The sequence below is a fragment of the Actinomadura sp. NTSP31 genome (assembly GCF_041951385.1).
GTDB classification, from domain to species: Bacteria; Actinomycetota; Actinomycetes; order Streptosporangiales; family Streptosporangiaceae; genus Spirillospora; species Spirillospora napierensis.
The window spans coordinates 56437-112273 of record NZ_JBGNUT010000022.1 but is presented as its reverse complement, the minus strand read 5'-3'; the positions used below and the strand labels follow the sequence as shown (position 1 = coordinate 112273).

Sequence of the window (55837 nt, the reverse complement as noted above, 5' to 3'; positions counted from 1 at the left end):
CCGTCTACGGCGGCGTCGAGGAGAGCGAGGCCGGCGACACGCTCCTGGCCGCGCTGGACGCCGGCGTCACGTTCGTCGACACCGCCGACATCTACGGCGCCGGGTACAGCGAGACCCTGATCGGCCGCATGCTGGAGAAGCGGCGGGACGAGTACGTCCTGGCCACCAAGTTCGGCGGGAACCAGGACGGGAACGGCATCCTGATTCCCGGGATGGGCCGGCCGGAGTACGTCAGGCGCGCGCTGGACGCCAGCCTGTCCCGGCTCCGGACCGACCATGTGGACCTGTACTACCTGCACCGCCTCGACCCGACGACCCCGATCGAGGAGACGGCCGGGGCGCTGGCCGAGCTGGTCGAGGCGGGGAAGATCGGCGGCTACGGGCTGTCGGAGGTGTCCGCGCGGACGCTGCGGCGCGCCCACGCCGTCCACCCCGTGACGGCGCTGCAGACCGAGTACTCGCCGTTCCAGCGGGCGCCGGAGGCCGAGCTGATCCCGGCGTGCGCGGAGCTGGGGATCGCGTTCGTCGCCTACAGCCCGCTCGGGCGCGGCCTGCTGGGCGGCCAGGTCCGCAGGTTCGACGATCTCGAGAAGGGCGACTGGCGGCGCGGCAATCCCCGTTTCCAGGCGGGGAACGTGGAGCGCAACGCCTCGCTGGCCGACCGGGTCGCGACGCTCGCCGCCGAGCAGGGCGTCGCGCCGGCGCAGCTGGTGCTGGCGTGGTCGATCCACCGGGGCGCCCTGCCGATCCCGGGGACCCGCAGGGCCGCGAACGCCCGCGCCAACGCCGCGGCCGGCGACCTCACGCTGGACGCCGCCGTCTTCGCGCGGCTGGAGGAGATCGTCCCGCCGGACGCGGTCGCGGGCGCGCAGGGCAACGAGGCGTACCTGGCCAACCTCGACACCGCGTGACCCGCGCGGAACGGCCCTCCCCGGCATCCCGGGGAGGGCCGTCCGTGCACGTCAGCGGCGAGGGCCGCCGCGCAGGCGGGACAGGAGGTTGCGGGCCTTCTCCTGGTTGCGCGGATCGTTGATGAGCCGCTCCGCCTTCGCGCGCGCCTTCTGGGCCTGCGGGCTGCGGGCCAGCTGTTCGGCCTTGGCCCGCGCCTTCTGCCCCTGCGGGCCGTGAGCGAACTGCTCCGCCTTCGTGCGCGCTTTCTGAGCCTGGGGGCTATGAGCGAATTGCTCCGCCTTCGCCCGGGCCTTCTGTCCCTGCGGTCCCCGGACGAACTTCATGATCCGGTCGATGAGAGAAGCCACGTTCTTCCTCCTCGGCCTAGCTTCACCCTGTTCAACGAGTACCCGGGCCGGAAAGTTCGTCAGAACGCCTCGTCGAACGCGACGCTGCCCTCCACGCCGATCTGGTAGGCCGAGACGCGGCGCTCGAAGAAGTTCGACAGCTCCTGGACGTCCTGCAGCTCCATGAACGCGAACGGGTTGACCGTCCCGTAGCGGGCGGGCAGGCCGAGCCGGACGAGGCGCTGGTCCGCGACGTACTCCAGGTAGGCGCGCATGTCGTCCGCGCTCATCCCGGGCAGGCCGTCGCCGCACAGGTCGCGGGCGAAGGCCAGCTCCGCCTCGACCGCCTCCTCCAGCATGGAGGTGACCTGCGCGGTCATCTCCGCGTCGAACAGACCGGGTTCTTCGGCCCGGACGGTGTCGACGACGGAGAACGCGAACTCCATATGCATCGACTCGTCTCGGAACACCCAGTTCGTCCCGGACGCGAGGGCGTTCAGCAGGCCGCGGGAGCGCAGCCAGTAGACGTAGGCGAACGCGCCGTAGAAGAACAGCCCCTCGATGCAGGCGGCGAAGCAGATCAGGTTGAGCAGGAACGCGCGCCGGTCGGCGGCGGTGCGCAGCTCGTCGAGCGAACCGAGCGCGTCGATCCACCGGAAGCAGAACCGCGCCTTCGCCCGGATGGACGGGATGTGCTCGATCGCCGCGAACGCGCGGGCCCGCTCGTCCTGGTCGGGCAGGTAGGTGTCGAGGAGGGTCAGGTAGAACTGGACGTGCACGGCCTCCTCGAACAGCTGCCGCGACAGGTAGAGGCGGGCCTCCGGCGCGTTGACGTGCTTGTAGAGGTTGAGGACGAGGTTGTTCGCCACGATCGAGTCGCCGGTGGCGAAGAACGCGACCAGCCGGTTGACCAGGTGCAGTTCGGCCGGCGTGAGCCGGGCGAGGTCGGGCAGGTCGGAGGCGAGGTCGATCTCCTCGACGGTCCAGGTGTTGCGGATCGCGGCGCGGTAGCGCTCGTAGAAGTCGGGGTAGCGCATGGGCCGCAGGGTCAGGTCCATGCCGGGGTCGAGCAGCGGCATTATTGGCAGGCCTCGCAGGTCTCGGGGTTCTCCAGGGAGCAGACCGCCGCGGCGACGGTCGTCTGCGCGATCCGCGTGGCGGGGCGCGAGCGCAGGTAGTAGGTGGTCTTGAGGCCGCTGCGCCACGCGTAGGCGTACATCGAGGAGAGCTTCCCGATCGTCGGGGTCTCCATGAACAGGTTCAGCGACTGGGACTGGTCGATGTACGGGGTGCGGGCGGCGGCGAGGTCGATGAGGGCCTTCTGCGGCAGTTCCCAGGCCGTCCGGTAGAGGCCGAGCATCTCCTCCGGCAGGTCGATCAGGCCCTGGATCGAGCCGTTGGCGCGCTTGATCGCCTCGCGGACGGCGTCGTTCCACAGCCCGAGCGACTTGAGGTCCTCGACGAGGTACCCGTTGATCTGCAGGAACTCGCCGGACAGCGTCTCGCGCTTGAACAGGTTGGACACCTGCGGCTCGATGCACTCGTAGCAGCCGGCGATGGACGCGATCGTGGCGGTCGGCGCGATCGCGATGAGCAGCGAGTTGCGCAGGCCGACGTCGGCGATCCGGGCGCGGAGAGCGTCCCATTCGGCCGGACGCGTCGGCGCGGCGTCCGGGAAGTGGTCGAGGTGGAGCCGCCCGCGCGCGGTGCGGGTCTCGGCGTAGGCCGGGAGCGGGCCGTGGGCCTCCGCGAGATCGGCGGACGCGGCGTAGGCGGCGAGCGCGATCTCCTCGGCGATCAGGGTCGACAGCTCGCGCGCCTCGGCGGAGTCGAACGGCAACCGCAGCGTGAAGAACACGTCCGCCAGCCCCATCACCCCGAGGCCGACGGGACGCCATTTGCGGTTGGCCGTTTCCGCTTCGGGCGTCGGATAGAAGCCGCGGTCGATCGTGCGGTCCAGGAACCGGACGGCGGTGCGGACGGTCGCGCGGAGCCGGTCCCAGTCCATCCCGGACGGCGAGACGTGCGCGGCCAGGTTCACCGACCCGAGGTTGCACACGGCCGCCTCGCTGTCGCCCGTGACCTCCAGGATCTCCGTGCACAGGTTGGACAGGTGGACGGTCCGGCCCGGCTCGGCGGTCTGGTTGCAGGCCCGGTTCGCGGCGTCCTTGAAGGTCATCCACCCGTTGCCGGTCTCCGCCAACGTGCGCAGCATCCGCCCGTACAGCTTGCGGGCCGGGACCTGCCGGACGTACCGGCCCTCCTTTTCGGCCGCCCGGTACGCGGCGTCGAAGGCGTCGCCCCACAGGTCCGTCAGCTCCGGGACCTCCTTCGGGTCGAACAGCGACCATGTCCCGTCGGCCTCGACGCGGCGCATGAACTCGTCCGGGATCCAGTTCGCCAGGTTCAGGTTGTGGGTGCGGCGCGCGTCCTCGCCGGTGTTGTCGCGCAGTTCGAGGAACTCCTCGACGTCGGCGTGCCACGGCTCCAGGTACACGCACGCGGCGCCCTTGCGGCGGCCGCCCTGGTTGACGGCGGCGACGGACGCGTCGAGCGTGCGCAGCCACGGGACGATCCCGTTGGAGTGCCCGTTCGTCCCCCGGATCAGCGATCCGCGCGAGCGGACCCGCGTCCAGGAGATCCCGATCCCGCCCGCGTACTTGCTGAGCCGCGCGACCTGCCCGTACCGCTCGTAGATCGCCTCCAGCTCGTCGCGCGGCGAGTCCAGCAGGAAGCAGGACGACAGCTGCGGGCGGCGGGCCGCGGAGTTGAACAGCGTCGGCGAGCTGGGCAGGTACGACAGCGTGCTGAGCAGCCCGTACAGCTCCGCCGCCTCGTCCACATTCTCGGACAGGCCCACGGCGACCCGCAGGAAGAAGTGCTGCGGGCGCTCCAGGACGAGCCGCGTGCGCGGATGCCGCAGCAGGTAGCGGTCGTAGAGGGTGCGGAGGCCGAAGTACCCGAACCGGTCGTCCGCGTCCTCGTCGATCAGGGCGTCCAGGGCCGCGGCGTTGGCGGCGACGAACGCGGCGGGGCCGTCGGCCAGCAGGCCCTCGGCGTGCGCGGCGGCGACGGACCCGGCGAACGTCCGGACCCCGGCTTCGGCGGCCTCGTCGCGGATACCGGCGGCCAGCAGCCGCGCGGCGACCCGGGAGTACCCCGGCTCCACCGCGACGAGCGCGGCGGCCTCCCGGGTCGCCAGGTCCCGCAGGCCGGCGGCGCTCGCGCCCGCGCCGCCCCGGACCGCGCCGAGCACCCGTTCCGGCGCGGTCCCCTCGATGCCGGCGCAGGCCGCCGCGACCTCGGCGGCGATCCCCCCGGTGGTGGCCGCCTCCGCCGGAGCCCGCATGGTGACTGTCACGTTCTCTCCCTCGTGAGCCGGCCTCGCGAGGGCGTGCGAACGGGCGCGACGGCATGCTGCCGCGCACCGTCCCCCGGCTCACCCGCGAAGCCTCGGACGTACGGCGTGCATGGCAGGTCTTCGGACTCGCGGGCGCCCGCGCCTCCTGCCGGAGACGCGACCTACTGGCCGTCGCTTCCCGATCCGGTCGCCCGGTTCAGTGCCTGTGACGGCGGTCGTTCCCGCTCACCGCTGCGGGGCAGTCCCGGACTTTCACCGGGTTCCCTCTTGCGACGCCCCCGCCGCGAGCGGCGGGGGCGAACCAGCACGGGGTTGAACCCTACATCTTGTTGATCCTCATTGCGCAACCCCAACATGTAGGGCGCGTCGGGGCCGGTTTCCGGGGTCGGATGCGGCCGGCCGGACGGAGGTGGGACGATGTCCCCGTCATGTCCCCGCGTCCCCGGCAGCCGGTCTTCCGCACCGCGCGCGCGGTCGTCTTCGCGACCGTCTGCGTGTCGTTGGCGACCCTCGGCCATGCCCTGGCGTCGCACGAGCCGGTACCGGGCTGGGCGGTGCTCGCCGGGTTCGGCGCGGTGCTGGCGGTCACGCTGGCGCTCGCGGGCCACGAGCGGTCCCTCCCGACGATCACGGGCGGGCTGCTCGGCGGGCAGTTCGCGCTGCACGCGCTGTTCTCGGGCGCGACCGACGGCATGCGCCACTGCGAGGCCGCCGTCCAGGCCGGGCACGGCGCGGCGATGCCGGTGCACGGCCCCGGCACGTCGATGACGCTCGCGCACTGCGCGGCCGCCGTGGTCGCGGCGTGGTGGCTGCGGCGCGGCGAGCGGGCCGCGTGGTCGCTCGCGCGGCGCCTGGCGTCCGCCGCCGACCGCCCGATCCGGCTGCTGCTCGCGCTGCTGCTCATCGAACCCGCGGAGCGTCCGGTCCGTACCCCGGTGGTGCCGGTGGCGGCCGGTGCCATGGCCACGGGACGTGCGCTCCGGCACCAGGTCGTCCGGCGGGGACCCCCGCCGCGTTCGAGGGCGCTCGCTCACCTCTGAGCGGAGCGCCGTACGTCACCGGACGCCGAACCCGGCGTGTCCGGCCCGATCCGTACGACTCGAACGGAGTTCCGTCTTGACCTCCCTCTCCCACGCCCGCCGGCTGGGCGCGGTCGCCTCGCTGGCCGGCCTCGGCGTCATCGCGCTCGCCACCGCCGCGTCCGCGCACGTCACCGTCAACCCCAAGACCGCCGAGCAGGGCTCCTACGCCAAGATCTCGTTCCGGGTGCCGAACGAGGAGGACAACGCCGACACCACCAAGCTCGTCGTGAACCTGCCCGCCGACCACCCGGTCTCGTCGGTGTCGGTCCGTCCCGTCCCGGGCTGGACGGCGAAGGTCGTGGAGTCCAAGCTCCCGGCGCCGGTCAAGACCGAGGGCGGCGAGCTGACCAAGGCCGTCACGCAGATCACCTGGTCCGGCGGGAAGATCGAGCCCGGCCAGTTCGAGGAGTTCGACGTCTCGCTCGGCCCGCTGCCGGCCGACACCGACACGATGACCTTCAAGGCCGACCAGACCTACTCCAACGGCGAGGTCGTCAAGTGGGAGCAGGACCCGGGCGACGGCTCGAACGAGCCCGAGCACCCGGCGCCCACGCTGAAGCTCACCCCGAAGGGCGCCACCGGCACCGCGACCGCCGGCCTCACCGCGCAGTCGAAGCCCGCCGCCAAGGCCGACGCGAGCTCCGACGACGGCACCGCGCGCGTGCTCGGCGGCGTCGGCATCGGCGTCGGGGTGATCGGCATCGCGGTCGGCGGCTACGGCCTGGCCCGCGCGCGGAGCCGGGCGTGACCCGGGCCGTCCGGCGCGCCGCCGCCGGGATCGCCGCCGCCGGCGCCGCGCTCGCCCTGACCGCGTCCCCCGCCTCCGCGCACACCTCGCTCACCGGGGCCAGCCCGGGGCAGGGCGCGACGGTCGCGCCGCCCGCGCAGGTCGTCCTGACCTACGGGGACCCGGTGCAGCTGCCGCAGGTGGTGATCACCGACGCCAGGGGCGGGCGGCACGAGTCGGGCGCGCCGCAGGCGGTGGACAACAAGGTCACCGAGGCGGTGAAGGGCACGCTGCCGAACGGGGTCTACACGGTCGGCTGGCGCGTGGTGTCGCCGGACGGCCACCCCATCAGCGGAACGTACAAGTTCACCGTCACCGGATCGGCGGGCGCGGCACCGGCACCGGCGGCCTCGGCGTCGGCCTCGGCCTCGGCTTCCAATGCCTCCGGGCGGGCCTCGGACGGCTCGTCCGGCTGGCTGTGGATCGGCCTGATCGCCGCCGTCGTGGTGGTCGCGGGCGGCGGGTTCGCCTGGTACCGGCGCTCGTCGGGAGCCGCCGGGGAAAAATGATCATGGGGCTTCCGGTCGGGTGATTACAGGATTACATTGATGACCCGACCGGAAGCCCACGCCTTGGGGGTTCGATGATCGTCGAGTACATCCGCTACCGGATCGACCACGCGAAGGCGGAGGAGTTCGAGGCCGCCTACGCCCGCGCCGCCGTCCCCCTCTCCGCCGCACCGCAGTGCGTCGACTACGAACTGTCCCGCTGCGTGGACGAGCCCGAGTGCTACGTCCTGCGGATCTGCTGGACGTCCGCCGAGGACCACTCGCAGAGCTTCCGCTCCGGAGAGCACTTCCCCACCTTCTTCGCCGAGATCAAGCCGTACGTCCAGCAGATCGAGGAGATGCGGCACTACGAGCGGACGCCCGTACGCGGCGCCGGCTCCTCCGTCCCGACGATGTACGACTGGGCCGGCGGCACGGAGGCGCTGGAGAACCTCACCAAGGTCTTCTACGACAAGGTCCTCAAGGACGAGCTGCTCATCCCGCTGTTCGAGCACATGCCCCCGGACCACCCCACCTGGGTCGCGGCCTGGCTGAGCGAGGTGTTCCGCGGCCCCGACCGCTACAGCCGGGAGCGCGGCGGCTACCACCACATGGTCCGCCAGCACCTCGGCAAGGCGATCACCGAGCCGCAGCGCCGCCGCTGGGTGACCCTGCTCATGGACGCGGCGGACGAGGTCGGCCTGCCCGCCGACCCCGAGTTCCGCGCCGCGTTCGCGTCCTACATCGAGTGGGGCACCCGCATCGCGCTGGCCAACTCCCAGCCCGGCGCGGCGCCGCCCCTCGAAGCGCCCATGCCGCACTGGGGCTGGGGCGTCGCCCCGCCGTACATCCCGTCCAAGTGATCCGCGGCCGCTAGCGGGAGGCCAGTTCGGTCACGGCCTCCCGCGCCGCGGCGAGCGACTCCGCCGCCATTTCGCTGAAGCGCGCCAGGTGCGGGACGAGATCGGCGAGCGCCATTTCGGCGTTCACGAACTCCACGTCGCCGCCGGCGATGCCGAGATTGGCGAAGTAGGCGCGCAGATACGGCTCCTGGAAATCGAAGCCCGCGCGCGGCGCACCGGGGCCGTAGGCGCCGCCGCGCGCGGTGACGACGACGATCCGCGTGCCGCGCAGCAGGCTATGCCCGGTGTCCGGGTCGGTGTACGCGCCGGGAAAGGTGACCCGGTCGATCCACGCCTTCAGCGACGCGGGGATCGAGAAGTTGTACATCGGCGCGCCGATCAGCACGGTGCCCGCGTCCAGGAACTGCTCGATCAGCGGGAGGGTCAGCGCCCATTCCCGTTCCTCGGCGTCGTTCTCGATGAGCGCGTCCACTTTTGCGGGCGGTACGTACCCGTTCCGCTCCACGCGGCGTCCCAGCGCGCAATAGGCCGGGGAGATCGGCGGCACCGGCTCGGCGACGAGGTCGCGGTACCGGTGTTCGGACGCGCCGTGCCGCCCCTTCCAGACCTCCGCGAACCGCGCGGACAGCCGCCGGGTGATCGAGTCGCCGGAGTGGCTGGAGTCCAGGTGCAGCAGCGAGGCGGCCTGGTCACGGGCCGATAGCATGAGTGAGCGCCCCTTCGTTCCGATGTCGTCCTTGGTTCCCACCGATATGACGACCCGCGACGACGAAAGGGGACCGATGAACGAGCAGGCGCTGGCCGAGCGGTTCGACGAGTGCCGCGGCCACCTGCGGGCGGTCGCGTACCGCATGCTCGGATCGCTGGACGAGGCGGACGACGCGGTCCAGGAGACGTGGCTGCGGGCGTCCCGCGCGGGCGCCGGGGACGTCGCCAACGTGCCGGGCTGGCTGACCACGATCGCCGGGCGGATCTGCCTCGACATGCTCCGCGCGCGCCGGCGCCGGGGCGAGGAGTTCGGCGGCCTCGCCGGAGTCGAGCGGACGGACGGCCGCGACCCCGAGGAGGAGGCGCTGCTCGCCGACGCGGTGGGGCTGGCGATGCTGGTCGTCCTGGACCGGCTGGGGCCCGCCGAGCGCGTCGCGTTCGTCCTGCACGACCTGTTCGCCGTGCCGTTCGCGGAGATCGCCGGGATCGTGGAGCGGACGCCCGCGACCACGAAGAGGCTGGCGAGCCGCGCGCGGCAGCGCGTGCACGGGGCGCCCGCGCTGCCCGCCGCCGACCTGGCGCGGCAGCGGCGGGTGGTGGAGGCGTTCCTCGCCGCGTCCCGGTCCGGCGACATGGACGCGCTGCTCGCGGTGCTGGCGCCGGACGCGTTCCGGCGGGCCGAGCCGGCGGCGGAGGTCCGGGGCGCCCACCGCATCGCCGGGGAGACCCTCGCCAACCCGGCGCGCGCCCGGAACGCCCGCATCGCCCTGGTCGACGGCGCGATCGGCGCCGTCGTGGCACCGCGGGGCCGTCTCGCCGCCGTCCTCCGGATCGCCGTCGAGGGCGACCGCGTCGCCGGCTACACGGTGATCGCCGACCCGCCGCGCCTCCGCCGCGTCTCGATCGCCGTTCCCGGTTGAGCGCCTACTTGCGGGCGAGGAGGTGGCCTTGGCGGTGGCGCTCGCCCTCGGCGGGCTCGCGGCGGAGCCGCCCGATCTCGGTGAACCCGGCCTTCTCCACCAGTTCGGCGGCGGCGTCGATGGGCCAGCGGTGCGCGGGCGCCACCCTGTGGTCGAACGGGACGCACTCGGCGGTGTCGGAGGTGAAGAAGCCGAGCAGGAGGTGGCCGCCGGGCGCCAGCATCCGGTGGAACGCGGCGAGCAGCTCCGGCACCTCCTCCGGCGGCGTGTGGATGATCGAGTACCAGGCCAGGACGCCGCCGAGCGAGCCGTCCGGCACGTCCACCTCGGTCATCGGGACCTGGTCGAACCGGACGCCCGGGTGCGCCGCGCGGGCGATCCGGATCATCTCCCCGGACACGTCCGCGCCGAACGCGTCGCAGCCGAGCGAGCGCAGGTGGCCGGTGAGGTGCCCGGGCCCGCAGCCGAGGTCGGCGACCGGCCCGGCGTCCCGCGTGAGCTGCGCGAACGCGTTGATCATCGCGAGATCCAGCGGCCGGTCGAGGAACGCGGTGGTGAACATGCCGGCGTAGCGGTCGGCGACACCGTCGTAGCCGGTACGGGTGCCGTCGAGGTGGGAGGCGGTCATGGACGACGACCCTACGGCGGCGGCCCCGGATGCGAGCATGGGGCCATGGCGAGGTCGATCGAGGAGCCGCGGAACGCGCGCAGCCGCCGGTCCCGGGCGGCGCTGCTGCGCGCGGCGCGCGAGCTCGTCGAGGAGCACGGCATGGCGGCGACGACCATGGCGGCCGTCGCGGAGCGCGCCGGGGTGTCGCGGCGGGCCGTCTACCTGCACTTCGCGTCCCGGGCCGAGCTGATCAGCGAGCTGCTGGAGTACGTCAACGAGGTCGAGGGCATCGAGGGCCGGTTCGCGCCGGTGCGCGACGCGCCGGACGCGGTCACCGCGCTGGAGCGGTTCGCGCACCAGCACGCCGGGTTCATGCCGAGCGTCCTCGCGGTGTCGCGGGCGGTGGAGCGCGAGGCGGGCGACGACCCGGACGCTGCGCGGCACTGGGCGACCGCGATGTACCGGCGGTACGAGACGAACCGGCGGCTCATGGCGCGGCTGGACGCCGAGGGCGTCCTCGCCCCGGGCTGGACGGTCGACACCGCCACCGACATGCTCCTCGCCCTGGTCTCCAACGGCGTCAGCGAGACGCTGCTGGTCGACCGCGGCTGGACGCCGGACGAGGTCGGCGAGCACATGGCGCGGTTGCTGCGGTCCACGTTCGTCGCGCGAGGGTAGGAAGCAGTTGCCGGGGGGTCTGGGGGGCCGCCCCTCCCAGATCGGGCCGACTACCCCCGTTCGGGGGTGGCGTGGGTCACTCCGGGTGTTTCACCATGCCCCTGACCACGCCCTTCGGGTGGCAGCCCTGGGGGTCTGGGGGTCCGCCCCCAGAGGCAACACTGCCAGGTGTCCGTGCGGCTACGAGGAGAGACCATGCCCGCAGTCGAGTTCCGCGCGGCGCGCGACTTCCTGCTCGCGCATCGCGACGACTACGCGACCGCGTACGAGAAGTTCCGCTGGCCGGTGCTGACCGGCTTCAACTGGGCGCTCGACTGGTTCGACAAGATCGCCGAGGGGAACGACGCGCCGGCGCTGTGGATCGTCCAGGAGGACGGTTCGGAGGAGCGGTACTCGTTCGCGCAGATGGCGCGGCGGTCGAACCAGGTCGCGACCATGCTGCGGGCGGCCGGGGTGCGGCGCGGCGACCGGATCGTGCTGATGCTCGGCAACCAGGTCGAGCTGTGGGAGACGGTGCTCGCCGCGATGAAGCTCGGCGCGGTGCTGATCCCGTGCACGCCGCTGCTCGGCCCGGCGGATCTCCAGGACCGGCTGACGAGGGGCCGGGCCCGTCATGTGGTGGCGGCCTCTGCCGATGCCGGGAAGTTCGACGGTCTGGAGGGCGGGTTCACGCGGATCGCGGTCGGCGACCCGGTGGACGGGTGGCTGCGGTACGCCGACGCCTACGAGGGCAGTGACGAGTTGTCCCATTACGGGATGACCATGTCGTCGGACACGCTGCTGCTGTACTTCACGTCCGGGACGACGGCGCAGCCGAAGCTGGTCGAGCACACGCACGCGTCCTACCCGGCCGGGCATCTGTCGACGATGTACTGGCTCGGGCTGCGGCCCGGGGACGTCCACCTGAACATCTCGTCGCCGGGATGGGCGAAGCACGCGTGGAGCAACATCTTCGCGCCGTGGAACGCCGAGGCGTGCGTGTTCATCTTCAACTACGCGCGGTTCGACGCCGACAGGCTGCTGGACGCGATGGAGCGGTGCGGCGTGACGAGCTTCTGCGCGCCGCCGACGGTGTGGCGGATGCTGATCCAGTCCGATCTCGGCCGGCTGGCGACGCCGCCGCGCGAGGTCGTCGCGGCGGGCGAGCCGCTGAATCCGGAGGTCATCCAGCGGGTGAAGGACGCGTGGGGCCGGACGATCCGCGACGGGTTCGGGCAGACCGAGACGACCGTGCAGATCGCGAACACGCCGGGCCAGGAGGTCAAGCCGGGCTCGATGGGACGTCCCGTGCCGGGCTACCAGGTGGTGCTGGTCGACCCGCTGACCGGGGAGCAGGGCGACGAGGGCGAGATCTGCCTCGACCTGGAGGACCGCCCGCTCGGGCTGATGACGGGCTACCACGGCGACGAGGCGCGCACCGAGGAGGCGATGGCGGGCGGCGTCTACCACACCGGCGACATCGGCTCCCGCGACGAGGACGGATACATCACCTATGTCGGGCGCGCGGACGACGTGTTCAAGGCGTCCGACTACAAGATCTCGCCGTTCGAGCTGGAGAGCGTGCTGATCGAGCATCCGGCGGTGGCGGAGGCGGCGGTGGTCCCGTCGCCGGACCCGGTGCGGCTCGCGGTGCCGAAGGCGTACGTGACCCTCACCGCGGGCTGGGAGCCGACCGCGGCGACCGCGCAGGCGATCTTCGAGCACAGCCGGGCGCAGCTGTCGCCCTACAAGCGGGTGCGGCTGCTGGAGTTCGGCGAGCTGCCGAAGACGATCTCCGGGAAGATCCGCCGGGTGGAGCTGCGGACCGCGGAGATCGGCAAGCATCCCGGCGCGGACGACCGGCCGCCCGGCGAGTTCCGCGAGGAGGACCACCGATGACCCTCTCGTACGCGTCCGGTGTCTCGGTGACGCCGCTGCTCGGCGACACGATCGGCACCAACCTGGACAGGACGGTCGCCGCGTTCGCCGACCGCGAAGCGCTCGTGGAGAGGGCGACGGGGCGCCGCTGGACCTACGACCAGTTCGCCGCCGACGTCGACGCGGTCGCGCTCGGCCTGCGCGACCTCGGCGTGACGAAGGGCGACCGGGTCGGGATCTGGGCGCCGAACTGCGCGGAGTGGATGCTCGTCCAGTACGCGACGGCGAAGCTCGGCGCGATCCTGGTCAACATCAACCCGGCGTACCGGGTGCACGAGCTGGAGTTCGTGCTGAACCAGGCGGGGATCCGCACGCTCGTCGCGGCGGAGTCGTTCAAGACGTCCGACTACGCGGCGATGATCGAGGAGGTCCGGCCGCGCTGCGCCGCGCTGGCCGACGTGATCCTCATCGGCACGGACGCGTGGGACCGGCTGGTGGAGGCGGGCCGGGCGGGCGACCGGCACCTCCTGCACGGCATCGGCGCGGGCCTCGGCGCGGACGACGCGATCAACATCCAGTACACGTCCGGGACGACCGGGTTCCCGAAGGGCGCGACGCTGTCGCACCACAACATCCTCAACAACGGGTTCTTCGTCGGCGAGCTGTGCGGCTACGACGAGGAGGACCGGATCTGCGTGCCGGTGCCCTTCTACCACTGCTTCGGCATGGTGATGGGGAACCTCGCGGCGACCAGCCACGGCGCGTGCATCGTGATCCCGGCGCCGGCGTTCGACCCGAAGGCGACGCTGGACGCGGTCGCGGCGGAGCGCTGCACGTCGCTGTACGGGGTGCCGACGATGTTCATCGCGGTGCTGAACGAGCCGTCCGCCGACACCCTCGACCTGTCGTGCCTGCGCACCGGGATCATGGCGGGGTCGCCGTGCCCGGTCGAGGTGATGAAGCAGGTCATCGACCGGCTCGGGATGGCGGAGGTCGCGATCTGCTACGGCATGACGGAGACGTCGCCGGTGTCGACGCAGACCCGCGCGGGCGACTCCCTCGACCGCCGCGTCTCCACCGTCGGGACCGTGATGCCGCACCTGGAGATCAAGGTGATCGACCCGGAGACCGGCGTCACCGTCCCGCGCGGCACGCCCGGCGAGTTCTGCACGCGCGGCTACTCGGTGATGCTCGGCTACTGGGAGGAACCCGACAAGACGGCCGAGGCGATCGACGCGGCCCGCTGGATGCACACCGGCGACCTCGCGGTGATGGACGGCGAGGGCTACGTCAACATCACCGGCCGGATCAAGGACATGGTGATCCGGGGCGGCGAGAACGTCTACCCGCGCGAGATCGAGGAGTTCCTCTACACCCATCCCGACATCGTCGACGCGCAGGTCATCGGCGTCCCGGACGAGAAGTACGGCGAGGAGCTGATGGCGTGGGTGCGGCTGCGCCAGGGCGCGCCCGAGCTGACCGCCGAGGCGCTGCGCGGGTTCTGCCGGGGGAGGCTGGCCCACTTCAAGATCCCGCGGTACGTGCACGTCGTGGACGAGTTCCCGATGACGGTCACCGGGAAGATCCGCAAGGTGCAGATGCGCGCCGAGGCGGTGGACATCCTCGGGCTCGGCGACGTGGCCGCCCGGGAGCACGCGTGAGGGTCCGCCGGCGCGATTTCCGCGCGTGACCTTCCGTGATCGGCCGCCTGCGGGCATGCTGTCCACCATGGGCGACGACGCCGGGGCGGTCCGGTCGGCGGTGCTGACGCTGCACCGCACGACCGGCCTGCCCATGGTGTTCGGCGGCGCGCTCAGCGGCCGCGAGCGGCTGCGCATCACCGAGCTCGTCGGCAACACCACCGACTCGCTGAACGGCCTGGTCGTCCGGCACGGCAACGGGCTCGGCGGCAAGGCGATGGCGACGGGCCGGCCGATGTGGGTGAGCAACTACCCGTGCGCGGCGTCGATCAGCCACGACTACGACCGGCCGGTCGGGCGCGAGGGGCTGCTGTCGATCGTCGCGGTGCCGGTCGTGGTGCGGCGGCGCGTCCGCGGCGTGCTGTACGGGGCGCTGCGCGAGCCGCTGGGGCTCGCCGACCGGATCGTCGGCGCGGCGGTGCAGGCGGCCCGCGACCTGGAGCAGGACCTCGCCGTCCGCGACCGGGCCGACGAGGCGCTCGCGCGGACGCCCACCGTCCCGCCGGACGCGGCGGACGCGGCGGCGCGGTGGGAGGAGGTCCGCGCGGTGCACGCCGAGCTGCGGGCGCTGGCCGAGCAGGTGCACGACGCGCCGACCCGCGACCGGCTGCGCGCGATGACGCTGCGGCTCGCCGCCGCCGGCCTCGGCCCGGACGCGCCGCCGGAGCGGGCGGCCGGCCCGCCGCGTCCGGTGCTGACGCCGCGCGAGGTGGACGTGCTGTCCTACGTGGCGATCGGCTGCACGAACGCGGAGGCCGCCGAGCGCCTCGGGCTGCTGCCGGAGACGGTGAAGAGCTACCTGCGGTCGGCGATGCGCAAGCTCGACGCTCACACCCGGTTGGAGGCGGTGACCTCGGCGCGCCGCGCCGGGCTGCTGCCCTGATCGCGGTGCTCCTCGCGGGGCCGCTCGCGGCGGGCGGCGAGCCATCCGGCGAACCCGGCGGCGCAGGCGGCCACCGCGGTGCCCGCGAACGCGACCATCACGACGGTGAAGGCGTGCCGGTGGGTGCCGCCGAGGCCGAGGTAGAGGGTGCCGAAGACGGCGACGCCCGCGACGGCCGACAGCTGCGAGTTGGTGTTGACGACGCCGCTGAGGTCGGGCGCGAACCGGGCCGGGACGTCCGCGCTGGCCCGCCCCAGCTGGGACGCGAAGCCGAGACCGAGGCCGAACCCGCCGAAGCCGAGCAGCACGACGAGGAGCGCCCCGTCGGCGTGCGCGAGCCCGACGGTGAGGTAGGCGGCGGCGAGGATCAGGTAGCCGATGACCGGCGCGTGGTCGGTGAGCCGAGACGGGAGGCGCGGCAGCAGCGGCCCCGCGACACCGAACGCGGCCACCCACGACACGAGCACCAGACCGGAGAACATCGCGCTCTTCCCGAGGCCCTGCTGGAGGTAGAGGGCGAGGACGAACAGCATCGCGAAGTACGTCGCGGTGGCCAGCGCGATCGACCCGAGCGACCACGCGACGACCGGGCGCGCGAGCACGCCCAGGTCGACCAGCGGCGACCCGCCGCGCGCCGCGATGCGCCGCTGCCGCCGCACGAACAGCGCCAGCACCGGTGCGCTCGCGGCCAGGCAGATCCACGTCCACGCCGGCCAGCCGGCCTCGCGTCCGAAGATGAGGGGGACGGTCGCCAGCAGCACGCCCGCCGACAGCAGCGCGACACCGCCGAGGTCGAGCCGGGCCGCGCCCCCGCCCGCGTCGCGGGGCAGCAGCCGGGCGCCCGCCGCGAGCAGCGCGATGCCGACCGGCACGTTGACCAGGAAGACGGGCCGCCAGCCGAGCCCGAACAGGTCGGCGGAGACCATGACGCCGCCGAGCACCTGGCCCGCGACCGCGCCGCCGGACAGCGTCATCACCAGCAGCCCCTGCGCGCGCGCCCGCGCCTTCCCGGTGAAGTGGATCTGGATGCCGGACAGGACCTGCGGCACCATCAGCGCGCCCGCCGCGCCCTGCACGAGCCGCGCCGTGACCAGCGCCCCGGTCACCGGGGCGACCCCGCAGGCCAGCGACGCGGCGGTGAAGGCGGCGAGGCCGAGCAGGAACATCCGCCGGTGCCCGCGCGCGTCGCCGAGCCGGGCGCCCGTCACCAGCAGCACCGCGTAGGTCAGCGTGTACCCGGACACGACGAGCTGGAGCGCGGCCCCGGAGGGGTGCAGCCCGTCCTGGATCGAGGGCCCCGCCACGTTCACGATCGCGGTGTCGACGTTCACCATGAACTGGCCGAGCATCAGCACCGCGAGCATGCCGCGCGGATGCGCGGCGTCGCCTGAGGAGTTCATGCGCGGATAACCCCGCGCGGGCGGGGCCGGTTGCGCACGGGGCGGGCGATCGGCCCGGCGACGGGGTCAGCCTGCGTGGTGCGGCGGTGGACGCGTGCCGTCCAGTGCAGATCGGCCCCCGTGGCGCACTGCCTGGACGTAGCGACATCAACCGCGCACCGGCTGCGCCGGGCCGTGATCGCTCGGCCGTCCCGCCCGCTTGCGCCGGCGGAGACGTCCGGCCCCGATGTGCAGGAAAGACCGTAACACCCCTGCGAACCCGATTGTTCGTGATTGGTCTGACGGCCCGCGTGTTCAGAACCACGTTCGGACGTAGTCGACGACGACGGGACCGTCCGCGCCGGCGTCGTCCACGACCGGGATCAACGTCCATTTGTCGAGCGCGGTGCAGGGGTGGGACAGGCCGAGCCGGACGACGTCGCCGACCTCGACGGACGCGTCGCGCAGGAAGGCGTGCTGGTCGTTGAGCGCGGTGACGCGCGCGCCGTCGACCGGTCCGGCGCCCTTGCCCCGGACGAGCTGCGGCTCGGGCAGGCCGGCGTCGAAGGAGACGTCGCGGCGCCCCACGTCCAGCAGCGCGAGCGCGGGCTCCGGCACGGACACGACGCGGCCCCACGCGTGCATGGCCGCCCGGAAGCGCTCGCCGCCCGCTCCCGCGCCGCGGCCGAACGGCGATATCTCCCGGTAGAAGCCGTCATCGTGGACGAGGTACGAGCCCGACCGCAGCACCACCTGCGCGTCGAGCCCGCCGAGCACCTCCGCGACCTGGTCGAAGTAGGCGCTGCCGCCCGCCGTGACGACCGGTTCGTCCGTCTCGTACTCCAGCCCCTCGTACAGGTTCGCGAGCCGCCGCAGGTAGGCGTCGACGGACGCGACGCCCTCCTCGGACGCGTCGTGCGCGAGCGCGCCCTCGTAGCCGCCGATCCCGGCCAGCCGCAGCGCCGGGGCGCGGCGGACGGCGTCGGCGACGGCCCGCGCGTCACCGTCGTCGCGGACACCCGTCCGCCCGTTCGGGCCGCCGAGTTCCACGCACACGTCCACGCGCCGCTGGGCGCGCGCGAGGCGCAGCGCCTCGTCCATCAGCTCGACCGACCGCACCGAGTCGGCCCAGCAGACGAACGCGAACTCGGGGTCGCCGTCCAGCTCGCCGCCGAGCCAGGCGAGGCCCGCCGGGTCGAGCGGCGCGCCCGCCATCAGCAGGCGGCGGACGCCGAACGCGCGGGCGACGCGCAGCTGCGGGAACGTCGCGAGCGTGATCCCCCAGGCGCCGGCGTCGAGCTGCTTGCGCCACAGCGCGGGGGCCATGGTCGTCTTACCGTGCGGTGCCAGTTCCATACCGGCCGCGCTCACCCAGTCGGCCATCAACCGGGCGTTGTGGTCGAGCGCGCCGGCGTCGAGCGTGAGCAGCGGCGTGCCGAAGTCGTCCAGCGGCAGCCGCGCGTCCCTCGCCTGCGCCACCGTCATCCCGTGCGCTGACGCCGGGACCGCCTTGAACCGCCAGTCGAGCCGCTCGCCGTCCAGCGCGTCCACGGCCTCCGCGTCGATCCCGGTCACCGCGCCTCCCCTTCGTCGCATCCGTCCCGCACTGCTCCTTCCCTTCAAGGCCGCGGAGCACCCCCGGCCCGCGGGTACGCTGCGCTCCGGCATCGGCCGCCGGGAGGAGGGGACCCGATGAGCCAGAGCCTCGGGCGCGGGCTGAGCATCCTGATCGAACTCGGGGACCGCCCGCACAACCTGGACGAGCTCGCCGCCAAGCTCGGCGTCCACAAGACGACCGTCCTGCGGCTGCTGCGCACCCTGGAGGCCGAACGGTTCGTGCGCCGCGACGAGCACCACCGCTTCCACCTCGCCGGACGGCTCTCCGCGCTCGCCGAGACCCTCGACCGGCGGGACGTCCGCGACGTCGCCGCGCCGCACCTGGCCCGGCTGAGCGAGGCGACCGGACGCACCGCCCACCTCGTCACCGGCCCGCCCGCGCTGCTCGACGCGCTGGACCGCGCCGGCGCGCCCGGCCACTACGCCGCCGCACCGGTCCGCGACGCGTCCGGACGGGTGGTCGCCGCCGTGACCGCCCCGGACCCCGGCGACGGCACCGGCGTCACCGACCTGGGCGACCTGAGCGACCTCGTCGCGACGGCACGCGCCATCTCCGCCGACTGCGGTCACCCGGACCGTCCTGCCTGAGCACGCCCGCCGCCACGAGTTCGAGCGTGATGAGCACCGCGACGACCTCGATGGCCAGCAGCCCGATGAGCACCAGCAACTGCGTCGCGCCCGCCTGGACGGGGTCGGCGCCGCCGAGCAGCACGCCGACGAACGCGCCCGGCAGCGTCACCAGGCCGACCGTGCGGGTCTGGTCGAGGACGGGGAACAGCGCGAGCGCGGCGGCCGGGCGGCACACCTCCATCGCCGCGTCCCGCGGCAGCAGCCCGAGCGCGAGCCCGCCCTCGTACTCGCCGCGCCGCGTGGCCAGCTCGTCCAGCGCGCGCCGCCCGGTGAGCCCGGTCGCCGACATCGCGCCGCCGACGAAGATGCCGGCGATCGGCAGGACCGACACCGTCCGGAACGGGACGAGCCGCGTCGCGAGCAGCAGCGCGAGGACGGGCCCGACGCCGGCGACGATCGGCAGCGCCGTCGTCCACGCGCCCGCGCGCAGCGCGCCGGTGATGCGGCGGCCCGCCGTCACCACCGCGATGACCACCATGCCCGCGACGAACGCGGCGGTGTAGCCGGCGTCGCGCAGCACCGCGGCGATGAGCGCCGACACCGCCGCGAGCTGGACGGCCGCGCGGACCGCGACGACCACCAGGTCGCGGCCGAGCCCCAGCCGGCCGAGCCGCGCGAGCGCCGCCGCGAACACCGCGAGCGCGCCGAGGACGATCGCCAGCAGTGGGCCGACCGCGGGCGCCGCGCTCATCCCCACCCCCCGGTCCAATGATCTTCTGTAACCGCTCTTCCCATTTGAGGCGATTGTGATCCGCAAGCCGCCGCCAGGTCGCGAAATCCCCGATAGCGTGGGACTTGTGGAGGATGAGGAGGCAGGCGGGACGTCCCGCCGCAAAGCGCTCTGGCTGATGGGGGCCGCCGCCGGCCTCGCCGCGTTCGGGGCGGACGAGGCGCGTCCGTCCCATGTGTCGCACGCGGCGGCGAAGCCGTCCGTGCCGACCCCGCGGGCCCGGCCCGTCATCCATCCGAAGCCGGCGCCGTCCCCCACCCCGACGCCGCGCCCGGCGAGCTGGACCCCGGCCCGGCTCACCGCGCTGGAGACCCCCGTCCGGGAGCTGACCCAGCTGTCCCCGGCGCCCCCGCCGAAGACGATCGCGCTCACCATCGACGACGGCCCGCATCCGGAGTACACGCCGAAGGTGCTCGACGTGCTGGCCGAGCACCAGGTCCACGCGACCTTCTTCATGATCGGCGAGCAGGTGAAGGAGTGGCCGAAGCTGGTGCGCCGCGTCGCCGCCGCCGGCCACCAGATCTGCAACCACACCGAGACGCACCCGATCACCATCGCGGGCATGTCCGAGAAGCGGGTGCGCAAGGAGATGCTGCAGGCGCGCGACCGGATCGCCGACACCACCGGCATCGAGCCGCAGTTCTTCCGCTCGCCCGGCGGCGCCTGGTCCAAGACGATCCTGGAGCTCGTCGCCGAGCACAACATGCTGCCGATCGACTGGGCGGTCGACCCGCGCGACTGGTCCCGGCCCGGCGTCGGGCACATCCGCCGGACGCTGCTGCGCGGCAAGGCGGGCAACATCATGCTGTGCCACGACGGCGGCGGCGACCGCTCGGAGACCATCGCGGCGCTGCGCAAGGTCATCCCGAAGATGCAGAAGCGCGGCCTCACGTTCGTGGCGCTCTAGCCCTTCGCCGCCGGGCGCAGGCCCGCGAACAGGTCGTCCTCCGGCAGCGGCGCCTCGACGCGCGTGCGGGCCAGCCGGTAGTCCTCGGTCGGCCACACCTCCCGCTCGACGTCGCGCGGGTGCAGCATGAACCCGGCGTCCGGGTCGATCTGCGTGGCGTGCGCGAGCAGCGCCCGGTCCCGCACGGCGAAGTACTCCGCGCACGGCACCCGCGTCGTGATGTCCAGCGTCGGCGCGGTGTCCGGCCAGTCCGCCAGCAGCGGCCCGATCGCCGACTCCAGCCCGCGCCCGGTGATCCCGTCGTGCAGCGCCTGGAACCACTCCCGCGAGAACGCGCCCTGGTAGTACAGCTTCGCCGCCCGCCACGGGCCGCCCGTCCCCGGGTGGCGTTCCGGGTCGCCGGCCGCGTCGAACGCCTCGACCGTCACCTCGTGCGTCCTGATGTGGTCGGGATGCGGGTAGCCGCCCGTCTCGTCGTAGGTGATGACGACGTGCGGCCGGAACTCGCGGATCAGCGCCACCAGCGGCCGGGCCGCGTCCGCGAGCGGCAGCGACGCGAAGCAGCCCTCGGGCAGCCCCTCGCCTTCGCCCGGAAGGCCCGAGTCGACGAACCCGAGGAACCGCTGCCGGACGCCGAGGATCCGCCGCGCCGCCTCCATCTCCGCCCGCCGGATCGCCGGCAGGTCCGCCCGGACCTCGGGCCGGTCCATCGCCGGGTTCAGCACGTCCCCGCGCTCCCCGCCCGTGCAGGTCGCGACCAGGACGTCCACCCCCTCGGCCGCGTACTTCGCCAGCGTCGCGGCGCCCTTGCTCGACTCGTCGTCCGGATGCGCGTGGACGGTCAGCAGCCGCGGACGCTCTCCATCGGTGACGCGCAGGTTCATGCGTGCTCCTTCCTCGCGGTGCGGGACGGGTAGAAGAGGGCGGGGACGAGGGTCAGCGCGGAGAGCCCGACCGCCCACCAGAACGTCGCGCCGTAGGCGGCGGCCGGTGCGTGGTGGTCGAGCGAGCACTGCAGGACGACGGCGAGGACCGCCGTGCCGAGCGAGCCGCCGACCCGGTTGAGGGTGTTGACGGCACCGGCGGCGCGGGCCGTCTCGTCCGGGCAGACGCTCGCGTAGATGGTCGCCATGCCGGGCGCCATCACGACGCCGAGGCCGGCGCCCCGCACGACCAGCGACAGCGTCAGCAGCCAGCCGGCGGGATGCGCGCCGAGCTGCGTGAACGCGACCGTTCCGGCGAGCGTGAGGGCGATGCCGGTGAGGATGAGCGGGCGCGGCGCCGTCCGGTCGGCCAGCCGCGAGGCGAAGAACGTCGCGATGGCGGTGCCGAGCGCCTGCGGCGCGAGCAGCAGCCCGGCCTCCAGCGCGGACGCGTGCTCGACCTGCTGGTAGTACAGCGGCAGCAGCAGCATCGAGCTGTAGAGCGCGGCGCCCTGGAGGAACGAGTTGGCCGTCGCGACCGCGAAGCCGCGCCGCGCGAACAGCCCCAGGTCGATGAGCGCCGCACCGCGCCGGCGCAGCGCGTGCAGGCCGTAGCCGGCGAGCAGGACGGTCCCGGCGGCGAGCGGGACGGCGGCGCGCGCCGAGCCGAAGCCGCCCGCCTCGCCGACCTCGGAGAACCCGTAGACGGCGGCGGCGAGGCCGGGAGACAGCAGCAGGAGACCGCGCACGTCCAGGCGCCGCGCCGCCCCGCCGGCGCCCCCGAACGCGGGGACGTACCGGGCCGCCAGCAGCAGCGTGACCAGGCCGAGCGGGACGTTCACCAGGAACATCCAGCGCCAGTCGAGCCGCTCGACGATGAGGCCGCCGAGCACCGGCCCGAGGACGGGCGCGAACGTCAGCGGCAGTACGGTGAGGCCGATGACGCGGCCGAGCCGCTTCGGGCCGGCGGCCCGCACGACGATCGACTGGCCGATCGGCTGGATCAGCCCGCCGCCGATCCCCTGCAGCACCCGGAACGCGATCAGGCTCCCGGCCGACCAGGCGAGCCCGCACAGCGCGGACCCGGCGGTGAACAGCGCGACGGACGTCATCCACATCGTCCGGGCGCCGAACCGGTCGCTCGCCCAGCCGGCCAGCGGCATCACCATCGAGATCGCCAGCAGGTACCCGGCCGACACCCACTGGAGGGTCGCGACCGGGCTGTGGAAGTCGCGCGCGACCGCGTCGAGCCCGACGCCCACGATCGTCGTGTCGAGCAGGGCGAGGATCGGCCCGAGGACCAGCACGAACGACGTCTTCAGCAGGGCCGGTTCGAGCCGGTCCGGGGCCGCCGCCGCGGCGGGGGCCGATGCGCGAGAGGGCGCGGTCATGGACACCTCCAAGTAAGTGGAACGAACCGAACTTTAGGCTCAGTAAACATACTTGGTCAAGGCTAAATTTAGGTCCGACCTACGTTCGCTCCGGCGCCGGGGACGGCGCGCCAGTGGCACAAGGTGGTCAAGTGGTGGCGGACCGCCGACCGGAATCCTTATGATCACGGTCAATCGCGTCGATCCAGAGGGGTTCCCGCGTGCACGGCCCTCCGCCGCCTCCGTTCCCTGCGCCCTACGACGGCCCGCCTTACGGGCCCCCGCATCCGGCACCGCCGCCCTACGGGCAGGACGGGCCCGCGAGCGACGCGGCGCCGCGCGGCAGACGGCTGCTGGCGTGGGCGATCGACTCCGGGATCCTGCTGGTCGTGGCGCTGCTGCTCGGCGCCATGACATGGGGGCGGCTGCAGTCCTACGTCGCCGAGGACCTGCCGCACAAGGCGTGGTCGGCCGGCATCGAGCTCCTGCTGTCGGGCGGGAGCGTCCAGAAGGCCGCCGGCGAGTTCGGCGCGGGCGTGTGGGGCACGTTCGTCTCCATCGTCGAGCAGGCCCTGCTGCTGCTCGTGCTGGCGGAGCTGCTCCTGCAGTTCGTCGGGACGGCCTGGCTCGGGCGGACGGCCGGCAAGGCCGCGATGGACCTGCGCGTCGGGCACTGCGCCGTCCCGGCCAAGCCGGGCAAGGGGCGTGCCGCGCGCCGGGCGCTGGTCACGACCGCGTCGGGCACCGGCCTGTACGCACTCGCCTGGGTGCTCCTGCTGGAGGGGCTGTTCTTCCTCGCCGTCCTGCTCTGGCTGCTCGCGATCGCGGTCTTCCTGGCCAACAGCCTGCCCGCCCTCGTCGGCCGGCGGCGCCGCACGCTCGCCGACCTGGCGGGCGGCACGGTGGTCGTGCGGGCGGGCGGTTACCAGCGCGCCGTGGCGGCGGCGCGGCAGGGCGCCGTCCTCGCGTGGGACGGCGCCCAGGCCGCGGGCCAGGTGGTCGGGCAGACGGCCCGCGACAACGCCGCCCGGCTCGCCCAGCACGACCGCGTCCGGCAGGCGATCGAGTCCGAGCAGGCCAGGAGGCTGCAGGAGCTCGGCCGCCAGTCCGCCGGGAAGCTGCGGGAGGCCGCGACGGGCGAGCGCGCCCAGCAGGTGCAGGATGCGGGCAAGCGGCTCGGCGGCCGTTTCAAGGACGCCTACCGGGAGCGCAGGGCGGGGAGAGCCATCGAGCAACCCGAGCGACCGGCCCTGCCGCCGCCGCAGCCCCCGTACGGCCAGCCCGTGCAGTACGAAGCACCGCAGCAGTACCAACCGCAGCAGTACCAGCCACCGCAGCAATACCAGCAGCCGTACGAGCAGCCGCCGCCCGGCTAGGCCGCTAAGGGACGAGAGCCGGGGGCTCGGGGGCCGGGACGGGCGCGGCCTCGCCGTGCGAAACGCGCGGCAGCCAGCCCAGCCAGCGCGGCAGGTACCAGTTCGCGCGGCCGAGCAGCACCATCACCGAGGGCAGCAGGACGATCCGCACGACCGTCGCGTCGATCAGGACCGCCACCGCCAGACCGACGCCCAGCTGCTTGAAGTCCTGCATCGACAGCGTCCCGAAGATCGCGAACGTGGCGATCATGATGACGGCGGCGCCGGTCACGACCCCGGCGGTGGCGCGGACGCCCTCGCCGACCGCGCGGGCGGTGTCCAGGCCCCGGTCGCGGGCCTCCCGGATCCGGGACACCACGAACACGTGGTAGTCCATCGACAGCCCGAACAGCACCACGAACACGAACAGCGGGATCCACGACTCCAGCGCGCCCGCGCCGCGCGTCCCGACCAGCGAGTCGCCCCAGCCGTGCTGGAACACCGCGACCATCACCCCGTACGCGGCGCCGACCGACAGCAGGTTCAGCACGATCGCGGTGAGCGCGATCAGGACCGACCGGAAGAACACCAGCATCAGCAGGAACGTGACGCCCATGACGAACAGGAAGACGGGTGCGATGGCGTGCCTGAGCTGGGCGTTGTAGTCGGTGGACCAGGCGAGCTGCCCGCTCACCGGCGCGTCCGCGACCCGTCCGACGGTCTGCGGGACGATCTTCTCCCGCAGCGTTTCCAGCGCGTGCTTCGAGGCGGCGTCGGAGCCGGTGCCGGCGAGCGGCACCTCGATCTCGGCGACGTTCGCCTTCCGGTGCACGGTCACCTCGATCGGCGCGTTCATCTCCCCGGACGCGAGCGCCCGCCGCTTCAGCTCACCGATCGCCGCCCTGACCTGCGGCGCGTCGATGTCGCGCGCCTTCACCACCACGTTCGCGGGTTCGGGGTTGCCGGGGAACGCCCGGTTCAGCTCGGTGTAGGTCCGCGCGATTCTCTCGCCGGGCGGGATCTGCTGGTCGATGCCGAGCTTCTCGGTCTTCATACCGAGCGCGGGCGCCGCCAGGGCCAGCAGCAGCCCCGCCGACAGCGCGGCCGCGATCCCGGGACGGGCCAGGACGGGCTTGAGCAGCGCCCCCACGACCCCGGCGCGCTCCTTGCGGCGGGCGGCGCGGCGCCGCCGCGGCAGCCGGATCCGCCCGAACTCGACCCGGTCGCCGAGCAGCGACAGCAGCGCGGGCAGCACGGTCACGGAACCGAGCATCGCGATGCAGACGACCAGGATCGTCGCCACCGCGAAGCCCTTGAACAGCAGCAGACCGGACAGGAACATCCCGGACATCGCCACCATGACGGTGATGCCGGAGACCAGCACGGACCGTCCCGAGGTGGCCGCCGCGATCGCCAGCGCGGCCTCCCGGTCCCGGCCCCGGCGCCGCTCCTCGCGCTCGCGCTGCAGGTAGAACAGGCAGTAGTCGACGCCGACGGCGAGGCCCATCAGCAGCATCACCGAGTTCGTCGTGTCGTCCACGTGCACCGCGTGGCTGGCGACGGCCAGCAGCCCGCCCGCCGCGAGGTAGGCGGTGAACGCCAGCACCACCGGCAGGACGGCCGCGAGCAGCGCGCCGAACGCGACGAGCAGGATCCCGATCGCCAGCGGCACGGCCGTCATCTCCGCGCGCTGGAAGTCCTTGCCGAGCGCGTTGTCGAACCAGGCGTCGGCGGTCGCGCCGCCGAACTCCCCGATCCTCACCGACGGGTGGGCGCGCTGCGCCCTCGCTACCGCGTCCTCGATCGCGGGCAGCGGGTCGGGCGCGCCGTCCGGCGCGTCCTTTAGCGTGAACTGGACGATCACGTGCCGCCGGTCCCGCGCCACCACGTCCGGCCTCAGGTCCGTGATCTTCCCGGTGGCCTGGACGTTCGCCCGGACGGCGGCGACGGCCCGGACCGTCTCCGGCGCGCCGGCCGGGCCGGTGAGCAGCACGGTCTCCGAATCCGGGTCGTCGATCCCGGCATCGGCGATGATCTTCTCCGCGTGCGCGGACGGCCCGCTGCCCTGCTCGTGCTCGGCCATCGTGACCTGGCCGGCCGCGCCGCCCAGCACCGAGGCCAGGACCACGAACAGCAGCCAGCCGAGGACGGCCGCCGACCGGTGCCGCGCGCTCCATCCGCCGAGCGCGGCGGCGACGTTCCTTCTCATGGGGTCCCCTGGGGGTCGTCGGTGCGGGGTGACACCAGGAAGCCAACAGCGCCCGCGGCACCGCCGACATGGGCCTGGACGCCGCCTGGGGGTGTTGCTGGGTACACCCCCGCTCGGGGTTGCGGGCACACTGTGCTCGGCGGGCGCCGGCCGGAGACTGGACGCACGACGGCAGGCGACATACGGAGGAACGCGGTGGACGGTCAGCTGGTACAGGAGACCTGGTGGCAGCGGCACACCCGGATGCCCTGGCGCGGGTTCCGGCTCGGGCTGCTCGGCATCCCGGCGGCCTTCGTGGCGCTGTGGTTCGGCACGGCGGTGGCGCTGATCGGCGTGCTGGCCGGCGTGCTGATGCTCCCGTCCGCCGCGCTGCTGATGCGCAACACCGCGAACGTCTACCGCGACCTCATCGGCCGGTGGACGGGCGTAGCGATCGAGCGGCCGTACCTGCCGGCCCCTGCGGGCGAACCCGGTTTCAAGGGCCTGGTGCGCCGGTTCATCGCGAAGGTCTCCGACCCGGCGACCTGGCGCGACTATCTCTTCCTGACCACCGACCCGATCGTCTCGCTCTTCACGGCCGCGCTGCCCGGCTACTGCATCCTGTACGGGGCGTGGGGCTATTTCCTCGCCGCGTACGGCGGCAAGATGCTCGGCCACTACGGCGGCAGCGACTGGTACGCCTACGTCCACGTCACGGCCGGATACGAGCGCGACACCGGACGGATCGTCTCCACGGTCGTCGTCGCCACGCTGTTCCTCGCCTTCGGGTTCCTCACCGGCCCCAGGTTCATGGCCGTGTACGGGCAGTGGGGCCGGCTGCTGCTCGGCCCCACCGAGAAGTCCCGGCTCGCGCTGCGCGTCCGGCACCTCACCGAGACCCGCTCGGACGCGGTCGACGCGTCCGCCGCCGAGCTGCGCCGCATCGAGCGCGACCTGCACGACGGCGCCCAGGCCCGGCTCGTCGCGATGGGCATGAGCCTCGGCGCCATCGAGCACCTGCTCGACAAGGACCCGGAGAAGGCGCGGGCCCTGCTGGCGCAGACCCGCGCGTCGTCCGCCAAGGCGCTGCACGAGCTGCGCGACCTGGTGCGCGGCATCCACCCGCCGGTCCTCGCCGACCGCGGCATCGGCGACGCGGTGAAGGCGCTCGCGCTCGACCACCCGCTGAACGTCGAGGTCACCGCCGACCTGCCGGCCCGTCCCGAGCCGCCGGTCGAGTCCGCCGCCTACTTCGCCGTCTCGGAGATCCTCACCAACGCGGCCAAGCACTCCGGCGCGTCCCGCGTCTGGGTCGACATGGGCCACGAGCACGGCATGCTGCGCATCACCGTCACCGACGACGGGCACGGCGGCGCGACCATCGGCGGCGGCAGCGGGCTGCGCGGGATCGAGCGGCGCATCGGTACATTCGACGGCGTGCTCGCCCTCAACTCCCCGGTGGGCGGCCCGACCATCGTGACCCTGGAGCTGCCGTGCGCGTTGTCCTCGCCGAAGACCTCGCCCTCCTGAGGGAGGGCCTCGTCAGCCTCCTGGAGACGCACGGCTTCGAGATCGCCGACGCCGTCGACAACGGCCCCTCGCTGCTGAAGGCACTGGTCGACCACCGCCCCGACGTGGCGGTGGTCGACGTGCGGCTGCCGCCGTCCTTCACCGACGAGGGCCTGCAGGCCGCGCTGGAGGCGCGCCGCCGGATCCCGGGCCTGCCGGTGCTGGTGTTGTCGCAGTACGTCGAGCAGCTGTACGCCCGCGAACTGCTCGCCGACGGCAGCGGCGGCATCGGCTACCTGCTGAAGGACCGGGTGTTCGACACCGCCCAGTTCGTCGACGCGGTCCGCCGGGTCGCCGCCGGCGGCACCGCGATGGACCCCGAGGTGATCTCCCGGCTGGTCGCCGGCAGCGCCCGCCGCACCCCGCTGAGCCGCCTCACCCCGCGCGAGGGCGAGGTACTGGAGCTGATGGCGCAGGGCTGCTCGAACGCGGCGATCGCGGAACGGCTGGTCGTGACCGAGCGCGCCGTCACCAAGCACACCGCGAACATCTTCGCCAAGCTCGACCTGCCCGTCACCGACGACACCAACCGCCGCGTCCTCGCCGTCCTGGCCTACCTGAACCGCTGACCGGTCCGTCTCCACCCGGGTGATCCGCCCTCTCCGGCGGACTATCCGGCGCCCGCCGCAGTGAAATAGGTTGCTCGGCGAGGTTGGCCCTTGGAGGGCGCGATGACGGTGATCCTGATCCTGCTCTGCCTGGCGATCGCGGGCCGGGAGGTGTACCTGGCGTTCGACCGGAGGCGGACGGCGGGCGCGCCCGAGATCGCCGACATCCGCACCCAGCTCGCCGCGCTCAAGGGCACCCGCGACGAGCTGGCGCAGTTCCGCTCCGCGCAGCGCGAGCGGCTGGAGCGCCTCGGCGCCGACCAGGCCGCGGAGGTCGCGCGGCTCACCGCCGGGCAGGAGCGCCAGGACGAGTCGCTGCGCGCGGCCGACGCCCGGATCGGCTCGCTCGTCGAGCAGATCAACGACCGGATGGTGCCGGAGGTCAACGAGCGGCTGACCGCCCAGAAGGCCGCCCTCGACCGGCTCGCCGCCGACGTCGCCGCGCTCCGCGCCCACCTGGTCGGGCGGCTCGACCAGGCCGTCGCCGCCTCCCTCGGCGCCGAGCCCGCCGACCTGGTCGCCGGGACCCTCGCCGCCGCCCCCGAGGACGCCCGGACCGCGCTGGCCGGCCCGTTCGACCGGTTCCTGGAGCGGTACGGGCTGTGGAGCGAGCTGACCGACCGGGACCGCCACTACCTGTCCGGCCGCAGCCCCCGCGGCCTCGAACGGGACTTCATCGACCTGCTGGCCGCGCTCCGGGGCGGCTGCCGGGAGTCCGCCGCGGAGGCCGGGGCCCTGCTGGACGCGGTGCGCGCCGCCCGCGAGGCCGTCGTGCAGACCGGGCCGCTGGTGATCGTCCGCACGTCCGGGGCGCTGCTGTGCGGCGTGCTGCCGCTCGCCGAGCTGCGCCTCCCCGAGACCGCCGGGCTGCTGGACGAGCCGTCCCGCGCCGCCGACCGCCTGCGCCGCCTCCCCGCCGGCCGCCTCTTCGACGCGTCCTAGCGGGAGGTCCAGGTGAAGCGGGGCGGGCGGCGTTCCAGGAAGGCGGCGATGCCCTCGGCGACCTCGCCGCGCGCCGCGACCTCCTCCAGCCAGCCGCGCATCTTCTCCTCCACCGGGCCGTCCGCGGCGATGGCGTCCACGATGTCCTTGGTCGCCTGCTGGGTGAGCAGCGACCGGGACGCGAGGGTCGCGGCGAACGCGGCGACCCGGGCCGGCAGGTCGCCGGCGATCTCGTCCAGCAGGCCGATCCGCAGCGCGTGGCCGGCGTCGACGAGGTCGGCCGAGTACAGCAGGTACTTCGCGGCGGACGGCCCCACCAGCCGGACGAGCCGGGCCGTCGCGGCGGCCGGGTACACGATGCCGAGCTTGGCGGGGGTGATCCCGAACCGGGCGTCCGCCGCCGCGAACCGCAGGTCGCACGCCGCCGCGAGCTGGCAGCCGCCGCCGACGCAGAACCCCTCGATCGCCGCCAGGGTCGGCTTCGGGAACGCGGCGAGGGCCCGTTCCGCGACCGTCGACAGGTGCGAGTCGTCGTCGCGGTGGATGTCGGGGAGCTCGGCGATGTCGGCGCCCGCGCAGAAGTTCCCGCCCGCCCCGGTCAGCACCACGACCCGGACCCCCGGATCGGCCGCCAGCCCGTCCAGCGTCGGCGGCAGCGCCCGCCACATGTCCGCCGACATGGCGTTCCGCTTCTCCGGGCGGTCGATGGTTATCGTTCCCACGCCCCCGGCGACCTCGCACCGCACCCCGCCGCCCATGGCCCTCCCTCGCCGCACCGGGGCATCATCGTACGGACCCGGCGGCAGGGCCGGTCCTCCGCCCCGGGGACGACGCGAATCCCACCGCGGATACTCCGTCCGGATGGATTAGGGTCACCCCCTGTGAGGGAGGAATTCTGGGGACGTCCGCCGGATTGTAGACAGATGAGGGGTCTTCGACCCTGAAACGGAGCTCGCGGTGCAACAGAGTGCACACGCCTTGTGGACGATCAACCTGGACGACCCGCTGGCCGGCGCGCCCGACATGGCCGGGGCCAAGGCGTCCGACCTGTCGCGCGCGGCGCGGCACGGGATGCCGGTGCCGCCCGGGTTCGTGATCCCCGTGCAGTGCCTCCTGAGCGCGGAGCGCTACCGGAACACCGGCGAGCTGCGGAAGGCATGGGCCCGCCTCAGCCGGAACGGCGAGCGGCCGCTCGCGGTCCGCTCCTCGTCCACGCACGAGGAGGGGGCCGAGGGCCGGTACGTGTCCGCCCTGGACGTCAGGGGCTGGCCGGGGTTCCTGAAGGCCGTGACGGGCGTGGTGGCCTCCGCCACCGGGCCCGCGACCACCGCGATCCTCGTCCAGCCCCAGCTGGACCTGGTGTCGGGCGGAGTGCTGTTCGGCGCCGACCCGCTGGACCGGCGCGGCGACCGCGTGGTCGTCTCGGCCGCGGCCGGCGGCCCGCGCGCGATCCGCGACAGCGAGGCCGCCACCCGCTACGCCCTCAACCGGCGCGGCAAGGTCATGAGCGTGGAGCGCGACGGCGGCGGCCCGGAGGAGGAGCCGCTCACCCGGCAGCAGCTGCGGGCGCTGGTCAAGCTGGCCGCGCGCGCCACGGCCCTGTTCGGCGGCCCGCAGGAGATCGAGTTCGGCTTCGACGCCGAGGGCGCCCTCTGGCTCCTGCAGACCCGCCCGCTGTCGTCCCTCACCCTGCCCCGCGCCCGCCGCTCCGCCAGCTGACCCGGCGCCCCTCCGATCCCGCGGCCCGGGGCCGGATGTGGCCGCAGCCGGCCGGGATCCGGCGGAACCGCGCGTGTGACTCCCGAGTCAGACGTGGCGGTAAACGTCGGAAGGGTGCGCGTCGGACGCACCCGCGGGCCGAGGAGCTGCTCCGTGCGGGAAAGCCGCTTGATCACGCGTATCGCCATCGGCGCCGGGGTCGCCGGCCTCGCGGTCTCGATGACCGGCTGCAAGAGCGGCTCGCACAAGGCCGCCGCGCGCACGAAGCCGTCCGCGCACGGGGCGACGGCGGTGCCGGTCTCGGCGAACTGGTCGCTGAAATGCACCGATCCCCAGGGCGACGTGACCTCGCACGGGTCGCGGAACGCGGCGCCCGCGTGGAGCGACCTCACCTCGGTCGCGTGGGAACGCGAGCCCGGCCTGGTCCGGGTGGCCTTCACGACGGCCGGGCCGCTCTCCCTGGCCCAGCCGGGGAAGGCCACCTACACCACGGTCGTCCGGGCCGGGCTGAGGACGGCGCGGGTGGACGCCGCCCTCAGCGGCGGCGACTGGCGCGTCACCAGCGGCTCCGGCGACGAGAAGAAGGAGCTCGCCGCGGCCCCGTCCATCGAGGACGGCGCGGTCCTGCTGAACCTGCCGGGGCGGCTGCCCGCCGGCGACGGCACGATCGACATGGGCAAGAAGGTCGACGTGTCGGCCTCGGCGGAGATCGAGGCCGACGGCGGCGTGTACGAGGACGCCGACTGCGGCGCGTCCGCCCCGAACAACAGGCGGAAGCGGCACTACATCGCGTTCCCCGTGGAGCGCGACACGCCCACCCCGTGGCGGACGACGCCGCGCTGGAAGGCGAAGAAGACCGGCAAGCCCGCGTCCCGGCCGACGGCGCCGGTCGCGGAGCCCACGCACGCCAGCACGCCGTCCGGGCCGCGCCCCACCAGCCGGCCGCGGACCCCGTCCAAGCCCCGGACGCATCGGTGACCTTGGGGAATGCGCGAACGCCTCCCGGTGCTGTACTGTCTAGGCAGCGTCTTTGATTTCCCGCACTGAGCGGTTGAGGCGCCTTTCTTCCCCGCCCGGGCCATCTGAGCGCCCGGTGACCCCCGTCCGGACGCCCCGACGAGCGTCCCGGACCGTCGCAAGGGAGCCGTCGACAGCCCGGTGAACCGAGCTGCATTCCTCGCATTCTCCTCGCGCACGAGCCGCGGGTTCCGCCGCCGTACGCGGGGTTCGACTCCAGGGGGCGCGGCGCCTTCCGTGCCGTCCTGAGAAGGGACCCGTATGTCCACTCCCACACTCACCACCGAACGCCGTCCCGCCGAGGGCAGGGCGCACGCCGTGCCGGCGGCGCGCAAGAGCGCGCAGCAGGCGCGGCGGCCCGCCGCCGACGACCAGCCGGCGGTCCCGTTCCACGGGATCCTCGCCGTCCAGGACAAGCACGCGTTCGTCCGCACGTCCGGCTACCTGCCCGGCAACGACGACATCCACGTCTCGCTGGCCCAGGTCAAGACGTACAACCTGCGTCCCGGCGACGCCGTCGCCGGGACCGCCCGCCCGCCGAAGAGCGGCCGGGAGAAGTTCGGCGCGCTCGCCACCGTCGAGTCGGTGAACGGGCTGCCGCCCGCGCAGGCCGCCGACCGCCCCGAGTTCGGCAAGCTGACGCCGCTGTTCCCGGACGACCGGCTGCGCCTCGACACCGGCCCGCTCGCGACCCGCGTCATCGACCTGGTCGCGCCGATCGGCAAGGGCCAGCGCGGGCTGATCGTCTCGCCGCCGAAGGTCGGCAAGACGATGGTGCTCCAGGCCCTCGCGAACGCGATCAGCACCAACAACCCCGAGGTGCACCTCATGGTGGTGCTCATCGACGAGCGCCCCGAAGAGGTCACCGACATGCAGCGGACGATCCGCGGCGAGGTGATCCACTCGACGTTCGACCGGCCCGCGCAGGAGCACACCGCGCTGGCCGAGCTGGCCGTCGAGCGCGCCAAGCGGCTCGTCGAGCAGGGCCACGACGTGGTCATGCTGCTCGACTCGATCACCCGGCTGGGCCGCGCCTACAACCTCGCGGCGCCCTCCAGCAGCCGCATCCTCGCCGGCGGCGTCGCGACCACCGCGATCTACCCGCCGAAGAAGTTCTTCGGCGCCGCCCGCAACATCGAGAACGGCGGTTCGCTGACCATCCTCGCGACCGCGCTGGTGGAGACCGGCTCCCGGATGGACGACGTGTTCTTCGAGGAGTACAAGGGCACCGGCAACATGGAGCTGAAGCTCGACCGCGGCCTCGCGGACCGGCGGGTCTTCCCCGCCGTCGACATCGAGGCGTCCGGCACCCGCCGCGACGAGCTGCTGATGTCGCCCGAGGAGCTGGCGCTCACCTGGCGGCTGCGCCGCGCCCTGCAGGGGCTGGAGCGGCAGCAGGCCATCGAGCAGCTCCTGGAGAAGATGAAGGGCACCTCGTCGAACGCCGAGTTCCTGCTCCGCCTCCAGAAGAGCCTCTAGTCCCGGACCTCTAGTTCCGGTCGGGCCGGAACGTCCTGAGGATCCGGTCGTAGAGCCGCTGCCCCGGCGTCCAATGCGCATCGGGCGTGGAGAAGCAGAATTCGTATCCGGCGGCGCGGCTGCACAGCACGTGCTCCCCGCCATGCGCGCCGCCCGGCTCGCCATTCCAGCCGAACTCCCATTCCGCGGCGTTCTCGCCGAGTTCCGGAACGGCCTCGAGCCGCAGCCGGCGATAACCGGGATAAAGGCGCTCGGCGACGGCTCTCCGCTCGTCCGTGCGGAGCCCGTCCAGTGCGGCGCCCGGCGCCGGGGAGACGCGCAGCCCGCGCCCGGACGCCCGGTCGTCCCATTCCATGACGCCGTCGCGCCGTTCGCTCTGCCAGCCGGCCGGAACGCGGATCGAATAGGCGCCCGCCTCGGTGTACCTCACCATTTTCGTGACGACGCCCGCCGCCGGGCGCAAGGCCACGGCGTCGCTTTTGCCGACGGAATTCCACCGCGCCGTCCAGGTGCCCACGCCGGCCGCGACCACCGCCAGCACCGCCACGCTGAGCACGGCGCCGGGCCGCAGCCGCCGCCCGAGCGGCGCCGGCAGCCGCAGCGCCCGCCGGACCCGCGCGGCGCGCGGCGGTTTCGGCCGCTCCCGCTTCGCCGGGGCGACCAGGACGGCGGCCGTCGCCCCGCCCGGCTCCCCGTCGGCGACCTCCGCCAGCATCCGCGCGGTCGCCTCGGCCGACAGCCGGTCCTCGGGGCGCTCGCGCAGCAGCCCCTCGATCACCGGGGCGAGCGCGCCCGCCCGGACGGGCGGCGCGTAGTCGCCGAGCAGCACCGCGACCATCGACGCGAGTGCGTGGCAGCGCAGGAACGGGGAGAACCCCTCGACGGCGGTGTAGAGCGTCACACCGAGCGACCACAGGTCCGACGCCTCGACGCTCGCCCGCCCGTGCACCCGCTCGGGCGCCAGGTAGGCGGGCGATCCCTCGATGCCCGCGGCCATCGTCTCGGCCTGCAGCGCGGCGCCGCGGCCCCGGTCGGTGTGCAGGGCGAGGCCGAAGTCGGTGAGCAGGACGCGGCCGTCGTCGCAGATCAGCACGTTGCTCGGCTTCACGTCGCGGTGCAGGATGCCGGCCGCGTGCGCGGCGCGCAGCACCGACAGCACCGCCGCGCCGATCCGCGCCGTCCGCCGCACGCCGAGCGGGCCGCCCTCGCCGACCAGCCGGTGCAGCGAGCACGACGGCAGGAACTCCATCACGATCCACGGGCGGCCGTCCTCGACGAGGACGTCGTGGACGGCGGCGACGCCGGGATGCCGGAGCGCCGCGGTGGCCCGCGCCTCGGCGAGCAGCCGCCGGCACAGCGCCTTGCGCTCGGTCTCGGTGATGCGGCCGGGAAGGCGGACCTGCTTGACCGCCACGTCCCGGTCGAGCATCTCGTCGTAGGCGCGCCAGACCGTGCCCATTCCGCCTCGGCCGACCACGGAGAGCAGGCGGTACCGCTGTGCGAGCGGTATCGGCCGGTCCCCGTTCATGGGGACGTTATGCGCCCGAAAGCACCCGGGCACGCCCGCCCGCCGTCAATGCTTTCTTGACCGCTTCCCGGCGCGTCGCTGGTGGCGCCGGCGGCGTTCTCCGGAAAGGGTTAGGCAAAGACGGATTTCGCCCACTTGTAGTCCGACTTTCCGACGGCGGTGCGCTGCACCTCGTCGACCACCTTGAGCTCGCGCGGCAGTTTGTAGCCGGCGAGGCGGCCGCGGCAGTGCTCGGCCAGCTCGTCCAGCGAGATCGCCGCGCCGGGGCGCGGCGCGACGACGGCGGCGACGCGCTGCCCGAACCGCTCGTCCGGCAGGCCGACGACGACCGCGTCGTAGACGTCCGGGTGGTCCTTCAGCGCGACCTCGACCTCCTCCGGGTACACCTTCTCGCCGCCGGTGTTGATCATGAGGGAGCCGCGGCCGAGCAGGGTGATCGTGCCGTCCTCCTCCAGGCTCGCGAAGTCGCCGGGGATGGACCAGCGGGTGCCGTCCGCGTCGGTGAAGAACGTCGACGCGGTCTTCTGCGGGTCGTTGTAGTAGCCGATCGGGATGTGCCCGCTGCGCGCGAGCTTGCCGATCCGGCCGGGCTCGACCACCTTCAGGTCGTCGTCCAGGACCGTGATGCCCGGCTTCATCATGAACCGGGCGGTGCCCTCCTTGGCGTCGACGGACGGCCCGCACGCGCCGGTCTCGGACGCGCCGTAGTTGTCGAGGAACATGACGTTCGGCAGGTGCTCCTGGAGGGCCGTCTTGGCGCCCTCGGTGAGCGGCGCGCCGCCCGAGGCGATCGCCATCAGCGACGACGTGTCGTGCTCGCCGGACGCCAGGGCCTGCGCCACCGGGCGCGCCATCACGTCGCCGACCAGCATCAGCACGTTCGCCTGCTCCTCGGCGAGCAGCGCCAGCGCCTTCTCGGCGTCGAACGCGTGGTCGGTGTACAGGACGACCTTCGCGCCGGTGAACAGGCCCATGAACGCGACCCACTGGCCGGCGCCGTGCATGACCGGCGCGCAGTCGAGCACGGCCATCGACGGCTGCTCGGCGTTCGCCGCGAGCGCCTCGGGGCTGGTGATCGGGTCGCCGAGGGCGTTGCCGCCGCCGAGCGCGCCGAAGAAGATGTCCTCGCAGCGCCACTCGACGCCCTTGGGGTAGCCGGTGGTGCCGCCGGTGTACATGATGTAGCGGTCGTCGCTGGAGCGCTCCGGGAAGTCGTTGCCGCCCCCGGCTCCGGCGAGGGCCTCCTCGTACGCGACGGCGCCCGGGATGTCCGCGGACGAGCCGTCCTCCAGGACGACGACGTGCCGCAGCTTCGGCAGGTCGCCGCGGATCTCCTCGACCTTCTCCAGCAGCGAACGCTCCCCGATGAGCGCGACCGAGTCGGAGTCGGACAGCACGTGGTGCAGCTCGGCGGCCACGTACCGGTAGTTCACCGGGATCGGCACCGCGCTGATCTTGAAGGCGCCGATCATCGCCTCGATCCACTCCGCCCGGTTGTAGGCGAGGATCGCGACGTGCTCGCCCGCCCGGACGCCCGCGGCGGCGAGGTGGTGGCCGACCCGGCTCGCCCGCTCGTCGAGCTGCGCGTAGGTGCGCCGCTCGGTCCCGGCGACGAGGGCGGGGCGCTCGGGCCCCGCCGCCGCGAGGATTTCGAGAAGATCGGCCAGGTTGTAGCTGCGCGCCATGCCACGTCCTCGGAGGTCGGGGTGGGTGGGGACGCCTCCGATCATCCTCGGCGACCGGCGACGGGCTCAATGCCTGTTGGCGTCCGGTCCAATGAGATCAGTCACACGCCGCCGGATCCGGCCACGCCGGGGCTTCTTACACCGGTCTTATCTGGGTACCGGCATGCTTGGCCGTAACGATTTCGTATCAGACGGGGGTCGTGGTGAGCGCAGGCACGATGGCGTGGACTCCTCCAACGTGGGAGGAGATCGTCACCGAGCACTCCACAAGGGTGTTCCGGCTGGCGTACCGCCTAACCGGCAACCGGCACGACGCCGAGGACCTGACCCAGGACGTGTTCATCCGGGTCTTCCGCTCGCTGTCGTCCTACAGTCCCGGCACGTTCGAGGGCTGGCTGCACCGCATCACCACCAACCTCTTCCTGGACCGCGCCCGCCGCAAGCAGCGCATCCGCTTCGACGCGCTCGGCGACGACGCCGCCGAGCGGCTCCAGGGCCGCGAGCCGAGCCCGGCCCAGTCCTACGACGAGCGCCACCTCGACGCCGACATCCAGAAGGCCCTGGACGGCCTCGCCCCCGAGTACCGCGCCGCCGTCGTGCTCTGCGACATCGAGGGCCTCACCTACGAGGAGATCTCCGCGTCCCTCGGGGTGAAGCTCGGCACCGTCCGCTCCCGCATCCACCGGGGCCGCGCCCAGCTGCGCATCGCGCTGGAGCACCGCCGGCCGGCCGAGGTGACGCCGACCTGACCGCGCCGCCCGGCGGCGGGCACGTGACGAGCATCACTAGTGACCCGCGAGTAACTTCAGGCCTACCCTCGCCGCGTGGACATCGTCTTCGACCGCCGCGGCGAAGGCCCGCCGCTGGTCCTGCTGCACGGCATCGGCCACCGCCGGCAGGGCTGGTCCCCCGTCATGGACCTGCTCGCCGCCGAACGCGACGTCATCGCCGTCGACCTGCCCGGCTTCGGGGAGTCCCCGCCGCTGCCCGCCGGCACCCCCTACACCCTCGACTCCGCCCTCACCGTCCTCGCCGGGGCGTTCGCCGAGCTCGGCCTGGACCGGCCGCACATCGCGGGCAACTCCCTCGGCGGCCTGTTCGCCCTGGAGGCCGCCGACCGCGGCCTGGTCAGCTCCGCGACGGCGCTGTCCCCGGCCGGCTTCTTCAACGCCGCCGAGCTGCGCTACGCGGCCTCGGTGCTGCGCGCGTCCCGGCTCGCGGCCCGCGTCCCCGACGGCCTCCTCGCCGCGCTGGCCCGCTCCCCGCGCCGCCGCACGGCCATGTTCGGCATGATCTACGGCCGTCCCGACCTGATGGACGCGGCGGCCCTCGCCGGTGACGCCCGCGCCCTGCGCGACGCCGCGGGCTTCGCGCCCACCCTCCGCGCGGGCCGCACCACCCGCTTCGCCGGCTCCTGCGCGGACGTCCCCGTCACCATCGGCTGGGGCACCAAGGACCGCCTGCTGCTGCGCGGCCAGGCCGTCCGCGCCCAGCGCCGCCTCCCGCACGCCCGGTTCGTCTGGCTGGAGGGCTGCGGCCACGTCCCCATGTCCGACGACCCGCCGCAGGTCGCCCGCGTCCTGCTGGACGGCAGCGCCCACCCGCTCATCGGCGCCCGCCCGGAGGCCGCCGCGTCCTAGGGCCGCTAGGGCCGGCCTTCACGCGGCCGGGAACAAGGGACGGTTGACATGTGTTTGAGCTTTCAACTAACCTCGACATAGTCGTTGAAGTTTCAAGCACCTACGCACTGGAGACGTCAATGAGCATCGCCACCGTCGCCCCGGGCCTGACCACCGGCACCTGGAACATCGACCCGACCCACTCCGAGGTCACCTTCACGATCCGGCACCTGATGACCAAGGTGCGCGGCTCCTTCACCGAGTTCTCCGGCGCCGTGCAGATCGCCGACGACCTCGCCGGCTCGTCCGCGACCGCCGAGATCAAGATGGCCTCGATCGACACCCGCAACGCCGACCGCGACGCGCACGTGCGGCAGGCGGACGTGCTGGACGTCGAGAACCACCCGACCATGACCTTCAACGCCACCGGCGTGCGCACCGAGGGCGGCGAGTACTACCTGGACGGCGACCTGACCATCCGCGGGATCACCCGCCCGGTCTCCCTCACGGTCGAGTTCAACGGCGTCGCCGAGGACCCGTGGGGCGGCACCCGCGCCGGGTTCTCCGCCGGGACCACGATCAACCGCAAGGACTGGGGCATCGAGTTCAACGTGCCCCTGAAGGGCGAGGGCGCTCTGCTGGGCGACAAGGTCGACCTCCAGCTGGAGATCCAGGCCGTCCGCGCCTGAGGACTTCCTCCCCGGCACCCGCCCCGCACGGGCGCCGGCCCGGGAAAGGGCCGTTCACCATGGGGGGACGGCCCTTTCCCTATGCCTCGGGCGGGGCGAGGGGCAGGCGCAGGACGAACCGGGCGCCGCGCGGGTCGTCCTCGACGCGCAGCGTGCCGCCGTGCGCCTGCGCGATCTCGCGGGCGATGGCCAGCCCCAGGCCGGTGCCCCCGGCGCCGCGGCTGCGCGCGGAGTCCAGCCGGGTGAAGCGCTCGAAGACGCGCTCTCGGTCCGGCGGGGCGATGCCGACGCCGTCGTCGGTCACGGTGAGCAGCACGTGGTCGTGGTCCGGGAACGTCTCCACGGCGATGACCCGGTCGGCGTACCGCTCGGCGTTGTCCAGCAGGTTGCCCAGCAGCCGGACGAGCTGCATCCGCACCCCGCGCACCGTCACCCCGTCCGCGAGCTCCTTCTCGATCTTCACCTGGAAGGTGCGGCGGCCGAGCTCGGCGGCGGCCAGCGCCGACAGGTCGATCGGCTCCTGCGCGACCGTCCCGCCCGTCCCGATCCGGGCGAGCAGCAGCAGGTCGGTGACGATGGACTCCAGCCGGTCGGTGTCGCGCAGCGCCTGCTCCACGACGGCGGGCAGGTCGTTGTCCTCGGGGTGCATCGAGGCGTCCTCGAGGTTGGCGCGCAGGCCCGCGATCGGGGTGCGCAGCTCGTGCGAGGCGTCCGAGGCGAACTGGCGCTGCCGCCCGACCGCCGACTCCAGCCGGTCGAGCGTCGCGTTGGCGGTGCGGGCGAGCTGGGCGATCTCGTCCTCGCCGGCCGTCTCGGGCACCCGGCGGCTGAGGTCGGTGGCGCTGATCTCGGCGAGCTGGGCGCGGATCGCCTCGACGGGGGCGAGCGTGCGGCCGACGACCCGCCAGGTGATCCGGGCCGCGAGCCCGGCGAGAGCCGCGACAGCGGCCGCGAGCACCCCCTCCAGCAGCCCGTTGACCAGGTAGGACGGCACCGGCTCCAGCGCGTACACCACCACCGAGTCGGGCGCGGTGGTGGCGCGGATCGCCTCGGCGACATGGCACCGCCGGTTCGGCCAGCGGCCCCGGCACTCGGTGTAGTCGCGCACCCGAAGGCCGGCGGACGGCCAGAGCCGGCTGACCGGCGGACGTCCCGCCGCCGCCGGCGTGGCCTCCCGTACGCGCCAGCCCGGCTCGACGACCTGCACCAGCATGCGGCCGCCGGTGTCGTCGGGGATCGGGCCGCGCAGCGTGCCGTCGCGGACGCCGCCGCTGACCCGCCGCGCGACCACCTGGGTGCTCCGCAGCAGGTCGGACTTGACGATCGTGCGGACGGCGACGTCGATGCCGACCGCGGTGACGCCCCAGACGAGGGCGGCGATGACGGCGGCGACGAGGGTGTCCCTGGCCCTGATGGACCGGGGGCGCATCCGCATGGGCCGCTCCGTCCGTCGCGCGGCGCCGCCCGGGGGGTGCGCCGCCGTGCCCGGCGGCGACGGTGGGCCTCGCCGTCCATCACAGAGTGTCACGAGACCCCCGGTGGCCGACACAGGTTACCGGCCAGTCACTAAACGTGGCCCGAAACCACCGGCCGGGTTTTCAGCCCCCTCTGCCGGGACATCCCGTTTTATGACGGTTCCTCTGGAGCACAGGGACGGACACATGGGCAGGGACGTGGCCTCGGTCACCATCAGCGGCGAGGACCGCCGGCGCTACCGCGACAAGGTCCGCAGGTGCCTGGACGTACTGGCCCGCATGCTGGGCGAATCCCAGTTCGACTTCGAACGCCCGCACATCGGCCTGGAGATCGAGCTCAACCTGATCGACGAGCTCGGCGACCCGCTGATGCGCAACGCCGACGTGCTGAAGGCCATCGCCGACCCGGCCTGGGACACCGAGCTCGGCCAGTTCAACCTGGAGATCAACATCCCGCCGCGCGAGCTGGGCGGCGAGGGCACCGGCGAGCTGGAGGCCGAGGTCCGCGACCACCTCGGGCACGCCGAGGTCCGGGCCGGCGAGGTCGGCGGCGAACTCATCATGATCGGGGTGCTCCCGACCCTGCGGCGCAGCGACATCGGCGAGGAGACGCTCTCCTCCAACGCCCGCTACAAGATGCTCAACGACCAGATCTTCCGCGCGCGCGGCGAGGAGATGCACATCGAGATCGACGGCCCCGAGCCGCTGCGCATGCACACCGACACCATCCTCCCCGAGGCCGCCTGCACGAGCGTCCAGTTCCACCTCCAGGTCAGCCCCGACGAGTTCGGCGCCTACTGGAACGCCGCGCAGGCCGTCGCCGGCGCGCAGGTCGCCATGGCCGCCAACTCGCCCTTCCTGTTCGGGCACCGGCTCTGGCAGGAGACCCGCATCACCCTGTTCGAGCAGGCCACCGACACCCGCCCCGACGAGCTGAAGACCCAGGGCGTCCGGCCCCGCGTGTGGTTCGGCGAACGCTGGATCACCTCCGTCTTCGACCTGTTCGAGGAGAACACCCGCTACTTCCCCTCGCTCCTGCCGCTGTGCGACGACGAGGACCCCCTCGCGGTCCTCGACGACGGCGGCATCCCCGAACTGGGCGAGCTGACCCTGCACAACGGCACCATCTACCGCTGGAACCGCCCGATCTACGCCGTCGTCAAGGGCCGCCCGCACCTGCGCATCGAGAACCGCGTCCTGCCCGCCGGGCCGTCCGTCGCCGACGTCGTCGCCAACGGCGCCTTCTACTACGGCGTCGTCCGCATGCTCGCCGAGCAGGACCGGCCCGTCTGGACGCGGATGTCCTTCAACACCGCCGAGGAGAACCTGCACCGCGCCGCCCGCGACGGCCTCGACTCCACCCTCTACTGGCCCGGCGTCGGCGAGGTCCCCGCCTCCGAGCTCATCCTCCGCAAGCTGCTCCCGCTCGCCCACGAGGGCCTCGACCGGTGGGGCGTCGACCCGGCCCGCCGCGACCGGCTCCTCGGCATCATCGAGCGCCGCTGCGTCACCGGCCAGACCGGCGCCGCGTGGCAGATCGCCACCGTGGCCTCCATCGAGGAGTCCACCGCCGCCCCGCGCCACGAGGCCCTCCGCCTCATGACCCGCCGCTACGTCGAGAACATGCGCTCCAACGCCCCCGTGCACCTGTGGTGACACCCGCGCCCCAGGGTCGGCCTGTCGACCGTGACGGGGGTTCCAGGGGGTCGCCCCCTGGATGAACACAGGATCTGCACATGTCGGGCACGGTGTGGTCGTTCCGCGTGCCTAGAGTGCGCGTGTGAGTGAGACGCGGATCCTGGTGGTGGAGGACGAGCCGACGATCGCGCGGGCGGTGGCGGACCGGCTGGCGGCCGAGGGGTTCGCGGTGGAGACGGCGGCCGACGGGCCGTCCGCCGTGGAGCGGGCGCGCGCGTACGAGCCGCACCTCGTCGTGCTGGACGTGATGCTGCCCGGGTTCGACGGCCTGGAGGTGTGCCGGCGCGTGCAGGCGGAACGCGCGGTGCCGGTATTGATGCTGACGGCGCGCGACGACGAGACGGACCTGCTCGTCGGGCTCGGCGTCGGCGCCGACGACTACGTGACGAAGCCGTTCAGCATGCGGGAGCTGGTCGCGCGGATCCGGGCGGTGCTGCGGCGCGTCGAGCGGCCGGGCGTCGAGGCGGTGGGGCAGGGTCCGTTGCGGGCGGGGCCCGTGGAGGTCGATCAGCGGGCGCGGCGCGTCCGGCGGGACGGGCGCGAGGTGCATCTGACGCCGACGGAGTTCGACCTGCTCGCGTGCCTGGTCCGGAACCGGGGGGCGGTGCTGACGCGCGCCGTCCTGCTGGAGCAGGTGTGGGACTGGTCGGACGCGTCCGGGACGCGGGTCGTCGACAGCCATGTGAAGGCGCTGCGCCGCAAGCTCGGGCAGGGGCTCATCCGCACGGTGCACGGGGTGGGGTACAGCCTGGAGGTCGTACGGTGAGCACCGACGCGCGAGTTATCCACAGGCTGTGGACAAGGTGGCCGCGGCCCCTGGACCCGCTACGGTCGATCAAGGTGAAGTTCGGCGTCGTGGTGGTCGTGACGGCGTGCGTTGCGGTGCTGATCGTGCTGTGGGGGTATCCGCTCGGGTTCCGGGCGCGGCAGACGATGCCGGTCGGCGTGCTGATCTCGCTGGTGGTGATCCAGCTGCTCGCGCACGGGATGACGGCGCCGCTGCGGGAGATGACGGCGGCAGCGCGGGCGATGGCGCGCGGCGACTACAGCCGGCGGGTGCGGGCCACGTCGCGGGACGAGGTCGGCGAGCTGGCGCAGGCGTTCAACCGGATGGCCGCCGACCTGGCGGAGGTCGACCGGCAGCGCCGCGAGTTCGTCGCGAACGTCTCGCACGAGCTGCGGACGCCGATCAGCGCGCTGCGGGCGGTGCTGGAGAACGTGGCCGACGGCGTCACGCCCGCGACGCCGGACGTCCTGGAGTCGGCGCTCGACCAGACCGAGCGGCTCGGCCGGCTCGTCACGCAGTTGCTGGACCTGTCGCGGGTGGAGGCGGGCGCGGCGGTGCTCGACCTGGACGAACTCGACGTGGCGGCGTTCGTCGGCGACGTGACGGCGGAGGCCGCGGCGGGCCACCCGGACGCGCTGTTCGAGGCGGACGTCGCGCCGGGCCTGCACGCGACCGCCGACCGCGACCGGCTGCACCAGGTCGTCGCGAACCTGCTGGACAACGCGGTGAGGCACGGCCCGGCGGGCCGTCCGGTGACGGTGACGGCGCGGCCGGGCCCGGGGCCCGGCGGGCTGGTCATCGAGGTCGCCGACGAGGGGCCGGGCATCCCGCCGGAGGAGCGGGCGCGGGTGTTCGAGCGGTTCTCGCGCGGCGCGGCCGGCGGCCAGGCCGGGACGTCCGGCGGCGGGACGGGCCTCGGCCTCGCCATCGCCAACTGGGCGACGGAGCTGCACGGCGGCGACATCACCGTCCTGGACACGGCCGAGGGCTGCCGCATCCGCGTCGTCCTGCCCGGCGCCGGGGTCAGGCCTGTTCGTGGAGGGTGAGGAGGGTGAACGCGGCGACCGTGGAGTCGTCGGTGACGCGGCCGTCGCGGATCATCGCGGCGAACTCGGCGCGCGGCACCCAGCGCTGCCGCATGTCCTGCTCCTCGGGCTCGCGGTCGGCCTCGCCCGCCTTGAGGCCGGTGGCGAGGAAGACGTCGAAGCCCTGGCCGCTCGTCCCGTGCGAGCAGTTCAGGTGGCCGAGGTGGGTGAGGGCGCCGGCGCGCAGACCGGTCTCCTGGGCGAGCTCGATGCGGGCGAGCTCCTCGGGTTCGGCGCTCCGCCGGTCCGGCAGCGAGCCCTGCGGGAAGCTCCAGGTGCGCTTCCCGATCGGGTACCGGAACTCCTCGACCATGTGGAAGCCGTCGCCCTCGACCGGGATGACCAGCGCGAAGTCGGGTTTCTCGATGATGCCGTAGATGCCGCGCGAGCCGTCCAGGCGCTCGACCTCGTCCTCGCGGACGAGCATCCACGGGTTCTCGTAGACGACCCGCGAGCCGACGCGGCGGACGGCGGGCTCGTGCTCTTCGCTCATCTTCAGGCTCCCGGGCCGTAGCGGTAGACGAGTTCGTGCCGGTCGCCCACCACGACGCGGTGGGTGACCTCGACGACGCGGCCGCCGGCGTCGGTGCCGCGCCGCCACAGCGTGAGGACGGGCTGCTCGGGGCCGATGCGCAGCGTGTCCTGCTCGTCGGGGCGGGGCAGCCGGCAGGTGACGGTCTCCTCGAAGGCGACGCGGTGCCCCGCCTCCTCCAGCCGCGAGTAGATGCCGCCCGGCCCGGTGTCGATCTCGCGCAGCCGGGGGATCGCGTCGACGATGTCGAGGATCACCCAGGTGGTGGCGGTCTGCACGGGCGGCTCGCCCTCGACGCCCTGGACGCGCGCCCGCTCCAGCACCCGCGTGCCCGGCGGGACGTCCAGGTGCCGCGCGAGCCGCTCGCCGGCCTCGACCTCGGCGACGGTGGTGCGGGTGAACGGGCGGCGGCCGTCCTTCTGCGCGGACACGTGGAAGCCGCGCCAGGCGCCGACCTGCCGGGTGATGTCGGACGCGGCGCGCCGCACCGGCGGGGCCGTCCGGACCTGGACGCCGGCGCCCTGCCGCGGCTCGACCAGCCCCTGCTCGGCGAGCATCCGCAGCGCGCGCCGGACCGTCGAGCGGTCGGCGCCGAACGCGCGGGCGAGGTCGCGCTCGGACGGCAGCCAGGCGCCCGGCTCCAGCTCGCCCTCGACGATGCGGGCGGCCAGGGCGCTGGTGATCGCCTGGGCCTTGGTGGGGGGACGCGGCATACCGGATCCTTCTCTGCTGCCTGCCGGGAAGCCTCGCAGGCATTGTGCCGAACCCGGCGCGGGAGCGCTGCCGGTCGGCCTAGGGTAGACCTACCATAGGCCGACCAAGGAGTCCGCGTCGATGTCGCTGATCACCTGCATGCCCGGCTGGCACGGCGAACGCTCGGAGCGCGGGCTGAGGGCCACCCGGGTCACCCCGTTGTCGGACTACCAGCTGCTCAACGGCTGCCTGGAGGAGATCACCGCGCTGGACGAGGGCGAGCTGTGGCTGCTGTGCGACGCGCAGACCCGCCTCGCCGAGCGCGTCGCCACCGCCGAACGCCTCCGCGCCGGCGTCCCGTTCGGCGGCTGAACCGAGGCGATCCCGGCTCAGGCCGCCCGCGGGCCGGAGGGTCAGGTGCGGCGGAAGCTGACGACCTCGCCGCTGTCGCCGACCGCCTCCCGGGCCTGCGGGATGATCCGCTCGCCCGCGTTGTCGGCCAGCAGCGCCCGGGCGCGCAGCACGATCTCCAGATCGAAGCGCAGGTCCGGGTCGAGGAGCTGGTCGCCGAACAGCTCCTCCAGCTGGCGCAGCCGGTACCGGACGGTCTGCGGGTGCACGTGCAGGCGCAGCGCCACCTCGTTGGCGTTGCGGCCGGACTGGAGCCACGCCAGCAGCGTCTCGGCCAGCCGGTCCTGCTGGCTGGCGCGCAAGTGCGACAGCGGCGCGAGGCGCAGGTCGGCGAGGGAGGTGATGAGCCCCTCGTCCTGGAACAGGATCAGCGTGGACATGTGCTCGACGCTGCGGATCACGCCGTCGTGGGCCTCGATGACGCCGCGCTGGACGAGGCAGAGCGTCTTGCGCGCCCACTGGATCGACCGGGCCGCCTCCATCAGCGGGACGGTCGGGCCGACGACGGCGAGGCTCCCCGACAGGGCGCGGTCGACGAGCTTGGCGCGGCCGGGGCCGTCCGGGTCGGGGATGATCAGGCTGGGGGTGCGGCGGGTCAGGTCGGCGAGGACGTCCGGCGGGAACGCGGGCTGCCGCGACTCCTGGGCGGGGCGGCCGAGCGCGACGGCGGCGATGGTGCGCGGCAGCGGCCAGTGCGCGGCGGCGGCGAGGTCGGCGATGGCCTCCTGGGCGGCGGGCGGGTCGGCGAACAGCAGGTCCAGCAGGCGCTTGCGGCGGCGCTGCATCTCGCCCGCGACGGCGGCCTTGGCCTGCGAGAACCCCTCGGCGGCGGCCTTCGCCAGCTCGTCCTGGAACTGCATCAGCGCCTCGCCGACGGCGCCGAGGGTGCGCGGCGAGACCTGCTGCGCCTCGGCGCCCTCGGTAATCCGCCGCCAGGCGACCATGCCGCCGACCCGCATCGCGGACTGCATCGCGTCCAGGCTGCGGCCCTCGCCGGCCTCGCCGCGGCCGATGGCGCGGAAGAAGTCGGTGACCGAGGCGGGCTCGTGGCCGGGATCGGCCACCCGGTCGACGAAATAGTGCAGCACGCGCTCGACGGCCTGGCGGAGCGTCCCGGAGTAGGACCCGTCGCCGGGCCGGTCGTACTCGCGGACCTTGGTCTGGATCTCCTGGATCATGTCGTCCGCGACCTCGTCGAGGTGCGGCCGCATGTGATCCGCCAGTTCCCTGGGCAGGTCCGCCCAGGGGCGCCCGTACGTGGTCGAACCATCGTCCGACACGGAACCTCCCCGCCGCTCGTCCCCCTGCGTTGCGCGCCGTACACACGGGGTAATTACTTACTTATGGGACTCGTGTGGGGCAAATCATGACCCGTGGCGTGCCTGGGCGCAAAGTCTAGGTCGAGATACGACCAGGTTCGGCCGGACGGTTCGAGAGATGTCCACAGTCGGCGCACCTCTGGCCTGACCGCCCGTCCGGTGCGACAGTGAGGGCACGGACCAGCATGTGCGAGGTGGTCGCATGCCCGAGACCCCGGCCGACCCCGCCCCGCCGAAGGCGCTCGCCGCCACCGGCAGGGCCGTCGACGAGCGTTTCGGCGGCGCCGTCTTCGCGCGCAAGGCGCTCCGCAAGGCGTTCCCCGACCACTGGAGCTTCCTGCTCGGCGAGATCGCGATGTACTCGTTCCTCGTCATCGTGCTGACCGGGGTGTTCCTCACCCTGTTCTTCGTCCCGAGCGCGAACGAGACGGTCTACGACGGGTCGTACGGGCCGCTGAAGGGCGTCCGGATGAGCGAGGCGTACGCCTCGGCGCTGCGCATCTCCTTCGACGTGCGCGGCGGGCTGCTCATGCGGCAGATCCACCACTGGGCGACCGACATCTTCATGGCGGCCATCGCCGTCCACCTGCTGCGCAACTTCTTCACCGGCGCGTTCCGCAAGCCCCGCGAGCTGAACTGGCTCATCGGGATCGTGCTGTTCATGCTGGTGATGGTCAACGGCCTGTTCGGCTACTCGCTGCCGGACGACCTGCTCTCCGGCACCGGCATCCGCATCCTGGAAGGCGTCCTCGCCTCGGTCCCGATCGCCGGGTCGTACCTGGTGATGTTCGTGTTCGGCGGCGAGTTCCCCGGCACCGACATCATCCCGCGCCTCTACATCGTCCACATCCTGCTGATCCCGGGGATCCTGCTCGCGCTGATCCCGCTGCACGCCGTCGTGCTGACCTGGCGGCAGACGCACACCCAGTTCCCGGGCAAGGGCAGCACCAACACCACCGTCCGCGGCTACCCGTTCTTCCCCGTCTTCATCGGGAAGACCACCGCGTACTTCCTGTGGGTCTTCGGCGTCACCGCCCTGCTCGCGGCGTTCTTCCAGATCAACCCGATCTGGCTGTTCGGCCCGTACGACCCGGGCGCCATCAGCTCCGGCTCCCAGCCCGACTGGTACATGGGCTGGCTGGAGGGCGCGCTGCGGATGATGCCGGCTTGGGAGATCAACGCCTGGGGCCACACGGTGCCGATGAGCGTCCTCGTCCCCGCCCTCGGCGTGCCCGGCCTGCTGTTCACCGGCCTCGCCGCCTACCCCTTCCTGGAACGCTGGGTCACCGGCGACCACCGCGTCCACCACCTGCTCGACCGGCCCCGCGACGTCCCCGCGCGCACCGGCATCGGCGCCGGCGGCGTCGTCTTCTACGGCGTGCTGTGGGCCGCCGGCGGCAACGACGTCATCGCCGACCGCTTCGACATCCCGCTGTTCTGGACGACCTGGTTCTTCCGCTGCGCGATCATCCTCGGCCCCGTCCTGGCCTACGTGTTCGCCTACCGCGTCTGCCTCGGCCTGCAGCACCGCGACCTCGGCCTCGTCCGGCACGGCCTGGAGACCGGCGTCATCCGGCGGCTCCCGGACGGCGAGTACATCGAGGTCGAACGGCACCTCCCGGCCGAGGAGACCGCACCGATCACCGACGACCGCCCGCCCGCCGCCGTCCCCTTGACCCGCCCCGACACCAAGGGCGTCACCCCGCCGGACACGCGGTCCCCCGCCGGCCGCGTCCGCGTCGCACTCAACCGGTACTTCATCCACGACCTCGGCAAACCGGACCGCGCGGACGGCTCCACCCGGCACGAGGAGGAGCATCCCGCGATCGACCCATGAGACCCCGCGGTGGGTGTGCCCGCGTGCGGCGGGCCCCGGCAACCCCGGCGGCCCGCCCGCGTGGCCCGAGCGGGCACGTGGAACCCGGCCGCTTCCGGCCGCGGTCAGCCCGCCTTGCCCCGGACGACCGCCTGCGCGGCCCTCCTCAGGGTGGGGCCGCCCGTGTCGGGCGGGGCGGGGTCGTAGGGTACCGGCATGTTGTCGTCCGGCCGGTTCAAGGCGCCGCCGCCACGGTCGCGGACGTGGTCCGAGCACCGTCCCGCGCGGCTGCACGCCGCCTACGGCGTGCTGATCGCCTGGTGGCTGGCGGTGGGCGGAGTCGGCCTGTGGTCCGCCACCGCGGGGCGGCGGACGTCCGCCGGCCGGCACGAGTCCGCGACGACGACGCTGCTGTGGGTCGTGTTCTGGGTCGTCGCCGTGCTGGCGCTGCTGGTCCGCGGCTGGTGGGGCGGCCCCAAGGCGTGGGTCTACGTCCAGTTCATCGCCACCGCGCTGGGTTGGGTGTTCCTCGCAGGCATGGTCGCGTTCGGCGCGCTGGCCGTCAGGACCGGGCTCGACGCGTCCGGTCTGGTGTACTTCGCGCCGGGCGTGCTGTCGGGCGGGCTGCTGCTCGCGGCGGGCCGCCTCCTGTCGTCCGGTGACGTGCGCCGCTGGTACGGCGGGAACTGACCGGCGGTCAACGGGTCGGCGGGACGGGGACGTCTTCGTCGGTTTGGGGGATGCGGCGGGCGGCGCGGCGGGTGCGGACGGTGCGGGTCAGGGGTTCGACGCCGCGGGCCAGGACGGGCCCGGCCACCGCGAGGATGAGGACGTAGGCGGCGGCCAGGGGGCCGAGGCGGGCGTTGGTGCCGGCGCTGACCGCGAGCCCGGCGATGACGATGTTGAACTCGCCGCGCGGGACCAGCGCGACGCCGGCCCGCAGCCGTCCGGTGGCGGCGACGCCGGCGCGGCGGGCGGCGAACCAGCCGGTGGCGAGCTTGGTGGCGATGCCGATCGCGGCGAGCAGCGCGGCGATGCCGAGGACCGGGGGCAGGTCGGACGGGTCGGTGTGGAGGCCGAAGAAGACGAAGAACACGGCGGCGAACAGGTCGCGCAGCGGCGTCAGGAGCTTGTGGGCGGTGTGCGCCAGCGACCCCGACAGCGCGATGCCGACCAGGAACGCTCCAACGGCCGCGGACACCTGCAACTGCTGGGCGATCCCGGCGACCAGCAGCGTCAGGCCGAGCACCTTCAGCAGGAGCACCTCCTCGCTGGGGGACGAGACGAACCGCTCCACCCAGGCGCCGTGCCGCAGCGCGACGAACAGGATCACCGCGATCGTGGCGGCGGCGACCGCCAGCGCGACCGCCCCGCCGACCAGCCCCGCCCCGGCGAGCAGCGCCGTGAGGATGGGCAGGTAGGCGGCCATCGCGAGGTCCTCGAACACCAGCACCGACAGCAGCGCGGGCGTCTCGCGGTTGCCGAGCCAGCCGAGGTCGCCGATCACCTTCGCGGTGATGCCGGACGAGGTGACGTAGGTGATGCCGCCCATCGCGACCGCGGCGACCGGTCCCCAGCCGAGCAGCAGCGCCGCCGCGACGCCGGGCGCCGCGTTCAGCGCCATGTCGGCGAGCCCGACGGGCGCGGACGTGCGCAGCGTGCCGACCAGCTCGTCGGCGGTGTACTCCAGGCCGAGCGTGAACAGCAGCAGGATGACGCCGACCTCGGCGCCGATGGACACGAAGTCCTCGCTGGTCGTGAGCGGGTAGACGCCGCCGGACCCGAACGCCAGGCCGGCAATGAGGTAGAGCGGGATCGGGGAGATGGAGAAGCGGACGGACACGGCGCCGAGCATGCCGAGGGCCAGGATGATCGCGCCGAGTTCGATGAGCTGGACGGCCGACTCCATGCGGGGTCAGCCGTCGGCGAGGATCGCGGCGACGGCCGCCGTGCCCTCGCCCGTCCCGACGACCACCACCACGTCCCCGGCGGCGAACACGAAGTCGGGCCGGGGGCTGGCGAACACCTGCCCCTCGCGGACCACCGCGACGATGGACGCGCTGGTCCGGGTGCGGGCGTGCGTGTCGCCGAGCGGCCGGCCGACGTAGGGCGAGCCCGCCGCGATCGGGAGCTGCTCGGTGACCAGGCCCTCGACCTGCCGGTGCAGTTCGGCGAGGTGCTCGACGATCCGCCCGGTGCCGAGCAGCTCCGCGATCGCGTTGGCCTCCTCGGCGGTCAGCGCGACCGTCGCGACGCAGCTGTCGGGGTCGTCGCGGTCGTAGACGACGAGGTCGCGGCGGCCGGACCGGTGCGAGATGATGCCGAGCTGCCGGCCCCGCCCGGTCGTCACGACGTGTTGCAGGCCGATCCCGGGCAGGGCGGTCCGTTCGACGTCCACGGTGGTGCGTCCTTCCAGGTCACGGCATGGTCACGGGCAAGACCGGCCATCATCGCAGATAACGGACACGCGGGTCGCGGCCGGTCCTCGCCATCATCGCCCCCGCGGATTCAGGCGACCGGGCGGGGGTCGTCGAGGAGCAGTTCGGGATCGAGGGCGGCGAGGGCCGTGGGCGTGAGCCCGAACATGCCGCGGAACGTGTCGCTGAGATGGGACGGGGACGCGAACCCCGCGTCGGCGGCGGCGCGGGTGAAGTCGTGGCCGCCGGCGAACGCCGCGGCCACCCGCAGCATCCGCGCCCACTGCACGTACCTGCGGAAACTGGTGCCGGTCTGGTCGGCGAACGTGCGCAGGAAATGGGACCGGGACAGCCCCGCCTCGCGGGCGGCGGCCTCCGCGCGCTGCGGGCGCGCCGGGTCGTCCCGGATCCGGGCCGCCGCGCGCACGATGCGCGGGTCGCGGGCCTGCGGCGCGGGGATGCTCGCCGCCGCCAGCAGCCGTTCGACGTCCACCTCGTCCCGGGTGGCGAGGTCGATCAGGTCGGCCTCGCGGTGGTGGTCGCTGCGGAACCCGCCGGTGTCGCGCCGCATCCCGCCCAGGCAGCGGGCCATCCGCGCGGACGTCGGGTCGAAGAAGCAGAACAGCATCCGGCCGGCGGTGTCGCGGACCTCGTGCCGCACTCTCGCGCGGAACAGGAAGCTGCGGGCGGCCAGCCCGGGCAGCCCGTCGGCGCGGACGGTGAACGGCGCGTCCAGCCCGACGCCCAGGCAGGCCACCGCGGTGGAATGCGCCCCGAGGCCAAGGGACGGGCCGAGGTAGACGACGTGCCCGAGCCGGACCCACAACCGCACGGGAGCGCACGTTCGTGGAAGTGCCGGTGCGGTCATGCGGGCCAGCATAAGCGCCGTGAACACTCGTGAGGACAGCACCGCCGCCATGCCCGCCGACCAGCGCACCGGCACGTCCGCCGGCGATCCGGACGAGGGCGCGCTCGCGGCCGCGCTGCGCGGCCTCGCCGCCGGCCGGATCGTGCTCGGCGCCGCGGCGATCGTCGCGCCGCACGCGATGGCCAGGGCGTCCGGCGTCCGCCCGTCACCGGAACTCGGCTACATGACCCGCATCTTCGGGGCGCGGGCGATCGCGCTGGGGCTGGGGTACCTGACCGCGCCGGGTCCCGAGCGGTCCCGCTGGCAGCGGCTGGCGCTGCTGGTCGACACGCTCGATACCGCCCACGGTGCCGCCCGGCTCATCCGCGGCGACCTTCCGCGTCCCACCGCGCTGGGGTACACCGCGCTGACCGGCGCCTACATGGCGATAGGCGCGACCCGCCTGGCCCGCGACCTCTCCTGACGCCCTTGGGCCCCTCCCCGGCGAGGATTGAGCAACGCCGTGAGCCGCCGCAAAGGCGATGTCCGGCCGCCCCGAGATTTCGGTGAAACGGCCGGACGCATCAGCGCGCTCTACCAGCGGTGACCGTGGTCGCCGTGGTAGCCGTGGTCGCCATGACCGCCGTGGCCGTGGTCTCCGTGGCCATAGCCGCCGTGGCCGTGGTCTCCGTGGCCATAGCCGCCGTCGCCGTGGTCGCCGTGGTGGTGGCCGTAACCGTGGTGGTGGCCGCGGTCCCGCACGCATCTGTGCCAGTACGGGTCCCAATGCGTCCCCCACGGGCAGGAGCGGGGATGCGCCTGCGCGACCGCGGCCGTCTCCGCCGCGCTCGCCGAGGCGGCGGGCGCGAACGCGGCCAGGCCGGCGGCCATGGCCAGACCGGCGGCGGTCAGCACCGCCGAGCGCAGCGGACTCGGGATCTTCATGCTTCCTCCAGGGGTTCGGGGCCCTGCCGGGGCCCGTGCTTCCTCACCCCCTGTACCCGCAGCGCATCCGCGCGACTACCGAACGTAAGTAGATCATTAAGGCTCTGACCAGCGGACTCGCCCCTCCGACGCGATCACCCGCGGGGCGTTGAACTCCGCCGGACGCGGCGCCGTAACACCTCCCGTAGATCGTCATCTCGGGAGCTGGAGGGCTCATGGGACGCCGCCGGAACGCCGCGAGGAAACGTCGTCTGCGCACCGTGGTCGGAGCGGGCGCGGCGGTCGCCGGAGCCGCCGGGCTGGTCGCCGGGTCGCTGTCGCTGTACGCCGTCCGCGCCGGCGAGGGTCCGCAGGCGGCGAAACTGGCCGGGGACCCCCACGTCCGGAGCGCGCAGAGCCGGAGCGCGCAGGGCCAGAGCGCGCAGCCGCGGGCGGCGGCCCTCGCGGCGCGGGTCGCCGGGCGGCTCGGCGACCGGACGGCCGGCGGGTACCTCGACGCGGCGGGACGACCCGTCGTCACGGTCACCACCGCGTCGGACGCCGCGATGGTCCGGTCGGCGGGCGCCGTGCCGAAGATGATGCGGACGAGCCCCCGGACGCTGACCAAGGCGACGTCCGCGCTGCGCCGGTCGATGGCGGGGACGCCGGGCACCGGCTGGGCGATCGACCCCGCGACGTCCCAGGTCGTGATGTGGACCGACGATTCGGTGACCGGGACCCGGATGGCCGCCGCCCGCCGCGAGGCGCGGCGCCTGGGGACGGCCGTGCGGATGGTGCGCTTCCCCGGCCGGCTGCACACGCTCGCGACGCTCGGCGGGGACGCGATCTTCGGCGGCGGCGCGCGGTGCTCGCTGGGCTTCAACGTCCAGCGGGACGGGGAGCCGTTCTTCCTCACCGCCGGGCACTGCGGGAACATCGTCCAGAACTGGACCGCCGACCAGCAGGGCGCCGAGGCCCTCGGCACGACGGTGCAGAGCGACTTCCCGGGCGACGACTTCGCGCTCGTCCGGGCCACGGCCGACGGGCAGAGCGCGGTCGACCTGCACGACGGCACCGCGCAGCCCATCACGGAGGCCGCCGACGCGGTGGCCGGCCAGCAGGTCGCGCGGAGCGGCAGCACGACCGGCGTGCACACCGGGCGGGTCACGGCGGTCGGCGCGACGGTGAACTTCCCCGAGGGGACGGTCACCGGGATGATCCAGACGACCGTCTGCGCGGAGCCCGGCGACAGCGGCGGGCCGCTGTTCAGCGGGGACACCGCGCTGGGGCTGACGTCGGGCGGCTCGGGCGACTGCCAGAGCGGCGGCGTCACGTTCTTCCAGCCGGTCACCGAGGCGCTCCAGACGTTCGGCGCCGAGCTTCCCTGAGGTTCCCTCGCGTTTCCTCGCGCGGGCCTGTCACATCCGGGCGGGCCGATCCGTCATGGGGGTATAAGCGGCAACGCGAACTGAGGAGACCACCATGGACGCCCGGATCAACTTCTACGGCAACGCGGTCGCGGCGAAGGTCGCGAAGTACATCAACTCCGCCGGCAAGGCGGTGGCCGACACCTCGCTGCCGGCCGCGACGCAGGAACTGGTGAAGATCCGCGCCAGCCAGATCAACGGCTGCGGCTTCTGCCTCGACATGCACACCAAGGACGCCGCGGCGGCCGGGGAGACCTCGCTGCGGCTGAACCTGGTCGCGGCCTGGAGGGAGGCCACGGTCTTCACCGAGGCCGAGCGGGCGGCGCTGGAGCTCACCGAGGAGGGCACCCGCCTCGCCGACGGGAGCGGGGTCTCCGACGAGACCTGGGCGAACGCCGCCAAGCACTTCGACGAGGAGCAGCTGAGCGCCCTGGTCTCCCTTGTCGCGCTCATCAACACCTACAACCGCCTCAACGTCATCACCCGCCAGCCCGCCGGCGACTACCAGCCCGGCCAGTTCGGCTGACGGCACGCCAGGGGCACCGGCGGGCGCGCGGCACCAGTGCGCCCGCCGGAAACGCTGTTGTGCGGGTACGTCCGGCTCTGAATACTGAGCGAATGATGTCCTCGCTCGTGGCGTTCGTCGGCGCGGCCTTCCTGGTCGCGATGGTCCCCGGCCCGAGCACGGCCGTGATCCTGCGCCGTTCGCTGATGAGCGGCCGCGGCAACGGCGTGGCGACGGTGCTCGGCAACGAATGCGGAGTGCTGCTGTGGGGGCTGGCCGCCGCGTTCGGACTGTCGGCGCTGCTGCTGGCCTCGCAGCTGGCCTATGACGCCATGCGGATCACGGGCGCGGTGGTCCTGGTCTTCATGGGGACGCGCGCGCTGTGGCAGGCGCGGCGCGGCACCGCCGAAGACGACGAGCCCGCCCGGACGTCCGCCGTGTCCCACGCGCGCGCGTTCCGGCAGGGCGTGGTCACGAACTTCGCCAACCCCAAGGCCGGGGTGTTCGCGGTGTCGTTCCTGCCCCAGTTCGTCCCGCACGGCGCCCCCGTCCTGGCGACGCTGGTGCTGTTCTCGGTGATCTGGGCGCTGGTCGACATGATCTGGTACCTGCCGATGGTGTGGCTGGCCGGACGGGCCCGCGCCGTGTTCCAGCGCCGGTCGGTCCGCCGCCGGATGGAGCAGGTCTCCGGCGTGGTCCTCGTCGCCCTCGGCATCCGGCTGGCCGCCGAGTCCTGATCCGGTCGTCCTGCGCGGGGGCTATCCGATCTCCA

The 55837-nt window shown here is 73.6% G+C and carries 54 protein-coding genes, 1 pseudogene and 1 riboswitch (2 of these 56 running past the window's edge); of the genes and pseudogenes, 32 read left to right on the top strand and 23 right to left on the bottom strand.

Annotated elements, in window-relative coordinates; all coding sequences use genetic code 11:
- Positions 1-911, top strand: partial view of an aldo/keto reductase gene (locus ACA514_RS31915; protein WP_375044983.1) — the 3' portion only. Its footprint begins 73 nt before the window's first position; the window shows 911 of its 984 coding nt (coding positions 74-984); its start codon lies off the left edge, out of view; it ends in the stop codon at positions 909-911.
- Between the two features lie 51 nt (positions 912-962).
- On the opposite strand, the gene ACA514_RS31910 is transcribed toward ACA514_RS31915, so the two are convergent.
- Genes ACA514_RS31910 through ACA514_RS31900 form a run of 3 tightly spaced genes read right to left on the bottom strand, consistent with a single transcriptional unit; the run spans position 963 to position 4599 of the window.
- The gene (locus ACA514_RS31910; protein WP_375044982.1) at positions 963-1259 is read right to left on the bottom strand and encodes a hypothetical protein; all 297 of its coding nucleotides are present in this window, start codon (positions 1257-1259) and stop codon (positions 963-965) included.
- Positions 1260-1318: 59 nt separating this feature from the next.
- A complete protein-coding gene (locus ACA514_RS31905; protein WP_375044981.1) occupies positions 1319-2317 on the bottom strand; it encodes a ribonucleotide-diphosphate reductase subunit beta in 999 nt (332 codons plus the stop codon).
- The gene (locus ACA514_RS31900; protein ID WP_375044980.1) at positions 2317-4599 is read right to left on the bottom strand and encodes a ribonucleoside-diphosphate reductase subunit alpha; all 2283 of its coding nucleotides are present in this window, start codon (positions 4597-4599) and stop codon (positions 2317-2319) included. Before ACA514_RS31900 ends, ACA514_RS31905 begins: the two co-directional genes overlap by 1 nt.
- A 93-nt stretch (positions 4600-4692) precedes the next feature.
- Positions 4693-4920: riboswitch (cobalamin riboswitch) on the bottom strand.
- Between the two features lie 107 nt (positions 4921-5027).
- On the opposite strand from ACA514_RS31900, the gene ACA514_RS31895 reads away from it, so the two are divergent.
- The 4 genes from ACA514_RS31895 to ACA514_RS31880 all read left to right on the top strand — a co-directional run bounded on the left by ACA514_RS31895 (position 5028) and on the right by ACA514_RS31880 (position 7819).
- Positions 5028-5639, top strand: a complete 612-nt coding sequence (locus ACA514_RS31895) for a hypothetical protein (protein ID WP_375044979.1) — start codon at positions 5028-5030, stop codon at positions 5637-5639.
- 76 nt (positions 5640-5715) lie between these two features.
- Complete coding sequence (locus tag ACA514_RS31890) at positions 5716-6429, top strand: YcnI family protein (protein WP_375044978.1); 714 nt, start codon at positions 5716-5718, stop codon at positions 6427-6429.
- Positions 6426-6977 (top strand): copper resistance protein CopC, encoded by a 552-nt coding sequence (locus ACA514_RS31885; RefSeq protein WP_375044977.1) that lies wholly within the window; start codon positions 6426-6428, stop codon positions 6975-6977. Before ACA514_RS31890 ends, ACA514_RS31885 begins: the two co-directional genes overlap by 4 nt.
- Positions 6978-7051: 74 nt before the next feature.
- Complete coding sequence (locus tag ACA514_RS31880) at positions 7052-7819, top strand: group II truncated hemoglobin (protein WP_375044976.1); 768 nt, start codon at positions 7052-7054, stop codon at positions 7817-7819.
- Between the two features lie 10 nt (positions 7820-7829).
- Here ACA514_RS31880 and ACA514_RS31875 read toward each other — a convergent pair whose 3' ends face one another.
- The gene (locus tag ACA514_RS31875; protein ID WP_375044975.1) at positions 7830-8525 is read right to left on the bottom strand and encodes an FMN-dependent NADH-azoreductase; all 696 of its coding nucleotides are present in this window, start codon (positions 8523-8525) and stop codon (positions 7830-7832) included.
- A gap of 76 nt (positions 8526-8601) precedes the next feature.
- Between ACA514_RS31875 and ACA514_RS31870 the strand changes: the two genes are divergently transcribed.
- Positions 8602-9447 carry a sigma-70 family RNA polymerase sigma factor gene (locus ACA514_RS31870; protein ID WP_375044974.1) on the top strand — a complete coding sequence of 282 codons (846 nt, stop codon included), beginning with the start codon at positions 8602-8604 and terminating at the stop codon, positions 9445-9447.
- A gap of 4 nt (positions 9448-9451) precedes the next feature.
- Here ACA514_RS31870 and ACA514_RS31865 read toward each other — a convergent pair whose 3' ends face one another.
- Positions 9452-10075, bottom strand: a complete 624-nt coding sequence (locus ACA514_RS31865; protein WP_375044973.1) for a class I SAM-dependent methyltransferase — start codon at positions 10073-10075, stop codon at positions 9452-9454.
- Between the two features lie 45 nt (positions 10076-10120).
- Here ACA514_RS31865 and ACA514_RS31860 point away from each other — a divergent pair, with 45 nt between their 5' ends.
- From ACA514_RS31860 to ACA514_RS31845, 4 genes are all read left to right on the top strand, one after another.
- On the top strand, positions 10121-10735 hold the full coding sequence (locus ACA514_RS31860; protein ID WP_375044972.1) for a TetR/AcrR family transcriptional regulator: 615 nt from the start codon (positions 10121-10123) through the stop codon (positions 10733-10735).
- Positions 10736-10930: 195 nt separating this feature from the next.
- Entirely contained in the window at positions 10931-12613 is a 1683-nt protein-coding gene (locus tag ACA514_RS31855) for an AMP-binding protein (protein ID WP_375044971.1), read from the top strand.
- Positions 12610-14253 carry an AMP-binding protein gene (locus tag ACA514_RS31850; protein WP_375044970.1) on the top strand — a complete coding sequence of 548 codons (1644 nt, stop codon included), beginning with the start codon at positions 12610-12612 and terminating at the stop codon, positions 14251-14253. Before ACA514_RS31855 ends, ACA514_RS31850 begins: the two co-directional genes overlap by 4 nt.
- A gap of 67 nt (positions 14254-14320) precedes the next feature.
- A complete protein-coding gene (locus tag ACA514_RS31845) occupies positions 14321-15175 on the top strand; it encodes a response regulator transcription factor (RefSeq protein WP_375044969.1) in 855 nt (284 codons plus the stop codon).
- Here ACA514_RS31845 and ACA514_RS31840 read toward each other — a convergent pair.
- Together ACA514_RS31840 and ACA514_RS31835 are read right to left on the bottom strand one after the other, a co-directional pair.
- The gene (locus ACA514_RS31840; protein ID WP_375044968.1) at positions 15121-16575 is read right to left on the bottom strand and encodes an MFS transporter; all 1455 of its coding nucleotides are present in this window, start codon (positions 16573-16575) and stop codon (positions 15121-15123) included. The two genes, ACA514_RS31845 and ACA514_RS31840, sit on opposite strands and share 55 nt — an antisense overlap.
- A 294-nt stretch (positions 16576-16869) precedes the next feature.
- Entirely contained in the window at positions 16870-18129 is a 1260-nt protein-coding gene (locus ACA514_RS31835) for an amino acid deaminase (protein WP_375044967.1), read from the bottom strand.
- 117 nt (positions 18130-18246) lie between these two features.
- Here ACA514_RS31835 and ACA514_RS31830 point away from each other — a divergent pair, with 117 nt between their 5' ends.
- Positions 18247-18759 carry a helix-turn-helix domain-containing protein gene (locus ACA514_RS31830; RefSeq protein WP_375044966.1) on the top strand — a complete coding sequence of 171 codons (513 nt, stop codon included), beginning with the start codon at positions 18247-18249 and terminating at the stop codon, positions 18757-18759.
- On the opposite strand, the gene ACA514_RS31825 is transcribed toward ACA514_RS31830, so the two are convergent.
- Positions 18674-19492, bottom strand: coding sequence for an ABC transporter permease (locus ACA514_RS31825; protein ID WP_375044965.1), 819 nt, complete (start codon positions 19490-19492; stop codon positions 18674-18676). The genes ACA514_RS31830 and ACA514_RS31825 overlap by 86 nt on opposite strands.
- Before the next feature lie 106 nt (positions 19493-19598).
- Between ACA514_RS31825 and ACA514_RS31820 the strand changes: the two genes are divergently transcribed.
- On the top strand, positions 19599-20438 hold the full coding sequence (locus tag ACA514_RS31820; protein WP_375044964.1) for a polysaccharide deacetylase family protein: 840 nt from the start codon (positions 19599-19601) through the stop codon (positions 20436-20438).
- On the opposite strand, the gene mca is transcribed toward ACA514_RS31820, so the two are convergent.
- Positions 20435-21322: a mycothiol conjugate amidase Mca gene (gene mca / locus ACA514_RS31815; protein WP_375044963.1), complete on the bottom strand. Its 888-nt coding sequence runs from the start codon at positions 21320-21322 to the stop codon at positions 20435-20437. The two genes, ACA514_RS31820 and mca, sit on opposite strands and share 4 nt — an antisense overlap.
- Positions 21319-22752, bottom strand: coding sequence for an MDR family MFS transporter (locus tag ACA514_RS31810; RefSeq protein WP_375044962.1), 1434 nt, complete (start codon positions 22750-22752; stop codon positions 21319-21321). Before ACA514_RS31810 ends, mca begins: the two co-directional genes overlap by 4 nt.
- A gap of 200 nt (positions 22753-22952) precedes the next feature.
- Here ACA514_RS31810 and ACA514_RS31805 point away from each other — a divergent pair, with 200 nt between their 5' ends.
- Positions 22953-24107: an RDD family protein gene (locus ACA514_RS31805; RefSeq protein ID WP_375044961.1), complete on the top strand. Its 1155-nt coding sequence runs from the start codon at positions 22953-22955 to the stop codon at positions 24105-24107.
- A 4-nt stretch (positions 24108-24111) separates the two neighbouring features.
- On the opposite strand, the gene ACA514_RS31800 is transcribed toward ACA514_RS31805, so the two are convergent.
- Entirely contained in the window at positions 24112-26295 is a 2184-nt protein-coding gene (locus ACA514_RS31800) for an MMPL family transporter (RefSeq protein ID WP_375044960.1), read from the bottom strand.
- Between the two features lie 195 nt (positions 26296-26490).
- Between ACA514_RS31800 and ACA514_RS31795 the strand changes: the two genes are divergently transcribed.
- The 3 genes from ACA514_RS31795 to ACA514_RS31785 all read left to right on the top strand — a co-directional run bounded on the left by ACA514_RS31795 (position 26491) and on the right by ACA514_RS31785 (position 29393).
- Entirely contained in the window at positions 26491-27804 is a 1314-nt protein-coding gene (locus ACA514_RS31795) for a sensor histidine kinase (protein WP_375044959.1), read from the top strand.
- Positions 27768-28412 (top strand): LuxR C-terminal-related transcriptional regulator, encoded by a 645-nt coding sequence (locus tag ACA514_RS31790; RefSeq protein ID WP_375044958.1) that lies wholly within the window; start codon positions 27768-27770, stop codon positions 28410-28412. Before ACA514_RS31795 ends, ACA514_RS31790 begins: the two co-directional genes overlap by 37 nt.
- Before the next feature lie 102 nt (positions 28413-28514).
- Positions 28515-29393, top strand: a complete 879-nt coding sequence (locus ACA514_RS31785) for a hypothetical protein (RefSeq protein ID WP_375044957.1) — start codon at positions 28515-28517, stop codon at positions 29391-29393.
- On the opposite strand, the gene ACA514_RS31780 is transcribed toward ACA514_RS31785, so the two are convergent.
- A complete protein-coding gene (locus ACA514_RS31780) occupies positions 29390-30115 on the bottom strand; it encodes an enoyl-CoA hydratase/isomerase family protein (RefSeq protein WP_375044956.1) in 726 nt (241 codons plus the stop codon). The genes ACA514_RS31785 and ACA514_RS31780 overlap by 4 nt on opposite strands.
- Positions 30116-30350: 235 nt before the next feature.
- Between ACA514_RS31780 and ACA514_RS31775 the strand changes: the two genes are divergently transcribed.
- From ACA514_RS31775 to rho, 3 genes and pseudogenes are all read left to right on the top strand, one after another.
- Positions 30351-31112: a PEP/pyruvate-binding domain-containing protein gene (locus tag ACA514_RS31775; protein WP_375044955.1), complete on the top strand. Its 762-nt coding sequence runs from the start codon at positions 30351-30353 to the stop codon at positions 31110-31112.
- A gap of 168 nt (positions 31113-31280) precedes the next feature.
- Positions 31281-32090: a hypothetical protein gene (locus ACA514_RS31770; RefSeq protein WP_375044954.1), complete on the top strand. Its 810-nt coding sequence runs from the start codon at positions 31281-31283 to the stop codon at positions 32088-32090.
- Between the two features lie 423 nt (positions 32091-32513).
- Positions 32514-33608, top strand: a pseudogene (rho, locus tag ACA514_RS31765) (transcription termination factor Rho); the annotation flags it as partial.
- Between the two features lie 10 nt (positions 33609-33618).
- On the opposite strand, the gene ACA514_RS31760 reads toward rho, so the two are convergent.
- Both ACA514_RS31760 and ACA514_RS31755 read right to left on the bottom strand, forming a co-directional pair.
- Complete coding sequence (locus ACA514_RS31760) at positions 33619-35136, bottom strand: serine/threonine-protein kinase (protein ID WP_375044953.1); 1518 nt, start codon at positions 35134-35136, stop codon at positions 33619-33621.
- Between the two features lie 110 nt (positions 35137-35246).
- Complete coding sequence (locus tag ACA514_RS31755; protein WP_375044952.1) at positions 35247-36821, bottom strand: acyl-CoA synthetase; 1575 nt, start codon at positions 36819-36821, stop codon at positions 35247-35249.
- 218 nt (positions 36822-37039) lie between these two features.
- On the opposite strand from ACA514_RS31755, the gene sigE reads away from it, so the two are divergent.
- From sigE to ACA514_RS31740, 3 genes are all read left to right on the top strand, one after another.
- On the top strand, positions 37040-37570 hold the full coding sequence (gene sigE / locus ACA514_RS31750; protein WP_375045054.1) for an RNA polymerase sigma factor SigE: 531 nt from the start codon (positions 37040-37042) through the stop codon (positions 37568-37570).
- A gap of 75 nt (positions 37571-37645) precedes the next feature.
- The gene (locus tag ACA514_RS31745) at positions 37646-38461 is read left to right on the top strand and encodes an alpha/beta fold hydrolase (protein ID WP_375044951.1); all 816 of its coding nucleotides are present in this window, start codon (positions 37646-37648) and stop codon (positions 38459-38461) included.
- A 119-nt stretch (positions 38462-38580) separates the two neighbouring features.
- Positions 38581-39129, top strand: coding sequence for a YceI family protein (locus ACA514_RS31740; RefSeq protein ID WP_375044950.1), 549 nt, complete (start codon positions 38581-38583; stop codon positions 39127-39129).
- A gap of 79 nt (positions 39130-39208) precedes the next feature.
- On the opposite strand, the gene ACA514_RS31735 is transcribed toward ACA514_RS31740, so the two are convergent.
- On the bottom strand, positions 39209-40564 hold the full coding sequence (locus ACA514_RS31735; RefSeq protein ID WP_375044949.1) for a sensor histidine kinase: 1356 nt from the start codon (positions 40562-40564) through the stop codon (positions 39209-39211).
- A gap of 226 nt (positions 40565-40790) precedes the next feature.
- Here ACA514_RS31735 and ACA514_RS31730 point away from each other — a divergent pair, with 226 nt between their 5' ends.
- The 3 genes from ACA514_RS31730 to ACA514_RS31720 all read left to right on the top strand — a co-directional run bounded on the left by ACA514_RS31730 (position 40791) and on the right by ACA514_RS31720 (position 44135).
- On the top strand, positions 40791-42260 hold the full coding sequence (locus tag ACA514_RS31730) for a glutamate--cysteine ligase (protein WP_375044948.1): 1470 nt from the start codon (positions 40791-40793) through the stop codon (positions 42258-42260).
- Positions 42261-42384: 124 nt separating this feature from the next.
- A complete protein-coding gene (locus ACA514_RS31725; protein ID WP_375044947.1) occupies positions 42385-43068 on the top strand; it encodes a response regulator transcription factor in 684 nt (227 codons plus the stop codon).
- Between the two features lie 74 nt (positions 43069-43142).
- Complete coding sequence (locus tag ACA514_RS31720; RefSeq protein WP_375044946.1) at positions 43143-44135, top strand: ATP-binding protein; 993 nt, start codon at positions 43143-43145, stop codon at positions 44133-44135.
- Here ACA514_RS31720 and ACA514_RS31715 read toward each other — a convergent pair.
- Together ACA514_RS31715 and ACA514_RS31710 are read right to left on the bottom strand one after the other, a co-directional pair.
- Positions 44113-44667: an NUDIX domain-containing protein gene (locus tag ACA514_RS31715; protein WP_375044945.1), complete on the bottom strand. Its 555-nt coding sequence runs from the start codon at positions 44665-44667 to the stop codon at positions 44113-44115. The genes ACA514_RS31720 and ACA514_RS31715 overlap by 23 nt on opposite strands.
- A gap of 2 nt (positions 44668-44669) precedes the next feature.
- Complete coding sequence (locus ACA514_RS31710) at positions 44670-45419, bottom strand: GntR family transcriptional regulator (protein WP_375044944.1); 750 nt, start codon at positions 45417-45419, stop codon at positions 44670-44672.
- A 121-nt stretch (positions 45420-45540) separates the two neighbouring features.
- Here ACA514_RS31710 and ACA514_RS31705 point away from each other — a divergent pair, with 121 nt between their 5' ends.
- Positions 45541-45771, top strand: coding sequence for a hypothetical protein (locus ACA514_RS31705; protein WP_375044943.1), 231 nt, complete (start codon positions 45541-45543; stop codon positions 45769-45771).
- A 41-nt stretch (positions 45772-45812) separates the two neighbouring features.
- Here ACA514_RS31705 and ACA514_RS31700 read toward each other — a convergent pair whose 3' ends face one another.
- Positions 45813-47021 carry a helix-turn-helix domain-containing protein gene (locus ACA514_RS31700; RefSeq protein ID WP_375045053.1) on the bottom strand — a complete coding sequence of 403 codons (1209 nt, stop codon included), beginning with the start codon at positions 47019-47021 and terminating at the stop codon, positions 45813-45815.
- A gap of 310 nt (positions 47022-47331) precedes the next feature.
- On the opposite strand from ACA514_RS31700, the gene ACA514_RS31695 reads away from it, so the two are divergent.
- Together ACA514_RS31695 and ACA514_RS31690 are read left to right on the top strand one after the other, a co-directional pair.
- Positions 47332-48966: a cytochrome bc complex cytochrome b subunit gene (locus ACA514_RS31695; RefSeq protein WP_375044942.1), complete on the top strand. Its 1635-nt coding sequence runs from the start codon at positions 47332-47334 to the stop codon at positions 48964-48966.
- Positions 48967-49161: 195 nt separating this feature from the next.
- Positions 49162-49635: a hypothetical protein gene (locus tag ACA514_RS31690; RefSeq protein WP_375044941.1), complete on the top strand. Its 474-nt coding sequence runs from the start codon at positions 49162-49164 to the stop codon at positions 49633-49635.
- Positions 49636-49642: 7 nt separating this feature from the next.
- Here the strand turns inward: ACA514_RS31690 and ACA514_RS31685 are convergent, their stop codons facing one another.
- From ACA514_RS31685 to ACA514_RS31675, 3 genes are all read right to left on the bottom strand, one after another.
- A complete protein-coding gene (locus ACA514_RS31685; RefSeq protein WP_375044940.1) occupies positions 49643-50854 on the bottom strand; it encodes a cation:proton antiporter in 1212 nt (403 codons plus the stop codon).
- A 6-nt stretch (positions 50855-50860) separates the two neighbouring features.
- On the bottom strand, positions 50861-51343 hold the full coding sequence (locus tag ACA514_RS31680; RefSeq protein ID WP_375044939.1) for a cation:proton antiporter regulatory subunit: 483 nt from the start codon (positions 51341-51343) through the stop codon (positions 50861-50863).
- Between the two features lie 110 nt (positions 51344-51453).
- The gene (locus ACA514_RS31675; RefSeq protein ID WP_375044938.1) at positions 51454-52230 is read right to left on the bottom strand and encodes a helix-turn-helix domain-containing protein; all 777 of its coding nucleotides are present in this window, start codon (positions 52228-52230) and stop codon (positions 51454-51456) included.
- 19 nt (positions 52231-52249) lie between these two features.
- On the opposite strand from ACA514_RS31675, the gene ACA514_RS31670 reads away from it, so the two are divergent.
- A complete protein-coding gene (locus ACA514_RS31670; protein WP_375044937.1) occupies positions 52250-52693 on the top strand; it encodes a hypothetical protein in 444 nt (147 codons plus the stop codon).
- A gap of 110 nt (positions 52694-52803) precedes the next feature.
- Here the strand turns inward: ACA514_RS31670 and ACA514_RS31665 are convergent, their stop codons facing one another.
- Positions 52804-53154 carry a hypothetical protein gene (locus ACA514_RS31665; RefSeq protein WP_375044936.1) on the bottom strand — a complete coding sequence of 117 codons (351 nt, stop codon included), beginning with the start codon at positions 53152-53154 and terminating at the stop codon, positions 52804-52806.
- A gap of 215 nt (positions 53155-53369) precedes the next feature.
- On the opposite strand from ACA514_RS31665, the gene ACA514_RS31660 reads away from it, so the two are divergent.
- The 3 genes from ACA514_RS31660 (at position 53370) to ACA514_RS31650 (ending at position 55802) form a co-directional block, all read left to right on the top strand.
- Positions 53370-54521 (top strand): S1 family peptidase, encoded by a 1152-nt coding sequence (locus tag ACA514_RS31660; protein ID WP_375044935.1) that lies wholly within the window; start codon positions 53370-53372, stop codon positions 54519-54521.
- A gap of 94 nt (positions 54522-54615) precedes the next feature.
- Positions 54616-55086, top strand: coding sequence for a carboxymuconolactone decarboxylase family protein (locus ACA514_RS31655; RefSeq protein ID WP_375044934.1), 471 nt, complete (start codon positions 54616-54618; stop codon positions 55084-55086).
- Positions 55087-55178: 92 nt separating this feature from the next.
- Complete coding sequence (locus ACA514_RS31650; protein ID WP_375044933.1) at positions 55179-55802, top strand: LysE family translocator; 624 nt, start codon at positions 55179-55181, stop codon at positions 55800-55802.
- A 21-nt stretch (positions 55803-55823) separates the two neighbouring features.
- Here the strand turns inward: ACA514_RS31650 and ACA514_RS31645 are convergent, their stop codons facing one another.
- On the bottom strand, positions 55824-55837 hold the end of the coding sequence (locus ACA514_RS31645) for an NADP-dependent oxidoreductase (protein ID WP_375044932.1). 910 nt of this gene lie beyond the right edge of the window; only the last 14 of its 924 coding nucleotides appear in the window; its start codon lies off the right edge, out of view; the stop codon is at positions 55824-55826.

Bases quoted from the DNA above. Each gene is read 5' to 3' on its own strand.
- ACA514_RS31705 (WP_375044943.1), top strand. From the start codon at position 45,541: ATGTCGCTGATCACCTGCATGCCCGGCTGGCACGGCGAACGCTCGGAG.
- ACA514_RS31830 (WP_375044966.1), top strand. From the start codon at position 18,247: ATGAGCCAGAGCCTCGGGCGCGGGCTGAGCATCCTGATCGAACTCGGG.
- ACA514_RS31870 (WP_375044974.1), top strand. From the start codon at position 8,602: ATGAACGAGCAGGCGCTGGCCGAGCGGTTCGACGAGTGCCGCGGCCAC.
- ACA514_RS31655 (WP_375044934.1), top strand. From the start codon at position 54,616: ATGGACGCCCGGATCAACTTCTACGGCAACGCGGTCGCGGCGAAGGTC.
- ACA514_RS31825 (WP_375044965.1), bottom strand. From the start codon at position 19,492: ATGAGCGCGGCGCCCGCGGTCGGCCCACTGCTGGCGATCGTCCTCGGC.
- ACA514_RS31860 (WP_375044972.1), top strand. From the start codon at position 10,121: ATGGCGAGGTCGATCGAGGAGCCGCGGAACGCGCGCAGCCGCCGGTCC.
- ACA514_RS31840 (WP_375044968.1), bottom strand. From the start codon at position 16,575: ATGAACTCCTCAGGCGACGCCGCGCATCCGCGCGGCATGCTCGCGGTG.
- ACA514_RS31905 (WP_375044981.1), bottom strand. From the start codon at position 2,317: ATGCCGCTGCTCGACCCCGGCATGGACCTGACCCTGCGGCCCATGCGC.
- ACA514_RS31690 (WP_375044941.1), top strand. From the start codon at position 49,162: ATGTTGTCGTCCGGCCGGTTCAAGGCGCCGCCGCCACGGTCGCGGACG.
- ACA514_RS31715 (WP_375044945.1), bottom strand. From the start codon at position 44,667: ATGAGCGAAGAGCACGAGCCCGCCGTCCGCCGCGTCGGCTCGCGGGTC.
- ACA514_RS31810 (WP_375044962.1), bottom strand. From the start codon at position 22,752: ATGACCGCGCCCTCTCGCGCATCGGCCCCCGCCGCGGCGGCGGCCCCG.
- ACA514_RS31665 (WP_375044936.1), bottom strand. From the start codon at position 53,154: ATGAAGATCCCGAGTCCGCTGCGCTCGGCGGTGCTGACCGCCGCCGGT.
- ACA514_RS31710 (WP_375044944.1), bottom strand. From the start codon at position 45,419: ATGCCGCGTCCCCCCACCAAGGCCCAGGCGATCACCAGCGCCCTGGCC.
- ACA514_RS31700 (WP_375045053.1), bottom strand. From the start codon at position 47,021: ATGCGGCCGCACCTCGACGAGGTCGCGGACGACATGATCCAGGAGATC.
- ACA514_RS31850 (WP_375044970.1), top strand. From the start codon at position 12,610: ATGACCCTCTCGTACGCGTCCGGTGTCTCGGTGACGCCGCTGCTCGGC.
- ACA514_RS31760 (WP_375044953.1), bottom strand. From the start codon at position 35,136: ATGAACGGGGACCGGCCGATACCGCTCGCACAGCGGTACCGCCTGCTC.
- ACA514_RS31800 (WP_375044960.1), bottom strand. From the start codon at position 26,295: ATGAGAAGGAACGTCGCCGCCGCGCTCGGCGGATGGAGCGCGCGGCAC.
- ACA514_RS31845 (WP_375044969.1), top strand. From the start codon at position 14,321: ATGGGCGACGACGCCGGGGCGGTCCGGTCGGCGGTGCTGACGCTGCAC.
- ACA514_RS31875 (WP_375044975.1), bottom strand. From the start codon at position 8,525: ATGCTATCGGCCCGTGACCAGGCCGCCTCGCTGCTGCACCTGGACTCC.
- ACA514_RS31695 (WP_375044942.1), top strand. From the start codon at position 47,332: ATGCCCGAGACCCCGGCCGACCCCGCCCCGCCGAAGGCGCTCGCCGCC.
- ACA514_RS31735 (WP_375044949.1), bottom strand. From the start codon at position 40,564: ATGCGGATGCGCCCCCGGTCCATCAGGGCCAGGGACACCCTCGTCGCC.
- ACA514_RS31675 (WP_375044938.1), bottom strand. From the start codon at position 52,230: ATGACCGCACCGGCACTTCCACGAACGTGCGCTCCCGTGCGGTTGTGG.
- ACA514_RS31650 (WP_375044933.1), top strand. From the start codon at position 55,179: ATGATGTCCTCGCTCGTGGCGTTCGTCGGCGCGGCCTTCCTGGTCGCG.
- ACA514_RS31785 (WP_375044957.1), top strand. From the start codon at position 28,515: ATGACGGTGATCCTGATCCTGCTCTGCCTGGCGATCGCGGGCCGGGAG.
- ACA514_RS31660 (WP_375044935.1), top strand. From the start codon at position 53,370: ATGGGACGCCGCCGGAACGCCGCGAGGAAACGTCGTCTGCGCACCGTG.
- ACA514_RS31755 (WP_375044952.1), bottom strand. From the start codon at position 36,821: ATGGCGCGCAGCTACAACCTGGCCGATCTTCTCGAAATCCTCGCGGCG.
- ACA514_RS31865 (WP_375044973.1), bottom strand. From the start codon at position 10,075: ATGACCGCCTCCCACCTCGACGGCACCCGTACCGGCTACGACGGTGTC.
- ACA514_RS31895 (WP_375044979.1), top strand. From the start codon at position 5,028: ATGTCCCCGCGTCCCCGGCAGCCGGTCTTCCGCACCGCGCGCGCGGTC.
- sigE (WP_375045054.1), top strand. From the start codon at position 37,040: ATGGCGTGGACTCCTCCAACGTGGGAGGAGATCGTCACCGAGCACTCC.
- ACA514_RS31730 (WP_375044948.1), top strand. From the start codon at position 40,791: ATGGGCAGGGACGTGGCCTCGGTCACCATCAGCGGCGAGGACCGCCGG.
- ACA514_RS31740 (WP_375044950.1), top strand. From the start codon at position 38,581: ATGAGCATCGCCACCGTCGCCCCGGGCCTGACCACCGGCACCTGGAAC.
- ACA514_RS31855 (WP_375044971.1), top strand. From the start codon at position 10,931: ATGCCCGCAGTCGAGTTCCGCGCGGCGCGCGACTTCCTGCTCGCGCAT.
- ACA514_RS31880 (WP_375044976.1), top strand. From the start codon at position 7,052: ATGATCGTCGAGTACATCCGCTACCGGATCGACCACGCGAAGGCGGAG.
- ACA514_RS31685 (WP_375044940.1), bottom strand. From the start codon at position 50,854: ATGGAGTCGGCCGTCCAGCTCATCGAACTCGGCGCGATCATCCTGGCC.
- mca (WP_375044963.1), bottom strand. From the start codon at position 21,322: ATGAACCTGCGCGTCACCGATGGAGAGCGTCCGCGGCTGCTGACCGTC.